This window comes from Microcoleus sp. B9-D4 (assembly GCF_036705105.1).
In the GTDB taxonomy this organism is placed as follows: domain Bacteria; phylum Cyanobacteriota; class Cyanobacteriia; order Cyanobacteriales; family Microcoleaceae; genus Microcoleus.
In genome coordinates this window covers 57672-104341 of record NZ_JAUBTS010000022.1, presented here as the reverse complement: position 1 = coordinate 104341, position 46670 = coordinate 57672, and the positions used below count along the sequence as shown (strand labels likewise).

General features: G+C 45.5%; 48 protein-coding genes and 2 pseudogenes (1 of these 50 only partly in view). 34 read left to right on the top strand and 16 right to left on the bottom strand.

Going from position 1 to position 46670, the window contains the following annotated elements; all coding sequences use genetic code 11:
• Positions 1–686: pseudogene (locus QUB24_RS15795) on the top strand (photosystem II q(b) protein); the annotation flags it as partial.
• 186 nt (positions 687–872) lie between these two features.
• Positions 873–2678: an apolipoprotein N-acyltransferase gene (gene lnt / locus QUB24_RS15790; protein ID WP_445300413.1), complete on the top strand. Its 1806-nt coding sequence runs from the start codon at positions 873–875 to the stop codon at positions 2676–2678.
• Positions 2679–2800: 122 nt separating this feature from the next.
• Here the strand turns inward: lnt and QUB24_RS15785 are convergent, their stop codons facing one another.
• A complete protein-coding gene (locus QUB24_RS15785; protein WP_333154075.1) occupies positions 2801–3706 on the bottom strand; it encodes a bestrophin family ion channel in 906 nt (301 codons plus the stop codon).
• Between the two features lie 366 nt (positions 3707–4072).
• On the opposite strand from QUB24_RS15785, the gene QUB24_RS15780 reads away from it, so the two are divergent.
• A complete protein-coding gene (locus QUB24_RS15780) occupies positions 4073–6220 on the top strand; it encodes a DHH family phosphoesterase (protein WP_333154074.1) in 2148 nt (715 codons plus the stop codon).
• Between the two features lie 121 nt (positions 6221–6341).
• On the opposite strand, the gene psb30 is transcribed toward QUB24_RS15780, so the two are convergent.
• On the bottom strand, positions 6342–6482 hold the full coding sequence (gene psb30, locus QUB24_RS15775; RefSeq protein WP_333054512.1) for a photosystem II reaction center protein Ycf12/Psb30: 141 nt from the start codon (positions 6480–6482) through the stop codon (positions 6342–6344).
• A gap of 350 nt (positions 6483–6832) precedes the next feature.
• Here psb30 and QUB24_RS15770 point away from each other — a divergent pair, with 350 nt between their 5' ends.
• The 3 genes from QUB24_RS15770 (at position 6833) to QUB24_RS15760 (ending at position 8429) form a co-directional block, all read left to right on the top strand.
• Positions 6833–7207: a YkgJ family cysteine cluster protein gene (locus QUB24_RS15770; protein ID WP_333154073.1), complete on the top strand. Its 375-nt coding sequence runs from the start codon at positions 6833–6835 to the stop codon at positions 7205–7207.
• Positions 7208–7409: 202 nt separating this feature from the next.
• Positions 7410–7733 (top strand): hypothetical protein, encoded by a 324-nt coding sequence (locus tag QUB24_RS15765; protein WP_333154072.1) that lies wholly within the window; start codon positions 7410–7412, stop codon positions 7731–7733.
• Positions 7734–8141: 408 nt separating this feature from the next.
• Positions 8142–8429: a YggT family protein gene (locus tag QUB24_RS15760; RefSeq protein ID WP_333102770.1), complete on the top strand. Its 288-nt coding sequence runs from the start codon at positions 8142–8144 to the stop codon at positions 8427–8429.
• A 224-nt stretch (positions 8430–8653) separates the two neighbouring features.
• On the opposite strand, the gene QUB24_RS15755 is transcribed toward QUB24_RS15760, so the two are convergent.
• The 7 genes from QUB24_RS15755 to QUB24_RS15725 form a co-directional block, all read right to left on the bottom strand.
• On the bottom strand, positions 8654–9085 hold the full coding sequence (locus QUB24_RS15755; RefSeq protein ID WP_015175619.1) for a hypothetical protein: 432 nt from the start codon (positions 9083–9085) through the stop codon (positions 8654–8656).
• 107 nt (positions 9086–9192) lie between these two features.
• Complete coding sequence (locus QUB24_RS15750; protein ID WP_333154071.1) at positions 9193–10242, bottom strand: shikimate dehydrogenase; 1050 nt, start codon at positions 10240–10242, stop codon at positions 9193–9195.
• Between the two features lie 226 nt (positions 10243–10468).
• The gene (locus QUB24_RS15745) at positions 10469–11833 is read right to left on the bottom strand and encodes a P-loop NTPase fold protein (RefSeq protein WP_333154070.1); all 1365 of its coding nucleotides are present in this window, start codon (positions 11831–11833) and stop codon (positions 10469–10471) included.
• 524 nt (positions 11834–12357) lie between these two features.
• Complete coding sequence (locus QUB24_RS15740) at positions 12358–13038, bottom strand: type 1 glutamine amidotransferase domain-containing protein (RefSeq protein WP_333154069.1); 681 nt, start codon at positions 13036–13038, stop codon at positions 12358–12360.
• A 755-nt stretch (positions 13039–13793) separates the two neighbouring features.
• Positions 13794–14075, bottom strand: coding sequence for a hypothetical protein (locus QUB24_RS15735; RefSeq protein WP_333154068.1), 282 nt, complete (start codon positions 14073–14075; stop codon positions 13794–13796).
• 553 nt (positions 14076–14628) lie between these two features.
• A complete protein-coding gene (locus QUB24_RS15730; protein ID WP_333154066.1) occupies positions 14629–15921 on the bottom strand; it encodes a protein kinase domain-containing protein in 1293 nt (430 codons plus the stop codon).
• A 234-nt stretch (positions 15922–16155) separates the two neighbouring features.
• Positions 16156–18933: a phycobilisome rod-core linker polypeptide gene (locus QUB24_RS15725; RefSeq protein ID WP_333154065.1), complete on the bottom strand. Its 2778-nt coding sequence runs from the start codon at positions 18931–18933 to the stop codon at positions 16156–16158.
• A 656-nt stretch (positions 18934–19589) separates the two neighbouring features.
• Between QUB24_RS15725 and QUB24_RS15720 the strand changes: the two genes are divergently transcribed.
• The 6 genes from QUB24_RS15720 (at position 19590) to QUB24_RS15695 (ending at position 23445) form a co-directional block, all read left to right on the top strand.
• Positions 19590–20843, top strand: coding sequence for a class I SAM-dependent methyltransferase (locus QUB24_RS15720; protein WP_333154064.1), 1254 nt, complete (start codon positions 19590–19592; stop codon positions 20841–20843).
• Positions 20844–21282: 439 nt separating this feature from the next.
• Positions 21283–21528 carry a hypothetical protein gene (locus QUB24_RS15715; RefSeq protein ID WP_333154062.1) on the top strand — a complete coding sequence of 82 codons (246 nt, stop codon included), beginning with the start codon at positions 21283–21285 and terminating at the stop codon, positions 21526–21528.
• 386 nt (positions 21529–21914) lie between these two features.
• A complete protein-coding gene (locus QUB24_RS15710; RefSeq protein WP_333154060.1) occupies positions 21915–22385 on the top strand; it encodes a thermonuclease family protein in 471 nt (156 codons plus the stop codon).
• 6 nt (positions 22386–22391) lie between these two features.
• A complete protein-coding gene (locus tag QUB24_RS15705) occupies positions 22392–22631 on the top strand; it encodes a DUF5615 family PIN-like protein (RefSeq protein WP_333154078.1) in 240 nt (79 codons plus the stop codon).
• 123 nt (positions 22632–22754) lie between these two features.
• Positions 22755–23120, top strand: a complete 366-nt coding sequence (locus QUB24_RS15700) for a DOPA 4,5-dioxygenase family protein (protein WP_333154059.1) — start codon at positions 22755–22757, stop codon at positions 23118–23120.
• A 151-nt stretch (positions 23121–23271) separates the two neighbouring features.
• Positions 23272–23445, top strand: coding sequence for a type II toxin-antitoxin system HicB family antitoxin (locus QUB24_RS15695; protein WP_333154057.1), 174 nt, complete (start codon positions 23272–23274; stop codon positions 23443–23445).
• Here QUB24_RS15695 and QUB24_RS15690 read toward each other — a convergent pair.
• The gene (locus QUB24_RS15690) at positions 23427–23909 is read right to left on the bottom strand and encodes a hypothetical protein (RefSeq protein ID WP_333154056.1); all 483 of its coding nucleotides are present in this window, start codon (positions 23907–23909) and stop codon (positions 23427–23429) included. The genes QUB24_RS15695 and QUB24_RS15690 overlap by 19 nt on opposite strands.
• Before the next feature lie 94 nt (positions 23910–24003).
• Positions 24004–24993: a GTP 3',8-cyclase MoaA gene (moaA, locus tag QUB24_RS15685; protein WP_333154055.1), complete on the bottom strand. Its 990-nt coding sequence runs from the start codon at positions 24991–24993 to the stop codon at positions 24004–24006.
• 186 nt (positions 24994–25179) lie between these two features.
• Here moaA and QUB24_RS15680 point away from each other — a divergent pair, with 186 nt between their 5' ends.
• The 13 genes from QUB24_RS15680 (at position 25180) to QUB24_RS15620 (ending at position 35102) form a co-directional block, all read left to right on the top strand.
• On the top strand, positions 25180–25629 hold the full coding sequence (locus QUB24_RS15680) for a nitrate reductase associated protein (protein WP_333154054.1): 450 nt from the start codon (positions 25180–25182) through the stop codon (positions 25627–25629).
• Between the two features lie 135 nt (positions 25630–25764).
• Complete coding sequence (locus QUB24_RS15675) at positions 25765–27054, top strand: hypothetical protein (RefSeq protein ID WP_333154053.1); 1290 nt, start codon at positions 25765–25767, stop codon at positions 27052–27054.
• Between the two features lie 497 nt (positions 27055–27551).
• Positions 27552–28013 carry an ATP synthase subunit I gene (locus QUB24_RS15670; protein WP_333054529.1) on the top strand — a complete coding sequence of 154 codons (462 nt, stop codon included), beginning with the start codon at positions 27552–27554 and terminating at the stop codon, positions 28011–28013.
• Positions 28014–28068: 55 nt separating this feature from the next.
• Entirely contained in the window at positions 28069–28827 is a 759-nt protein-coding gene (gene atpB, locus QUB24_RS15665) for a F0F1 ATP synthase subunit A (protein ID WP_006631104.1), read from the top strand.
• Between the two features lie 128 nt (positions 28828–28955).
• Entirely contained in the window at positions 28956–29201 is a 246-nt protein-coding gene (gene atpE / locus QUB24_RS15660; protein ID WP_006631105.1) for an ATP synthase F0 subunit C, read from the top strand.
• A gap of 97 nt (positions 29202–29298) precedes the next feature.
• Positions 29299–29784 carry a F0F1 ATP synthase subunit B' gene (locus QUB24_RS15655; RefSeq protein WP_333154052.1) on the top strand — a complete coding sequence of 162 codons (486 nt, stop codon included), beginning with the start codon at positions 29299–29301 and terminating at the stop codon, positions 29782–29784.
• Positions 29785–29871: 87 nt separating this feature from the next.
• On the top strand, positions 29872–30399 hold the full coding sequence (locus QUB24_RS15650; protein ID WP_333154051.1) for a F0F1 ATP synthase subunit B: 528 nt from the start codon (positions 29872–29874) through the stop codon (positions 30397–30399).
• Positions 30400–30402: 3 nt separating this feature from the next.
• On the top strand, positions 30403–30948 hold the full coding sequence (atpH, locus tag QUB24_RS15645; protein ID WP_333037345.1) for an ATP synthase F1 subunit delta: 546 nt from the start codon (positions 30403–30405) through the stop codon (positions 30946–30948).
• Between the two features lie 111 nt (positions 30949–31059).
• Complete coding sequence (atpA, locus tag QUB24_RS15640; protein WP_333037344.1) at positions 31060–32577, top strand: F0F1 ATP synthase subunit alpha; 1518 nt, start codon at positions 31060–31062, stop codon at positions 32575–32577.
• Positions 32578–32959: 382 nt separating this feature from the next.
• Positions 32960–33913, top strand: a complete 954-nt coding sequence (locus QUB24_RS15635) for a F0F1 ATP synthase subunit gamma (RefSeq protein WP_333102797.1) — start codon at positions 32960–32962, stop codon at positions 33911–33913.
• A gap of 334 nt (positions 33914–34247) precedes the next feature.
• A complete protein-coding gene (locus tag QUB24_RS15630) occupies positions 34248–34433 on the top strand; it encodes a hypothetical protein (protein ID WP_333048362.1) in 186 nt (61 codons plus the stop codon).
• A 74-nt stretch (positions 34434–34507) separates the two neighbouring features.
• Positions 34508–34711, top strand: a complete 204-nt coding sequence (locus QUB24_RS15625) for a hypothetical protein (RefSeq protein WP_190657376.1) — start codon at positions 34508–34510, stop codon at positions 34709–34711.
• A gap of 16 nt (positions 34712–34727) precedes the next feature.
• Entirely contained in the window at positions 34728–35102 is a 375-nt protein-coding gene (locus QUB24_RS15620) for a hypothetical protein (protein ID WP_333154050.1), read from the top strand.
• 29 nt (positions 35103–35131) lie between these two features.
• On the opposite strand, the gene QUB24_RS15615 is transcribed toward QUB24_RS15620, so the two are convergent.
• The 3 genes and pseudogenes from QUB24_RS15615 to QUB24_RS15605 all read right to left on the bottom strand — a co-directional run bounded on the left by QUB24_RS15615 (position 35132) and on the right by QUB24_RS15605 (position 35968).
• On the bottom strand, positions 35132–35344 hold the full coding sequence (locus tag QUB24_RS15615; RefSeq protein ID WP_106149042.1) for a helix-turn-helix domain-containing protein: 213 nt from the start codon (positions 35342–35344) through the stop codon (positions 35132–35134).
• Between the two features lie 146 nt (positions 35345–35490).
• A pseudogene (locus tag QUB24_RS15610) lies at positions 35491–35703 on the bottom strand (helix-turn-helix domain-containing protein).
• A gap of 52 nt (positions 35704–35755) precedes the next feature.
• Positions 35756–35968: a helix-turn-helix transcriptional regulator gene (locus QUB24_RS15605; RefSeq protein WP_333154049.1), complete on the bottom strand. Its 213-nt coding sequence runs from the start codon at positions 35966–35968 to the stop codon at positions 35756–35758.
• Between the two features lie 198 nt (positions 35969–36166).
• Here QUB24_RS15605 and QUB24_RS15600 point away from each other — a divergent pair, with 198 nt between their 5' ends.
• A complete protein-coding gene (locus QUB24_RS15600) occupies positions 36167–36610 on the top strand; it encodes a hypothetical protein (RefSeq protein ID WP_333154048.1) in 444 nt (147 codons plus the stop codon).
• 133 nt (positions 36611–36743) lie between these two features.
• On the opposite strand, the gene QUB24_RS15595 is transcribed toward QUB24_RS15600, so the two are convergent.
• Both QUB24_RS15595 and QUB24_RS15590 read right to left on the bottom strand, forming a co-directional pair.
• Positions 36744–39851 carry a CHAT domain-containing tetratricopeptide repeat protein gene (locus QUB24_RS15595; protein WP_333154047.1) on the bottom strand — a complete coding sequence of 1036 codons (3108 nt, stop codon included), beginning with the start codon at positions 39849–39851 and terminating at the stop codon, positions 36744–36746.
• Positions 39852–39901: 50 nt separating this feature from the next.
• Positions 39902–40849, bottom strand: coding sequence for a hypothetical protein (locus QUB24_RS15590; RefSeq protein WP_333154046.1), 948 nt, complete (start codon positions 40847–40849; stop codon positions 39902–39904).
• A gap of 235 nt (positions 40850–41084) precedes the next feature.
• On the opposite strand from QUB24_RS15590, the gene QUB24_RS15585 reads away from it, so the two are divergent.
• From QUB24_RS15585 to QUB24_RS15550, 8 genes are all read left to right on the top strand, one after another.
• Complete coding sequence (locus tag QUB24_RS15585; protein ID WP_333154045.1) at positions 41085–41726, top strand: PD-(D/E)XK nuclease family protein; 642 nt, start codon at positions 41085–41087, stop codon at positions 41724–41726.
• A gap of 194 nt (positions 41727–41920) precedes the next feature.
• Entirely contained in the window at positions 41921–42460 is a 540-nt protein-coding gene (locus QUB24_RS15580) for a Uma2 family endonuclease (RefSeq protein ID WP_333154044.1), read from the top strand.
• Positions 42461–42631: 171 nt separating this feature from the next.
• Entirely contained in the window at positions 42632–43129 is a 498-nt protein-coding gene (locus tag QUB24_RS15575) for a DUF29 domain-containing protein (RefSeq protein ID WP_333154043.1), read from the top strand.
• A 163-nt stretch (positions 43130–43292) separates the two neighbouring features.
• Positions 43293–44474, top strand: a complete 1182-nt coding sequence (locus QUB24_RS15570) for a GTPase (RefSeq protein ID WP_333154042.1) — start codon at positions 43293–43295, stop codon at positions 44472–44474.
• A gap of 290 nt (positions 44475–44764) precedes the next feature.
• Positions 44765–45310 carry a Uma2 family endonuclease gene (locus QUB24_RS15565; RefSeq protein ID WP_333154041.1) on the top strand — a complete coding sequence of 182 codons (546 nt, stop codon included), beginning with the start codon at positions 44765–44767 and terminating at the stop codon, positions 45308–45310.
• A 244-nt stretch (positions 45311–45554) separates the two neighbouring features.
• Positions 45555–45872 (top strand): 2Fe-2S iron-sulfur cluster-binding protein, encoded by a 318-nt coding sequence (locus QUB24_RS15560; RefSeq protein ID WP_333102813.1) that lies wholly within the window; start codon positions 45555–45557, stop codon positions 45870–45872.
• A gap of 57 nt (positions 45873–45929) precedes the next feature.
• Positions 45930–46121, top strand: a complete 192-nt coding sequence (locus tag QUB24_RS15555) for a hypothetical protein (protein ID WP_333154040.1) — start codon at positions 45930–45932, stop codon at positions 46119–46121.
• On the top strand, positions 46118–46670 hold the 5' portion of the coding sequence (locus QUB24_RS15550) for a DUF3326 domain-containing protein (RefSeq protein WP_333154039.1). The gene runs 530 nt beyond the window's last position; the window shows 553 of its 1083 coding nt (coding positions 1–553); it begins with the start codon at positions 46118–46120; its stop codon lies beyond the right edge, outside the window. Before QUB24_RS15555 ends, QUB24_RS15550 begins: the two co-directional genes overlap by 4 nt.

Sequence of the window (46670 nt, the reverse complement as noted above, 5' to 3'; positions counted from 1 at the left end):
TGTCCTACCGCTTAGGTATGCGTCCTTGGATCTGCGTCGCTTACTCTGCACCAGTTGCAGCAGCCACCGCAGTATTCTTGATCTACCCAATTGGACAAGGTTCCTTTTCTGACGGTATGCCCTTGGGTATCTCCGGCACATTCAACTTCATGATCGTGTTCCAAGCCGAGCACAACATCCTGATGCACCCCTTCCATATGTTGGGAGTTGCTGGTGTCTTCGGCGGTGCTCTGTTCTCCGCCATGCACGGTTCCTTGGTAACATCTTCTTTGGTTCGCGAAACAACCGAAACTGAATCTTTGAACTACGGTTACAAATTCGGTCAAGAAGAAGAAACCTACAACATCGTCGCAGCCCACGGCTACTTCGGTCGGTTAATCTTCCAATACGCGAGCTTTAACAACAGCCGTTCTTTGCACTTCTTGTTAGGTGCATGGCCAGTTGTCGGTATCTGGTTTACCTCTTTGGGTATTTCCACGATGGCGTTTAACCTCAACGGTTTCAACTTCAACCAATCGGTTATCGACTCGCAAGGTCGTGTCATCAATACTTGGGCTGATGTCATCAACCGCGCTAACTTGGGTATGGAAGTAATGCACGAGCGCAATGCTCACAACTTCCCGCTTGATTTGGCCGCCGGTGAAGTCACCCCAGTAGCAATGGTTGCTCCTTCCATCAACGGCTAAATTTAGCTTTTGATTAACAAAAAGCGCTCCTAGAAATAGGGGCGCTTTTTGTTTGGGCAACTAGAATTTGAGATATTTTTTTCTGTTAAATCCGTTAAATCCCATACACTGCGGGTTTCCGAGCTTCCTTCTTCCCGATCGATCTGATATATTGATTAAGAATTATTATTTTTGGCAATTATCAAAGTGGCGATATTTAACAGGCACAAATTTGAAAAACTCGTGGTTCATAAATCCAAAACATTAGCCTGGGCGATCGCACTTTTCAGCGGCATTTTGATGGCATTGACAACCGCACCAGTAAATGCTTGGCTATTGGCTTGGGTAGCCCTAGTTCCCCTCTGGATTTTGGTTGTTAGTTATGAAAGACCAAAGCAAGAAGTAAAACAACAAAAATTCTTCCTTCTTCCTTCTTCCTTCTTCCTTCTTCCTTCACTCTGGGGAATTGGCTATCACGGATTAGCTTTATCTTGGATTATGGGAATTCACCCGATGACTTGGTTGGGAGTTCCTTGGTGGCCGAGTTTGGCGATCGCACTTTTTTGCTGGGCATTCATCACCCTCTGGGGAGCCGCATTAGTCGCCGTTTGGGCGTGGCTATTTGTAATTCTCAACTCCCTAACTTTACCCGGAAAAAATCCAAATCTTATTCTTAACTCCCCCCCTTTACAAGGGGGGGCTGGGGGGGGTAGCTCCGATCTTATTCTTAACTCCCCCCCTTTACAAGGGGGGGCTGGGGGGGGTAGCTCCGATCTTATTCTTCTTAACTCCCCCCCTTTACAAGGGGGGGCTGGGGGGGGTAGCTCTAAATTTTCAGCATTAACTCGCGTTTTAATTGGCACAGCTTTGTGGTGTGCCTTAGAAAGTATTTGGAGTACAGGTTCGCTGTGGTGGACATCCCTATCATATACGCAAAGCCCCCACAATTTAGCAATATTACACCTCGGTCAACTCTCCGGGCCCAGCGCAGTAACCGCCGCTATTGTAGCAGTAAATGGCTTAATCGCCGAAGCTTTTCTTGAAGGAAGAAGGAAGAAGGAAGAAGGAAGAAGGAAGAATTGGATTGCTTATATTTTGCCTGCGAGTTTGTGTTTAATTTTGCATATTGCAGGATGGAGCTTATACACCAGCCCTTTGAATCAAGAAGCTGCAACCGCTTTAAAAATTGGCATTATTCAAGGCAACATTCCTAACGAGATTAAGTTTGACTCAGCGGGTTGGGCGCGCGCTTTGGAAGGTTACACCATTGGATACAAACAGTTAGCCGACAGGAAAGTCGATGCTGTGTTAATTCCAGAGACAGCGTTGCCTTTTATCTGGACAAACGAGTATCAGCGTTCTACTCTTTCCTTTTACCAAGCTATTCTCGAACGCGGCGTTGTGGCTTGGGTTGGAGGATTCGGACAGCAAGAGAATAGTATCACTAATAGCTTATTGGCGATCGATCGCACGGGAGAAATTATCGGCCGCTACGATAAACTAAAGCTAGTGCCTTTAGGGGAATATATCCCTTTTTACGAAATCTTAGGCGGGATTATTAATCGGCTTTCGCCCTTAGATGCTCATTTAGTACCAGGCAATTCTAAACAATTGTTTGATACGCCGTTTGGCCGCGCCATTGTCGGAATTTGTTACGATTCGGCGTTTGCTGAAATTTTCCGATATCAGGCGGCGAATGGAGGCGAATTTATGCTCACCGCTTCCAACAATGCCCATTACAAACCGCCCATGTTGGATCAACATCATGCTCTAGATGTGATGCGGGCAATTGAAACTGATAGATGGGCAGTTATCGCAACTAATACGGGTTACTCTGCTTTTGTAAATCCTCGCGGCGAGACGGTTTGGAAGTCGGGAATTAATACCTATGAAGTCCGAGATGCTACTATTTATCGGCGACAAACTCTGACTTGGTACGTGCGGTGGGGAGATTGGCTGACGCCTTTATTGTTAGTATTGGCTGGGTTAATGCGGTTTATTGTTAGAAATTAACGTTAGTAAAGAGTTTTAGGGTGGGGCGGGGGCGGGTTTATTAAATCTGTTTGCACTGTGAGGATTATTGGTGAACCCGCCCCTACAGTTCACTAATGACTAATGACCAATGATTAATGACTCTACTTATCTTTCACGTGTTCATGAACGCTAGGAGATAAAGAAATTAAATCGTCGATATTGCGCTGCATGGCAGCACAAATATTGTCCAAAGGCAAATCATTGTCATCGTGCCCGAAGGGATTTTCTATTTCAATGCCGATTTCTTCGATACCGAACAAAGTAAAACTAATTAAAGCCACAACTAAGCCTGTTCCCCAACCCAAATCTTTCACCATTTGAAAGGGCAGTGCCAAACAGTAAAGCAACAATAGTTGTTTCAGGTGAATCGCGTAAGCCAAAGGGATAGGCGTCTTCAAAATCCGCTCGCAGCCGCCTAATACATCAATCATAGAGTTGATCAACTCCTTCATAGCAGTTAACTGATAGACATCAACGCAATTGCCCTCATACTGCTCGTGCAAGTAATCCTCAATCCAAAAGGCAATTTCTAGAGGCGGATTGTTCATCGACTTGAGCTTTTGGTACTGCGCTGGGGACATTAACGGCTCCAACTCTGGATTGACTGATTCTTGCCGCAAGTGCAGTTTAAGGGCCACTGCAAAGGCGGGTAACAGGCGCAGGACTGACTTTTTTAGTTCGATATCCTGCGGGTCTTTTTCCTCAATTGCTACCCAGATTTGGCGCGCCAAATTGCGGACGTTGTTGACTAAAGTTCCCCACATTTTTCGACCGTCCCAAAATCTTTCGTAGGCTGTATTTGTCCGAAAAACTAACAGTAAACCGAGGACAATACTGGGTACAATACTCGACAAAATTGGTAAGGAAACCGGCCACTTAAAAAAGTGCAGCAGGGAAATAAAAACTCCAAAGCCGCCGCACAGCAAAACGCGGGGCAAAATTGAGGGAATGACAGACCCCCGAACCTGTAATGCAATTTTAAACCAAGGTGGTCGATCGCCACTCATGCAAGTCTCCTCATTAAATTAGTAGTCTGCGCCCTAGGGCGGGCAGCGCAAATGCCTGCTACATTTAGTTCTGCAGCTCCCGCTAGTCAATTTGAGATTCGAGATTTTAGATTGACTCCACAGATAAATCTGGGGCGTTTAAACTTTGGTCTAAAATTTTTTGGTCTCCACGACTGCTGTCAGGGCTTATATCCCTATTTGGGTGCGGTGAGAGCTTCCGAAAAAGCTTTCCTACAAACAACTTTTGGATTTTACCCAAAAAACTCATCAGCATCAATCTAAAATCTACAATCTAAAATCTAAAATGGATTGACTGATGCACTTAATTCGGTAAGATTAATCATGTATCTTTAAACCTCAGATTCCGTGCAAGAGCTACCGACATCTGTGCCCCCGCATTTTCACCGATTGCCAAACCAACGGTGGCAAATTTATTCGCCTCAAACACAGCAAGCCGAACAGTTTGCCGCAGAAATCGCTTTGTCTCCTTTGCTGGCCCAGGTGCTGATTAACCGGGGCATCGATTCGGTTAAAGAAGTGCAAGGGTTTATCGAACCGGAATCTCTGGTTTTGCCCGCGCCAATGGATGAGTTTCCAGATTTGGCTGCGAGTGTCAAATTGTTGCGGGAGGCGATTTCGGGAGGGCAAAAAATTGCGATTTGCGGCGACTACGATGCTGACGGGATGACGAGCACGGCTTTGTTGCTGCGAGCTCTCAGGGTTCTGGGGGCGAATGTGGATTATGCTATTCCCAGCCGGATGCGAGAAGGTTATGGGATTAACGATCGCATTGTAGAAGAATTTCACTCGGAAGGTGTCGCTCTCATTCTCACGGTTGACAACGGAATTGCCGCCTACGGCCCGGTTGCTAGAGCGCGAGAACTCGGTGTTAAAGTTATTATTACAGACCACCACGATTTACCCCCAAAACTGCCGCCGGCAGATGCTATTCTCAACCCGAAATTAATTGCAGAATCTTCCCCTTATCGCGGTTTGGCAGGCGTAGGCGTTGCTTATGTTTTGGCGATTACTTTGGCTCAAGATATGCAGAAAGTGGGCGGGTTGGTGAATCCGCTGCTGGAGTTATTTACTTTAGGAACTATTGCGGATTTAGCACCTTTGACAGGAGTTAATCGGCGCTGGGTAAAGCGGGGTTTGCGGCTGTTGCCTCTCTCGCAATTGGCGGGTATTCAGGCTTTGATTCAGGTGGCTGGAGTCCAGCCGGCAAGTGGGGAAAGTTTACCTATTCTCAACTCAAAACTCAAGGGCGGGCACGGGGGCACCGCCCCTACTCAAAATACGTTAAAGCCTGAAGATATTGGTTTTAGGCTTGGCCCCCGGATTAATGCTGTGGGGCGGCTGGCTGACCCTCAAATTGTGATAGAGTTGCTGACTACGGACGATCGCGAATTGGCTCTTAAAAACGCGATGCAGTGCGAACAAATCAATCAGCGTAGGCAGGAGTTGTGCCAGGAAATTGAGCAGGAAGCCATCGCTTGGTGCGAGAAAAGGGCGATAGACTTGCAGCAAGAACGAGTTTTAGTTGTCGTGCAACCGGGTTGGCACCACGGGGTGATCGGGATTGTAGCTTCTCGGTTGGTGGAACGCTACGGCGTACCTGTGTTTATTGGTACTTTTGAGGATGAGGGCGGGCACGGGGGCACCGCCCCTACAACCTCATCCTCCTCCGTGCCCCCGTCCCCGCCCGCTAAAATTGTCCGGGGTTCGGCGAGGGGAATTCCTGAGTTTAATGTATTTGACGGGCTGAATTTTTGCGCGGATTTATTAACTAAATTTGGCGGACACAAAGCGGCTGGCGGTTTTTCTATGCCTGCTGATAATCTCGAACAATTCCGCAATCAATTGTCAATTTTTGCCAATCAATGTTTGCAGCCGGAACACCTTAAGCCGCTGGTTTCAGTTGATGTGCAGGCCGATTTGGCTGAGATTAATCTTGACCTTTACAGACAAATTGATGCTCTGGAACCTTGCGGGATTGAAAATAAGGCTCCTGTATTTTGGACGCCTAATGTTTGCATAACTGAACAGAAAATTGTTGGTAAAGGAGGTCACGTTAAACTAACTGCAACTCAAGATGGAAATGTATCGGCTAGTGTGAAGGCGATTGCTTGGCGTTGGGGGGAATATTTTCCTTTGCCTCGGCGGGTTGATATTGCTTACCGATTGCGGGAAAATAGTTTTAATGGCAAGACATCGGTTGAGTTAGAATTGTTGGGTGTCCGGCTACCGGCAAATGCTGCTACTTCCAGGCCGCCGAGGTTCGGAAAAGTTGAGTTTGATTATTGCGATCGCACTTATTCTTGCAGTCTGTCTCCCGCCGGCTCGATCGAGGAATTGAGAATTCGCAACTCTCAAGGACAAGTTTTGGCTGTTGCACCCGGACAAAACATCGGTTTGTTAGGCAACTCCCGCAAAGATGCTAGAGAAGTCGATGTATCTCTACCTTTTTTTGAGAATTTGATTCAAACTGCTAAACACGCCCTTGGTATTTGATAACTCAGTATTTCATAAGAAAGCTCGTGCTGCTGGGAAAATTGGCGATCGAGCGTTGTGAATTTTGCCTAATTTAAAACTCAAAACTCCCAACTCTCGATCGCCGCCTAGCGTGCTATAATTACAGGTCGCCGCCTTTAGCTGCCAAGAGAAAAATCACGATCGGGCCAGAAAGTACGACGGCTGCGAGTAAAGCTACCTGAACAATGAGTTGGTAGTCTACACCACCCATACCACTGAAAAGATCGGTTATAAAGTCCATGTGTCCTCCTGACTGTAGTGATTAAGTCTAGATTGTTGAATTAGAAAATCCGCTTCTGATTTTACCGGGCGATCGACCCTATTTTTTAAGGAAGTTTACAAAATTCAACAAAATGTAAACTACGATCAACCTCTCAGTCACAGGAAACCAGGGACTTGATGCCCCTTCCCGGCAAGTCCCCCCAATCTAAAATCTCAAATCTAAAATCGAACCGCCCCTTCGGGATATCCGCCTCCGGCGCTGGCAATTGATATACTTGAAGAGCTTTAGTCTCCTAAAGTTTGGCATTTTCCACATAATGCTCCGAATCTAAAATCTAAAATCTAAAATCTAAAATCTAAAATCAAACTATGGCTACTTGGCGTTGCGTAAAGCAGTGCGGTGCTTGTTGTTACCTCGACCCAACAGAGCGCCCAGACTTAGACGAGTATTTATCTGAAGACGAATTAGCGCTTTATTTGAGCTTAGTCGGAGAGGACGGTTGGTGTATAAATTTTGACAAAACCACCAGAGAATGCGGAATTTATGCCGATCGACCGCGCTTTTGTCGGGTAGACTCAGAGGTGTTTGAGGAAATGTACGGGGTTGAGCCGACTGAATTGAACGATTTCGCGATCGAGTGCTGCTTGGAGCACATTGAAGATCTTTATGGCGATCGATCTTTGGAAATGATCCGCTTTAACTCTGAAGTCGGAATTCTCGCCTTACCTGACGGTGTTGCATAATTGCGGGATGATTTTGATTGTTTTGTCGGATGGGATCTCGTAGCCCGAAGGCGTGTATTTTCACAGCAGGCGGGACACCCCACAACCATCCTCCTCAAATTGTGCAACGCCTACCTGACAACAACTAACAATCTCCTGGTTTCTCACCGGGAGAGTGTCAAAATAAACAAATCAAGGAAATATCGCGCAGTTGAGTTGAGCTATGAGTAATCGAGAGGGTTTTACAGGGGGATTTATTGCCGGAGCTGCAGTTGGTGGCTTGGTGGGTGCAGTTTTAGGCGCGGTGCTGTCGCGGCGCGCTGCTGAAGCTTTGCTGAGTGAACCTTCAGACGCAAAAACCAGAAAAATCCGCCAGAGGAAAGCCAGCCAACTCGAAGCCGAAGGGATGGAAGTAGCAAGGCTGAGTTTAGAAGATAAAATTGCCCAGCTAAATCAGGCAATAGATGACGTGCGGCTGCAACTCGGCGACGTAAACGGCAACGCGCAGCAGCACAACAGCGAGGGTTCGATCGCCCAAGACTCCTGAATCCATTTAAAATTTTAGATTAGTCTGGCAGATCAATGGGGGCTACTAACATCTTGCGCTATTCTCAACAACTGGCTTTTGGGCCTGTTCCACAAACAGTGAATTTTATTGTGGGGAGTAGGGGTTGGGCATCCTATCCTGCCCGCCCGTAAACAGCCTGATGCTCCCCCTCTCCCCCAGGGCGGTTTGATTATCAGAAAAACCAAGATTTTGTAGGGGCGGTGCCAAGAGTGCCCGCCCTGGCCCATAGACGAGCGCATCGGGGTTTCAGATATAGGGGCTCTTCACGAGGGATTGCCCCTACAAGAGAATGAAACAGCCCGGCCCTCTCCCCCTCTCTCTCCCCCACCTATGCTAAACTTTAAGTTAAAGTGTCTGTAAACTTTACTCAAACTACAAGCAAAATTTATGAGTTCTTCCATAGGCCTTTTGGCAACCACGCTGTCCACATTTCTGCAAATCTATGTAGCCCTGATGATTATTCGGGTGCTGTTAAGCTGGTTCCCTAACATCAATTGGTACGACCCCCCGTTTTCAATTTTGAGTCAGTTAACAGATCCTTACCTCAATCTATTCCGCTCGATTATCCCCCCCTTGGGAGGGATTGACTTTTCGCCACTGATTGCGTTTTTTGTACTGCAGTTCGGCTCGGAATTCTTGATCGGTCTTTTGACCAGCTTGCAAACATCCTTGTAGTTTGAAAAGCTTAAGTTTTTAAGCATCTAGCGTAAATTGTTTGGCCGACATAGCGGCCGACAACTAAATTTTAGATTTGACATTTTTAGATAAACTCCCCGGTTGAAAAGCTGGGGAGTTCATCGTAAATTAGAAATGAGAAATTGCCGGCCACTCAACAATCGAAAATCGAAAACTGCATCGCAATTTCACGGGCTGCCAACCCAAAATCTCCAAGAGTTTTGTTAGCGGCGAACCACGCCAGTAAAACCTGTAGCTTTAAATTGCTTGAGTTTCAAAGGTGTTCGTTGATTGGCTGCAACGGAAATTCTGAGCTGAAAATCGCTAACTCCTGGAGGAACTTCTTCTATAGAACCCAAGCGAGTCCGGTTTTGCATCACCGGATTGTCGTCGGCATCATAAATGCGGCCGAAAATATCGGCATTGACAACGGGTTTGCCGGTACTATTTTCAGCTTTCCCAGTAATCAAAAAGCAGTTAGCTTCCATAGAACTGCCACTGGTGACTGTTCCTTCTCCCATTTCGGCGGGACATTCGCGATAAGAAAGGTCGGAAAGTTTAATCTGCGTCAGAGCCCAAGCAGGTGGAGTGAATACCAAACTAAAAATTCCGATTAGGCAAGTAGCAAAAAAAAGGCTGATAGCTCGAAATTTCATAAATTGCGGGGCAAGTATATTTTAATTCTCAGCTTAGCGCGAATTGGGCCTCAAATTCCTCCTTATAGGAATTCTGAAAACTACAGCTAGTTTTTTAAGAAATGGCATTAATCTAGACCTAAATGCTGTCGCAAGGCTTGGCGCATCACATCGACTGGGACGGATTCTTTGTTGAGCCAAATTTTTAAGGCGGCTGCTCCTTGTTGAACTAGCATTTCGAGTCCGTCAATAGCTCGCGCTCCCCGAAGCTGTGCGTCTTTGAGAAACTTGGTAGGATTAGGGGTGTAAATTAAATCATAGACGATCGCACCTGCGGAAATTCGATCGAGCGCACCAGCCGCAACCGGCGACTTTTCCCCCTGCGGATACATCCCCACAGGCGTTGTGTTCACCAGCAAATCTGCCTGCGAGATTAAGCTTGACAAATTATCCCAAGTATGAACCTGCAAATTCTGCACGGGCATCGGAGAATTGACCCAACTCTGCTGAAATTCCCCTAAATTTTGTTCGCTGCGGCCGACAACGTGAATCTGGGCACATCCCAATTGAGCGCATCCAGCCACAACAGCTCTCGCAGCCCCGCCATTCCCCAAAATTACCGCTACTTTCTGACTCCAATCGGAACCCCCCCTAGCCCCCCCTTGGTAAGGGGGGGGACAGGATTCGACAGCCCCCCCTTGGTAAGGGGGGGGACAGGATTCGACAGCCCCCCCTTTGTAAGGGGGGGGACAGGATTCGACAGCCGTATTGCCCGTTTCTAAGCCAGAGGTCGCGTCTTTAGCCCCCCCTTGGTAAGGGGGGGTTGGGGGGGTTTGCAGCGGCGCGAGAAAGCCTTCAACGTCAGTATTTGTGCCGCACCAACCTTTGTCAGTCAGGTATACGGTATTGACTGCGCCGATCGATCGGGCGATCGGGGAAACTTCCGACAACAGCGGTAGGATTGCTTGTTTGTGCGGAATCGTGATGCTAAATCCCCGAACGCCGATCGCCGCAAATCCTGCAAGAGCAGCTTTTAAATCCTCTGGTTTTACCGGAAACGGCAAGTAAACAAAATCGACTCCCAAGTGGGAAATAGCAGCATTGTGCATCGCCGGCGACAGAGAATGTTCGACGGGATGACCAATTACTCCCAACAGTTTAGTAGTGCCTTTAATCATTTTTGTTAGTTGACTGTTGACTGTTGACTGTTAACGGTTGACTGTTGATCGGGCAATGCTGTTGACTGTTGACTGTTGACTTTTGTTAGTTTTCATAGCACATCCTGCTACAATAACGCCCTTATTCTTTAGTCCGCTAGAAGTGAACTTCGTTTGACCGAAGAGCGATTTCAACCATCAACTGTCAACTGTCAACTGTCAACTGTCAACTGTCAACTGTCAACTGTCAACTGTCAACTGTTTCCCGAAACTCTTTGGCGTCAGCCAAAATCGGATTGACATCAAACCAATAATCTTCGCCGTAACGGTATTCAAACACCCAGAGACTCCGCAGCAATATTTGGTATTTAGTTTCCCCGTTCACAGTTTTGGTAGCGGATACTTGGCGCAGCAATTTCCACTCATCGGGTTCGATCGCCAAAGTAAGCTGGTGGCGGCGCTGGACGATCACATTTTCCAAAGTTTCCCGCGACAGAGGAGGGTCTTGTTTCTGCAGACAGCCATACAGTAGTTGCAGCAAATTGCGGACATGACCGCCGCTGACTCGACACAGGCGATCGAGAGTTTCCGCAGAGTCGAAAACTTTGCCTACCAAAGCATAGCGCTGCGAAGGGTGCACTGTGGGAAAGGCCCGCGCCAGAACCATCTGCCGCAGCAATTCCACACCCTCAGAGCACTCAGAACCGTCGCTCAACTGCACCGGCACCATCGGCAAAACCTTCGGATCTACCCCAAATCGATTGGTCAACTGGCCCAAATCGTTAGAGAAAATCAGCACCAAAGGAATTGTATACACGACGTGGCAATTTAGTCTTGCCAACTGTTCGCCGCGATCGACAAACAGGTATTCCGGCTGCAGCCGCCCCGTCGGTTTCGCACACAGGTGTATGCGATCGAGATTGTCGATAATTACTACAAGTCCTTGTTTCCCTTGGCGTTTGAGTTCTTGATTAGCCGGCTCCAGCAACTCCTTATTAAGCGCATCTAAAATTACGTTAGTTCGCGGCTCCAAATATTGCCTCAACTCCGATCGCAGATTCGGAGCATCTTTCGCCTTAGCAGTAATTTTCCCAATTCCCAACGCCAGAGAAAATTCTCCCTCCGTGCTGGCATTTATTTCCCCAAAACCAGGGAAATTAGCTTCAGCGCTCAAGTCTATTTGAGTTTGAAAAACATCAGCAACCCCTTTGAGCAAAGCTTTAAAACCCGTCGGTTGCAGCTTGATTTTCATTTTCTCAATGCTTTCGCTCACCTGACGAGCAACGCTCAACAAAATGTCAGTGATATCTACATCTGCCATGTCTAAGTCTTTACTCGACTCAAAGTAAACAACATGAAATCCTTGTTGCTGCAATTGAGCTTGCAGCCGCAGCAATTCTGTTGATTTACCAGAGCCGATGTGACCGGTGAATAATTGACAGGTAGGTGCATCCGGGGACAGACGGCTGATGGTGCGCTCCAATTGTTCGACGATTGTGCCGCCCCGCACTGATGAGAAATCGATATAGTATTGTCGGTCTTTTTGATTTGCTACTGCCAGGGTGTAGCTGGGATTGCAGGCGCTATAAAATTTCTGTAAATTTAGTTCCATACCCTGTTCCATCTTTCACAACATTATGCCCTAATACCTTATTCGTTTCGCTACTTTACTAATCAGAACAAGTGGCCCGTTTATTCGGCTGTTTTATTTTGCGGTCAATATCTTGATGTAGCTCATACAATTTTAGATTTTAGATTTTAGATTTTAGATTTTAGATTTTAGATGGGTAATGACTCATCACTATCGGGTTTGGGTTCTTCCCTCCCTGGCTATTCTTTTTTTAAACTTTTATCATCATACGCACTCACCAATTATACCTATTTTGTGCCTAGAGGGAATGAATGGAAGTCACTAATACCCCCATAAATAAGTAATTTATCCTCGTACAGCGAGCGCGACTTCATTGGCATCACAGACGAAAATTTGGCAGTAATGTTCTCGGATCACAGTTGCTATTTGAGTACGGTTAACCGAATACAAAAAGGGTCGGTGTTAGATCGATATACCCAGAGCCCCGACTTCTTTAAGAAGTCGGGGCTCTAATAGAAAAGCGTTTTACATTTAATTAGAGCGACCTACTTATTTTTGAGCAATTCTACCATTTTGTGACCGACACCTGCTGCCGAAGCAGGGTTTTGGCCTGTGACGAGCCTCTCGCTCGCAACAACGCAAACTTCAAAATTAGGAACTTTCGTAAAATTAGCCCCGCGTTCAATTAATTTTGACTCCAGCAAAAACGGCACTATTTCAGTCAATCCCACAGCGGCTTCCTCTTCATTAGTAAAAGCAGCCACAGTCTTATTTGCAACCAGGTACTCACCATCAGACAACTTAATATTAATTAATGCCGCCGGCCCGTGACAGACAGCACCCACAACGCCACCTGCTTCGTAAATAGCAGCAGCAATCCCGGCAAGTTCCTGGTTATCCGCAAAATCCCACATTGTACCGTGTCCCCCAGCGTAGAAAATAGCGCTATATTCTGCGGGGTCAATTTGTGCAGGATTGAGCGTATTTTCCACTCGCGCAACCTGTTGCAAATCCTCTAAAAAAGCCTTATTTAGCTGGTCTTCTAAATCAACCCCAACCATTGGAGCTTTGCCGCCTTTGGGGCTGACAAAATCTACCGTTAATCCCGCTTTAGTAAATGCGTCCAAGGGATGCGTCACCTCTGGGAGATAAAAACCCGTTTCTTTACCAGTGTCGCCCAGTGTATCGTGGCTGGTTAAAACAATCAGAACTTTTTGGGTAGTCATAGTCTATTCCTTTTGCGGGTGTCTTTGTGCCTGTTATTTTCATCCTAGAGCGAATTTATCTAAAATACAAATTATGAAAGTTTCGTGTAAGTATAAATAAATTTATAGCCACCGTCATTCCGACCTAACCACTGTCATTCTGAGCGAAGCGAAGAATCTCCGAGATTCTTCGCAGTCCTGAACCTTGTGAAGGATCAGAATGACACATAGGCTTTGCCGAAGTCCTATTGCCGAAGCCTCTGAAAGAAAGACAGTTGCCAAAAATCCAACTGATGTTATAATTTTATCAATTTCAATAAATATATAAACACGAGGCAGAGCCTCTGGATCTGCGTTCCCAAGCAGAGCCTTGCAACGAGAAATTTTAAACTCATTAGTCCACTTAAGTGGACTTGAGCTATGAGACAGGGATTTCAATCCCTGTCGGACTCTCCTACCTACCGATGGACCCCGATCGCCCCAAAAGTGCGATCTGTTGTGCCTCCACTCCGCCGGGGATTGAAATCCCCGTCTCATAGCTCAAGTCGGTTAAAAACCGACTGAACAGTCAAATTAAACCATCCCTAACCTAATTTCAGTGTATTTCTTAGTCCTTGACAGAAGAAGGACTCTTCGTCCTCACTACGAACCCGCATCGATCGCCCGATCGCGAATAATCTCAAGCCGGCGATCGGATTCGCTGCGAACTTCAGATCCTCCATCTACAAGTAGAGAGTGTGCCAAGATTAAATTATCATCCCAGAAACTATTTTGTTTTATTTATCCAAAATTTCTTTACCCGAAAATCTTCCTAAATCTATTGCCAAATTATTCAAATCATTGATTGACAAAACCTTTTCTATCTTTTTTGATTTACACTTAATTGAAATTTTATAAAAATTATCTTTGGTGAGAGGTATATTAAACGAGCCATCCCTATTTGCTTTGGCTAATCCAATAATACTATCCTTACTATTCTTAACGACGATTTCTGCTCCTCCTGCACCAAAAAGATTAGTTACATAAGCGCCGTTAGGTACTTCTTTAATATATTTCATACCTAATTTTTCAACTACCTCTTTCTTTAAATCACAAGTAAAAACAATCTTACCCGTTAATTTTACATTATTTTATCCAACATTTTTAGAATTGGAAGAGAATGTTAAAGTTGAATTAGAAGTATTTACAAAACTGGGAATATTTGTTGAGTTTGCTATATTAGAATGTTAGGGAGTATTTTGTGTTTTATTAGAATTTCCATATCCACTTAAAGCACAAACTAACAAGCTAGATCCAAGCATTAATAAAAACTTTGTGTACATAATATTTTGAGTCAGCGTGCGAGACAAACTCTATTATACCACAGCCGACGCTATAGCAAAAAAATCGCAATCATTCTCATCTGCGATCGCTATCACTGCATAGGCATCCTAATTATGATCACAAGTATAGGCAAATCCAATTACTACGGTTTTGAATATGTCTAAAACTTGATTAATATGAGTTCGTTTATACTTTCTGATCAGTCCAGCCATAGTTGTTCATTCCCATTCGACTTTTATGATGCTTGAGGAACTCTTGAAAATGTGAAAACTTCTTAATTTTTACACACTAATCAATCAAATTGCCCGCTTTGTCAATAGTGTGCGATTGCCAACCATTTCTCACCCTGGCCAGCCCGTTATCAAATTTTTCTGCCTCATCAAACTGTGGTTCGATAACTATCTCACCCTTCTGATTCATATAGCCCCACTTATTATTTATCATCACAGGGGCGACTCCTTCGCAGAAGTCTAAAGCCCCATCTAAGGACTTTTTATTGATTGGATTACCTTGTTTATTGATGTAACCATAAGTTTTATTAACACTTCTTACCCTTGCTAGCCCTTCACAAAATTTGCCGCCCCATAAATAGTGAGGTTGGATAACTATTTTGCCTGTTTGATCGATATAGCCAACATGATAACCTAGCCCAACTCTTGCCAGCCCTTCGGAAAATTTTTGCGCTGAACTAAATTGAGCCTGAATGACTACCTCACCTGTCCGAGTTTCATAGCCCCAGTTCCCAGATTCCTGAAATGGTACTGGTAAATTATCCAGGGGTTCTAATTCTGCTGTAGTCTGTTTTAAGGCGTTTAATGCTTCAGTTGCATCTCTGTAGCGGTGGCGGAAATTATGCTGCACCATTTTGGCCAAAATATCCGCTAACCATTTGGTGACATTGACCTGCTCGCACCAACTATGTTTGGGAATTCGATCAACTGCTAACCCTGTTAGAGCTTGGATTGCCATTCGTCCTAAACTATAGATATCGCTTGCCAACTGTGGGTTGCCATCAATTTGTTCAATCGGCATATAAGAGAGAGTACCAATCCCAATTGTGCTGGAGATATTCTCTATCCCAGGAATCACTTCTTTAGCAGCACCAAAGTCAATTAGGATTAGCTTATGATCTGAATATCGTCGCATAATGTTGCTGGGCTTGATATCTCTATGAATTACACCCTGCTCATGTACATAAGCCAGCACTTTCAGCACCCCTTGCAACAGTTCGATCACCTCATCCTCACTCCAGGGTTTACCGACAGTGATTTCGTTTCTCAGGTCATGTCCTTCAATATACTCCTGAACAATATAAAAGTCTTGATTTTCCTCAAAATAATCGATATAATTTGGAATTTGGTCATGCTCCTTACCAAGCGTTATTAAAATTTCAGCTTCATGCTTAAAACGGCCAACCATATCTGAATCGTCTTTTCTGTTAGGTTTTAGCAGTTTAACAACGCATTTACGCTGAGGAACCGAGAGTTTTTGTGGGGATTCGGCTAGATAAGTTTCGCCAAAACCGCCCGAACCTAATTTTTCTTTAAGGAGATAGCGTTGTTGCAGTATTTTACCGATCATTTTCCTAACCTTACCCGTCTATTTTTATTAATCACAAATTATTAGAGGAAACACTTAAAAATTTTGGATGTAAGAAACGATATCCAGTCTCTTACTACAAAATCACCATCCTCCGCGACCTCTATCGCCCCAAGTGAATATCCTATAAAAAAAGGGCTAGCAATTACACCAGCCCTTCCCTTAATGTTAGATGTTAAATTAGCACTAATTTAACATCTCAAACCTCAAATCAATCTAGCTTCTGTCAGTAGCAGCTACTGGTTCAAAGCTTGGAACCACCAACTCACCATTCTGCTTAGTGAGTTGATTGTACAGCCTTTCGGTATTCGGGAAATTCGCAGCAGGCAGAGTCGGAAAGCGACGGTAAGGAACAGTATCCTCGCCAAACGCCTCGGCATATTCAACGCTGTTCAACATCGCGTTGATAAAGCCCTTAATCCCTTTACTTGCCAAGATTTGGTTGTACGTCCGAATCTCCGCTTGATTGCGGGGAGCGCGGCCCAAGAAGTGCTTCGTACCCAACTCAATCACCTTAGTATTGGGATAAGGTGCGTAGAACTGTTTGACGTACAGCGACGAGCAACCCAAAGCCTCAATGAACTCCTTGAGATTGATTTCATTGTTGCCCAGTTTGCTTTCGAGCGCCGTGAATTCATTCTTCACAACATACGGGTTGATGTCGCGCTCAAAAATTTGACGGTAAGCAGCTTGAATTAAAGTTTTCAAAGCTACTTTGTCCGAAGTATTCGTCAGCTTGAACACCTTAGTTTGTTCGCGCCGCTTGCTGACACCTTGAGCGAGGCTATTTTGTAACTCGAATTCGCCCCGATCGAGCGCAGTGCCGAGTTCGATAAATCGAGGAGTTTCGGGCGTCTGAGCTTGGACATTTTGCTCAGCGATGGAACCCGATCGCATCGTCCGCATCGACAAACCACCGGGAGTCACATAGCGCTCGTAGGGAACTGTATCTTCCCCAAAAGCTTCGTTATACTCCATGCTGTCCATGATGCTATCGACCAGCGCGTAGAAACCCTTCTTAGCACAAATGTCAAAGTAAGCGTTCATTTCCTGACGGCCATAGGTAGGGCGTCCCAGGAGTCGGCGGTGAATGTACTCGATCGCCTTACAAACGTAGAGCTTGCTCCAGTACATATTGCGGAACACGTCAGACTTCGCCAACATCCGAATAAACTCGCGCATCGGAATCTCGCCGTTTTCCAGCTTAATTTCCGCCACCTTTTGGCGCTGGCCGTCGAACACGTCGCGACCGAACACTTGCAGGTAAGCTGCCCGAATCACCGCTTGTGTGGAACTTTCGGTAAATTTGACACTGGAAGCGTTGCTGTAGCTGCTAGAGACACCGCGGGCAGTTTTCTTGGAAGCGACATAGTTGCTCGGTAACTGGTCTAATTTAAAGACCTTGGGGCCCAGAGAGCCTGGAGCAGCACCGCGAGCCGCCGGATTGCTCAACTGATTGTCAATACCTGCACCTTGACGGATCAGGATACGGCGAGTGTCTTTGCCGAAGGGAGCCGGACGGCTCTTGGGGTTGCGAGTTTCTTTCGGGAAAATCGCGCCGAACTGAATTTCTAAGGGGTCATTGCCAACACCGTAAACGTGCTGGTCTGGCAGAGGCTGGGTGTAGCCAGCAAACAAGGTGATGAACTGAGGAACCTTGCGGAACGGAGCGCTGAAATTGAACAAATCAATTTGCGGGCCCCAGTTGCGACACTCCTGAGCTTCTTGGCCCAAACCGCGTAGGTAAGGCACTGTTTCTTCGCCAAAGTAGTCGGAATATTCCTGGGAATAGACCATCGCGTCTACAAGGGCTGGCAGGCCACCTTTGCTGACGATCGCAAAATACTTGCTAAATTCCTCCCGCGAGCTCAAACCGCGGCCGAGGAAGTGGCGGGCGGCAAGTTCTACAGCGCGGCTGTTGACAAACGGCTCGTAGAATTGCTGACGGTACAGAGGAGATTTGCCAAGGCGGCGAATAAACTCTTTCATCGAGATTTCGCCATTTTTGACCTTGGATTCCAAGTCAGAAATGCTTTGGCTGTATGCGCGGCTAATGTCGCGCTCGAATACTTGGCGGTAAGCTGCTTTGATTACTTCCAGCTTTTCGGCCGAAGACAGACCGGTTTTCATGACGAATTTCGATCGGCGCTCGGCTGCGTTGAAGTAAATTTGAGGCAGTTGTAAGCCTTGCTGGTCGTTGCTTTCGCGCTGCCGCACCTTGTCTGAAGGTGTGGGAGCTTTGAATTCGGTAATTGCTACGTCGAAATACTGTCCGACGATCGCCGCGGCCTCTGCATTGTTTTTGAAATATCCCAAAGATGCAGCCTTCATTTCCTGCATTGCCACAATTGTGGCCGCCGAAGAGCAAGCATTTTCGATGATTTCCCGCAATCCGCGCACGTTCACCGAAATAATGTTCGGGTCGCCAGCTACGATCGCGTAGGTGATGTAACGCAAAAACCAGCTCAAATCCCGCAGAGATTTGGTCATGTTGCCAGGGCCGTAGCGCGAGACATTGATCGGCTGAAATCCTGCTGGGATTGGGCCGCTGTAGCCGCCACCGTTGCCAGAAAATAGATTTCCCAGTCCCAAGAAACCACCGCCACCGCCACCGCCGTTGCCGCCGCCTGCGCGACCTTCAACGTAGGTAACAGTTCCCAGTTTCATGCCTTCAGAGACATTGCCCGATCCGCCGCGAGCCGCACCTGCCATAGCCATCGCAGGTTCTTGTGGTCTTTCCAAAAATGCCAGCGGGGAACCGCCGGTAAAAATCCGGTTGGCTGCGCGGGATACTATCAGTTCCGAGTTTTGGGTCAGCGTCGCAGAGATATCGATCCGAAGAGCCCCGGAACTGAAATAACTTGCCAGTTCGCTGAGTTCGCCCCGCTGTAGAAAGCGGTCTTGCTGTTCTGCTTGCGAAATTGTTGCGACCGGTACAGTTTGATATAGTTGCGGACGCGCAACCGAGCTTCCACCACTTGCTTTTACAGTCATTAGACTCTTTCGCTCCCTATCTAAATCGTTGCAGCATTTAACCAGACTAACCTTGCCTTCTGATGCAGGTCAAAGTAGGTATTTTTGCTTTGTTTACTTTTTGCCTTTACCTGTCACGAGGTTCGGGCGCGCTTACTTTCTTAGATTAAAATGTTTTGGTTTCATCTTTCTGCCTGCGGGGAAATGTCCGATCCGAAGGCAGGCACGGGGTACTCCCTCCGCTGCACTCCGCCGACATACCCGTGGAAAAAAAGACTCGGCAGGAGAGTTGCCTTTGGGCGATCGCAGCCAGTGCCTTGAATTAAAGGAAAAGAAAATCAAAAATTTTCTTCTGCCTGTTTCGGGGCTGTTGACTTTCTGCGGAAAGACGCCTCCGCTTTACCCGACAGTTCAGCGGTGGGCTATTGACAGTCCTTGTTTGTTAAAAAGCCTGTCGAGATTTATTGTATAGATTTAAGAGAGCTTATATGAGAAAAAATGATAAGTTTTATTACGCAGAAGCTGTCAACCGATTTTAGATTTTAGATTTTAGATTTTAGATTGAAGAATCGACCCCACCGATAAATCCGGGGGCCCGGAGCAAATTGCTGTGGGTCAGTGGTCAGCGGTCAGTTGTCAGTCAAATCCCGAATCCCCAAGCCCAACAAATGTCACCTATGGATACTACGCCTGATATCAGTGCTGCCGTGCGGCGGCTTTACGATACCTTCCCTTTCCCGCCCGATCCTTTGTCAGATGAACCGCCCCCAGGATACAACTGGCGCTGGAGTTGGCCTGATGCTTACAATTTTTGCACCGGCCAAAAGCCACCAAAACTAGATGTTCGGATTTTAGATGCTGGCTGCGGCACTGGTTCGAGCACCGATTATCTGATTCACCTCAATCCTGAAGCTTCGGTGACGGCGATCGACCTGAGTGCGGGTGCTTTGAAGGTAGCACAAGAACGCTGTCGGCGATCGGGAGCGCGCGAAGCTGATTTTCGCCACCTCAGCTTGTACGATGCCGCCGAGTTAGAGGGCGAGTTTGATTTGATCAACTGCGTGGGCGTACTGCACCACTTACCCGATCCGATCCGGGGCATTCAAGCGCTGGCGGCGAAGTTGGCGGAGGGCGGTTTGATGCACATTTTTGTGTATGCTGAGCTCGGACGCTGGGAAATTCAACTGATGCAAAGGGCGATCGCACTTCTCCAAGGCCCGCAAAAAGGTGACTATCCCGATGGTGTGAAAGTCGGTCGTCAAATCTTTGCTTCTTTACCAGAAAACAACCGTCTTGTCAAGTACGAAAAACAGCGTTGGGCAGGAGAAAATCAGCGAGACGAATGTTTTGCTGATATGTACGTTCACCCGCAGGAAATTGACTACAATATCGAGACTTTGTTCGAGTTAATTGACGCTTCGGGATTGGAATTTATCGGTTTCTCAAATCCGGGATATTGGCAGTTAGAAAGACTTTTGGGGAAAGCGCCGGAATTGATAGAAAGAGCTCAGGGTTTGACGGAAAGAGAGCTTTATCGATTAATTGAATTGTTGGATACGGAAATCACTCATTACGAGTTTTTCTTGGGCAAAAAGCCTGTTAATAAAATTGATTGGTCGGATGATGAGGTACTTTTGGCGGCAATTCCAGAGTTGAGTGGTTGTATGCACGGTTGGCCTAGTCAACAAGTGTTTGATTGCAATTACCAATTGGTCAATTTGTCAAGTGCTGAATTTGAGTTTTTGCAAGGTTGTGCACCCCCCCCAGCCCCCCCTTATCAAGGGGGGGAGAAAGAGGGAAGGCCGTCTGGGCAGGGTAAAGGTGGGAAGAGTGTTGGGGAGATTTTGGCGGATGTGGAGATGGGATTGGATGAAGTGCGATCGATCTTATCAAAACAGCTAATTTTGCTAACACCGTGCGATCGGATATAAAAATCGATAACAGGGGAATTGAGGACACGGCAATGCCGTTTCCCTACCCCAAAATAATCGATCAATCCCCCTCGCAACAGATGTAACCATCGCCAGATTAACTGTAGGGAAACGGCACTGCCGTGTCCTGATTGTGGGTAACTTCCCGTAAAATCCCAAATCCCAAATGGATTGACACAAGCCCCCCTCTGCGGCTACGCTTTGAAGTTAGAGGTTGCTTTGCTTGTAGAGGAAGTAGCCCGCGTCGCCCAAAAATCTAGTTGCACTGCCCAAAGCTGTTGGTAGCAGCAATGGACAGCTAACCGCCAAACTGATCACAGCAGTCTGGAGGCTAACGGAGTATCTTAACATCCTCTGTAGCCGCCCTGCTATGTGTTGAAATGCGGGGCGGCTGGGTTTTTGGGTTTTTCTAGAAAACCCAAAACCAGGAGAACATATTATGTCACAGGACTTCTTGCCTGACGACAACAAATTTGCTCGACCGAATGACGACTCAGCAGCAGAATCTGGACAGGATGTGGTGTGTGTAACGGTGACAGGTTCGTCCCAGGGTGTCAGGGAAACCATACTCACTTTGTACCGCCTGGGATTTGCCCAAGTTGGCGATTGGAGTCCCCTACAACGTGCAGCTAATCCGAACCAAGTGATGAGTGTGCTGATTCGCCGTCGGAAGCGCAAAGCGTAGGTGTTTGCTCGTTCCCAGGCTAGAGCCTGGGAACACATTCCATGAGCATCTGCCTCCTGTTTTTGTTTTTATCCGTTAGCGAGGCAGAGCCTCTGGATCTCGGTTCCCAGGCCTTAGCCTGAGAACCAGTTAAGAAGACCAACAAATCTCACTAAATCAGGATAAGAGCATATCCTGATTTAGAGGCTGAAACATCTATAAATCCAGCTAGGCGGGGAAACTACACTTTGCCGCCTAAGCCCTGTAACTTTTGCAGCTACATCGAGAAAACACATATTTTGACATAAAACATTATCAAATTCAAAAATATCCAGAGTATAAACTCAAAAACAGGTATAGTTAGATTAACTACCATCTAAAAACCTAACAAATAAAAGAAGAAAATAATGATCTTTGCTCAAGCTGTTCCAGCACAAGTTATTAACGCCCAAATAGTCAATATTGAAGACGGCGATACACTCACTGTTCGCAGTAATAAAGGACAAAATATAACAGTAAGGTTATCTTGCATTGACGCACCTGAAAAAAATCAAGAAGGAGGAAAAGAGGCATATAATCGCCTTAACACACTACTTCCAAAAGGTACATCAATCAAACTTTACCCTGCATATAAAGGCCTATATGAACACCAATTACTGGTAGTTTTGGTGGTTTTCGACAATAAAAATATTAATTTACAAATGGTGCAAGAAGGGCAAGCATGGGTCTATGAACATTATATTGGTGTTGGTAGATGTAACACTATTGTTAAAGAATTGCGTCAAGGTCAGACTACCGCTCAACATCAGCGAATTGGACTATGGAGTAAAAATAATCCTTGTCCACCTTGGGACTATAGAAAAAATCAGTGTAAATAGAATCCCATTACCCCACAAAAACCTGCACCAATTTGGGAATATGAAAAGACAAATGATTTTGTGATTGTTTCCAAAGATTCTGACTTTCATCAAAGGAGTTTACTTTACGGTCATCCTCCCAAATTTATTTATCTCCGTGTTGGCAATTGCTCAACATCTAAAATTGTTCAAATTCTGCGAGATGAAATCGACATCATTAGTCAGTTTGGAGATAGAGAAGCAGAGAGTATACTGGTATTGTCGTAGTATGAAACCCAAAAAGCAAAGACTGAGGAGCTATTAACTTAAAAAGTTTAAAGGAGTGAAGAAAATCTCCAGCAACTTAAGCTAATATAAAGTTGTTGATCTCTGCTCAATAATCCACTGAAAATGATGAAAGAAGACACCATTAACATCGTTGGTTTTCATGGACATATTTACTTCGACGCTGATAATCGCGATGCCGCAGCGCGTGTACGAGAAGGATTGACTCAGTTTGAGGTGCAGCTTGGGCGTTGGCATGACAAACCCATTGGCCCCCACCCCCAAGCAATGTATCAAGTTGCATTTTTACCAGACGAGTTTGGCAAAGTGGTTCCCTGGTTAATGCTGAATCGTGAAGGGCTCAATATTCTCATTCACCCTGAAACAGGCGACGATGTGGCAGACCACACGAAACATTCTTTGTGGCTAGGAGAGAAACTAGAGTTGAATGTCGAATTCCTGCGACCTAGGACAGGCAACGCCAGCTTATGATCTATCCGCGCCCAAGGCGAGGGCGTTACTTCAGACTGACTTATCGCTGATAATAGATAATTAGCCGCCGATTTGAGACATGGTGCGGCTGTAATTTCCTGTATTTACTAATAATAGTTATAATATCCTTAACACATGACTGAATAAATGTATGAAAATTAGAGCAATCATCCATCCCGCAGAAGAAGGTGGCTATTGGGCTGAAGTTCCCGCACTTCCTGGGTGCATTACCGAAGGAGATACTATGGAAGAAGTGATAGCTAATTTAAAAGATGCGATGGTCGGTTGGCTCGATGTTGCTAATAGTCATGAAGCAATCGCGTAGCCTCGATCTTTACCCCACTCTATCCAAGCTGATGCCATCTGTTTTACCCTACCCCTTTGTTCCGGTTTAATGGGATTTTCACCCGTAATTTCATTCAATGCAGCTAACCAGTAAAGGGGATTTTTTTTGAGTTCCGATAGCAACAGCGGTACGACTTGAGAACCCATATTAATAATTTCCTGATATGCAGGATGCTGAGACATTTGAGCTGTCGAAGACATTCCCGCAACTTCACTCTGCCATTCCGTAGCAAGAGTATAAAATTTGTCAATTACCTCGATCGCAATTTCAGCATTTTGACTGCAAATATCTCGATCGGTATTTGCTGGGGGATTTTCTCGTTGCGCGATCGAGCTTTCAATGTTCATCAAGATTAATTCTTCGATGGATACATTCATCTGGGCAGCAACTTTTTGTAGCTTCAGCATCAGCCGGTCTGAAATGGCGATCGAGGTGGTGTTCATCGTTAAATACCTGATTTATAATTAACCACAGAGAACGCAGAGATTACAGAGAGGGGGAGAGTATATCGAGGGAATACTAAAATCGGAATTGATATCACCCGCCGATTTGGGACATAGTGCGGCTATAACTTCCTTGAGTAGTTCCCGAATCTCGCTGCTTGAAATTAATCTCCGGTTTAATCTCTAATATGTGCCGCACTTGATCGCGCAATTCGCCTGTAGACACCCCATTCCGTAAAGCAGTTTTTAAGTCAATTTGACCAGTTTCGTTCAGCAGACAAGGCCGCAGCCACCCGTCAGCAGACAAACGCATCCGGTTGCACCGATCGCAAAAACACTCGGACATTTGGCTGATAAATCCTAAAGTGCCCTTCGCCCCCGGAATTTGAAACACATCCGCCGGCCCGTTACCGCGCACTCCCGAGTCTGCTAACCCGTATTTGTCGCTAATTCGTTGTCGCAATTCGGCTGATGCTACCCAACCTTTATCGCCAAATAAATCCCCATTCCCGATCGGCATAAACTCAATAAAACGAACGTGCCAATTCCGGTTAATTGTTAACGCCGCTAAATCCAATATTTCGCCGTCATTGACACCGGGAATTACCACAACATTCAGTTTCAGCGGGTCGAATCCTGCTTGATAAGCCGCTTGAATTCCCTCCCAAACCTGCGTCCATCGCGATCGTCCCCGACTGCCAATTATCTTATCGAAAGTCTCCGGTTCCAGCGAATCCAAACTAATATTAATCCGCCGCAAACCAGCATTGTAGAGATTTTCGGCCATTCCGGCGAGCAAAAATCCGTTAGTTGTCATCGATAAATCTCGTGTTTCGGGCATTGAGGCGATCGACCTCACCAATTCCACCACCCCAGGGCGCAGCAGCGGTTCTCCACCCGTCAAGCGAAACTTGGTAAATCCCACGGGTATAAAAACTTCCCGCAGCAGAGTTAGCAATTCCGAGTGAGTTAACAACTGCTGCTGCAATACATAGTCCAACTCGCTACCTTCCGGCATACAGTAGAGACAGCGGAAGTTGCAGCGGTCAATCAAGCTAATCCGAAGGTAGTCTACGGTATCCATGTCAATAGTTTGTAATATTATTTAATTATAAATGCTGACTCGATTTTCTGCAATTATTGATAGAGAGCAATAAACCTGCATCAATTTCTTTTCACCTTCCCCCTCCTCTCTTACTCTGCGCCCTCTGCGCCCTCTGCGGTTAATAAAAAAAATATCATTCACAACTCAAATAAACTTGCTAAATATATGTTTTTTGAATTTGAAGCTGATTTTGTGGAAGCCCTGCGCTGCATCCCGATGCAGGTACGTCTCAAGTTAGATACTTGCGGTATTAAATTAAAGTTGCAGGATTGGAATCATTTTAACCAAGCAGAACGTGAAATCCTTGTAGAGAAACCTTGCTTGACACCAGCAGAAATTATTGATTACCGAGAACAGCTAAATAAAATATTAATTCAACACACAGGCAAACCGGGAACTGATTTGGCGGTTGATGAAAATCCCCCGTGGATGGATGCTGCAACTGTACCGGAGTCAGTTTCTGCAAAAGCGCAAGAGCTCGGCGTGACAATTTCTTTGGCACAGTGGGCGAGTTTGCAGCCTCTACAGCGATTTGCTTTGATTAAGCTTAGTCGATCGAGCCACGAGAATAAAAACTTTCTCCCGGCGCTTCAAGAGTTTCAACTTATTGAATAAGTATATGGTAAAAAGTTTGTAGCCAGGGCGAGCAATCGCTCAATATAGGTTGTTGGTTGGGAACGATTTATTTACCATATTCCGTCATTTTCTGCGGCAATAGAACTCCTAATTACCATTTACTTTCAAGACACCATGTCTAACAATCCTCAGTTTTTTGATCCACTGCCCTACTCAGCTTTCAACAATCCATCAGCAGGAAGTGCCATCAGCCCATTTAGCCCAGTTAGGTTCACTTACTTTTATTTGGAAGACTTTGAAGACGGCGCTTTAAATACACCGGGTGTTACTGTTTCTGAGTTTGCCACAACAAATATTGCAACAACCTTCAGCGACTCGGTGGACGGCGATGACGGAGTTATTGATGGTCAGGCCAGGGTAAACAGCAGCAGCTTATTCTCGAATTTGAGGACTAGCAGCTTTACCTTCAACTTTTCCGCTAATGCACTTGGGGGTCAATTACCAACCCATGCTGGAATTGTCTGGACGGATATTGGCAGGAATGGTGGCGGCACACCCCGGTCTGGCGACTTGCTAAATAACACGTTATTTGAGGCGTTTGGGCCATCGGGAGAATCTCTGGGGGTTATCGGTCCCTTTTCGCTGGGTGATGAGAGTATTTCGCGTACAACCTCAGAAGATAGATTCTTTGGAGTGGTCAATCAAAACGGGATCTCATCAATTCGATTGTCGATGCCCGGTAAAAATAACTGGGAAGTCGATCATCTTCAATATGGTTTCACACCTGGAACCATTTCTCCTTCCCCCTTGGGCCCCAATGGCCTCTTCTTCAACCTCTCCACCAATGCCGATAACTTTACCATCGATCCAGCTCTAGTCGGCAATCTACTGGTTCAAGGTTTAGATGGTAACGACTTGATCCAAGGGTCGCCATCGGCCGATCGGGTAAATGGCAATGCCGGCAACGATACTATACTAGGAGGCGACGGCAACGATACGCTCTGGGGCGGTCGCGATAACGATCGCATCGATGGCAACGCCGGCAATGACATTATCGCTGGAAACCTCGGAAATGATACGCTCTCTGGCGGTTCTGGTGACGACCTCATACGTGGCGGACAAAACAACGATGTGCTCAATGGAGGAGAAGGTAACGACCAATTGGTAGGTGACTTAGGTAGAGATATTCTGACAGGTGAAGCTGGAAACGATCTGTTTGTACTGCGGGTGAATGCAGCCGCCTCCAATGTATCTGAAGCCGATGTTATTGCGGATTTTACGGCGGGTCAAGATGCGATCGCCCTCACCAACGGACTTGCATTTGCAGGAATTGCCTTAGAGGCTTCGGGTAGCAATACAGCGATTCGGATTGTTGCTACCGGACAAATTTTAGGGGTTGTTACCGGAGTCCAAGCTGCTGCTCTAAGCGCAGCCAATTTTACCACGTTGAATGGGGACTTTTAACTGTTATCAGTTATAGCAATCCTCAAGCTGAATGCGGCGAAGTAGTTTTCTGAAGACGACTGCAAGAAGACTAAAATTTATAGGATTTCAGTCGGTTTTTAACCGACTTGTGCTATGAGACAGGGAATTAATTCCCTGTCGGTCTTCTGGACAATCCGACAGCCCGACAATCCGACAGCCCGACAGTCCGACAGTCCGACAGTCCGACAGGGGGTTGCAAACCCCTGTCTCATAGTGAAAGTCGTCGGTCGCCGACTAAAAATGATGATGCGTTCAGTCGGTTCTGCCTGGTAACGCAGATAGGCGAGAAGAGCCTCCAATTTACCCTTCGCCACGCGAGGCAGAGCAAGAGTGACATCGGTTCCCAGGCTCTTCCTAGAAACCAGTAAAGTAAAAAATATGATTAATTTTATTTTAAGTATTGTTACCGCCGCGTGGTATTATTTTTCTGAGTTTGCAAAGCACTCGCCTGCTACCTGCCTTAGTTTCTGAGCTTCGTGAACACGCAAAACACACCCACCGAACCCACACCAGCAACCGAGGATATTCCTCAAGCTGGCACAGTCTCGACAGTCTCGACAGTCTCGTCCGAGACAACCAATCCCATGCAAGACTTTTATCGCCTCCAACAAGAGTTGTTGGCGTACACCCTTGCTTTTACGGCGATTATTTTTATCTCCGTTTGGATTTTTTACTCCCTCAACATTGCCCTGAATTATTTGCTTGGGGCGAGCACAGGTGTGGTTTACTTAAAGATGTTGGCTAGAGACGTTGAACGAATCGGCAGCCAAAATCAACGCATCAGCAAGACAAGGCTCGGTGTGTTTTTAGCGGTGATGATAGTAGGAACACAGTGGAATCAGCTACAGATTTTACCGATATTTTTGGGATTTCTGACTTACAAAGCTGCGCTGATGGTTTACGTGATCCGAAGTGCATTAGCACTAGACTACAGGTAGGTCAGGCAAGAAGAGCAAAACTCAACTCATCGATTTGTATGGGGAAGCCCGTTGAATGGCAATGCTTGACGTTCTAAACACCTTTAATCGTTTCCCCCTCGCCGAATTGGAAGTTGGCCAGCAGTTGTACTGGCAACTCGGCAATCTGAAAGTGCATGGACAGGTTTTTCTAACCTCGTGGTTTGTAATTGCTGTTTTAGTCGTAGTTTCGATTTTAGGAACCAGCAAAATCCAGCGTATTCCCAGCGGAATGCAAAATTTTATGGAGTATGCGCTGGAATTTATTCGGGATTTGGCTAAAAACCAAATTGGGGAAAAAGAATATCGCCCTTGGGTACCGTTTATTGGTACATTATTTCTGTTCATCTTTGTGTCAAACTGGTCTGGCGCTCTAATTCCTTGGAAGCTGATTAAGCTGCCATCAGGCGAATTGGGAGCTCCTACCGCTGACATCAACACCACGGTAGCATTTGCACTGCTGACTTCTCTAGCATATTTCTATGCAGGTCTCAGCAAAAGCGGCTTGGGGTATTTCGCCCACTATGTTGAACCGGTGCCTTTCATGTTGCCGTTCAAAATCATAGAAGATTTCACTAAGCCTCTGTCCCTGAGTTTCCGTTTGTTTGGCAACATTCTTGCGGACGAATTGGTGGTCGGAGTGCTAGTCTTGCTAGTGCCTTTATTTGTTCCTCTGCCAGTGATGGTTCTGGGACTATTTACGAGTGCAATTCAAGCTTTGATTTTTGCAACCTTAGCCGCCGCCTACATTGGTGAAGCTCTAGAAGGCGGTCACGGCGAAGAACACCACGATTAACTAACGATAAACGGCTAAGAATGAAGGAGGAAAAATAAAAATTCTGAACTCAAACTTTCTCCCGTTAAATCGGACAATTCTGTAGACTTTCTGTTCTCAATTTTGTACTTTAGATAAGGAAAATCATCATGAACCCAACAGTTGCTGCCGCTTCCGTAATTGCCGCCGCTTTGGCAGTAGGTTTAGCTGCAATCGGCCCTGGCATCGGTCAAGGTAATGCAGCAGGTCAGGCTGTAGAAGGTATTGCCCGTCAGCCGGAAGCAGAAGGTAAAATTCGCGGCACCTTGCTGTTGAGTTTGGCGTTCATGGAAGCGCTCACAATTTACGGTTTGGTCGTAGCCCTAGTGCTGCTGTTTGCCAACCCCTTCGCATAATAATTGGAAATTTTAGATTTGAGGTTTTGGCGATTCTAATCCAAAATCTCAAATCTAAAATCGATTAAGCGAATTAGATGGAAGCCGTCAAAAAATCATGATGCACTGGACAGTATTACTAGCAGTTGAAGAAGCGGCTAAGGAAGGGGGACTGTTTGATATAGATGCTACGCTGCCTCTGATGGCGGTGCAGTTTTTAATTCTAGTCGCAGTCTTGAATGTAATTTTTTACAAGCCGCTCAGCAAGTCAATTGACGATCGCGCCGATTACATTCGCAACACTCAAGTCTCCGCCCAAGAACGCTTGGCAAAAGCTCAGCAACTAGCGCAGCAGTACGAGCAAAAACTGGGAGAAAGTCGCAAACAGTCTCAATCAGTAATTGCTGCTGCTCAAGCTGATGCCCAAAAAATTGGGGCAGCAAAAGTAGCTGAGGCTCAACAAGAAGCTCAAGTCGCGCGGGAAAAGGCTGGGCAAGAAATAGAGCAGCAAAAGCAAGAAGCAATGCGCTCACTAGAACAACAAGTAGACGCGCTCAGCGGCCAAATTATTGAAAAGCTATTAGGGCAGTCGCTGGCCAAATAGCGAGACAGAAGAGTTTTAGATTTTTGATGAAATCTCAAATCTAAAATCGCTTCACCCAATCTGCACGCGCAATTATGGAAGAGTATCATGGGGACTGTTTTATTGCTAGCCACAGAAGCTAGCGGCGAAGGTGGTTTCGGTTTAAATTTCGATATTTTAGAAACCAACCTGATTAACCTGGTCATTATTATTGCAGTGCTGTTTTATTTCGGGCGCGGATTTGTAGGTAAAATCCTGACAGAGAGGCGTTCGGCCATCCAAGAGGCGATTCAAGAAGCAGAAAAACGCCAAAAAGATGCAGCAGCAGCTCTAGCAGAGCAACAGCAAAAATTGACTCAAGCGCAAGCAGAAGCGGAACGAATTCGTGCCGCTGCTGAAGAAACTGCCCAGAAAGCAAAAGAAGCAATTCTAGCTCAGGCAGCGCAAGACGTAGAACGCATGAGAGCAACAGCAGGTCAAGAGTTGGAAGCGGAGCGGGAAAGAGCGATCGCCCAACTGCGATCGGCGGTTGTATCTCTGGCATTAGCAAAGGTGGAAAGCCAGCTAAAAACTAGCTTGGACGACAGCGCTCAACACCAATTAATCGATCGCAGCATTGCGTTACTGGGAGGCTAAAACGTGAGTACAGTCAGCACAGAAGTCTTACAGCCTTACGCATCTGCCTTGATGTCACTGGCTCAGTCCAACAATCTCTCAGAGAAGTTCGGCGAAGACATTCGTTCTTTGCTGAGCCTGCTAGAAGGTTCAGAAGACTTGCGTCAATTTTTAGCCAATCCGCTGGTAAAACCGGATGCTAAAAAAGCCGTGATTCAGCAAATAGCGGGTGAAGAAATGAGCCCCTTGATGCACAGCTTTCTGAAGCTATTAGTAGACAAAGGAAGAATTCTTTTTTTAGAAGGAATTGGCAAACAATACTTGGCAAGGCTCCGAGAACTCAACCAAACAGTATTGGCTGAAGTTACATCGGCAGTCCCGCTTTCAGACGCTCAACAGCAGACTGTTCGCGAGAAAGTGCAGGCGATGACCAGCGCTAGTCAAGTAGAAATTGAAACCAAAATAGACGCAGATTTAATCGGCGGTGTGGTAATCAAAGTAGGCTCTCAAGTAATTGATGCCAGCCTGCGGGGACAATTGCGCCGTCTGGGAATTCGCTTGAATTCCTGAGAGTTAATAGCTGATGACTATTAGCTAATTTAATTAGCAGTTAACGGTTGGTAGTTTTGAACAACTGATAACTGACAACTGACAACAAACAACTGACAAAAAACAACTGACATGGCAGCAATCAGACCTGACGAAATTAGCAGCATTATTCGCCAGCAAATTGAACAGTACGACCAAGATGTAAAAGTCTCTAACGTCGGTACTGTTCTGCAAGTAGGCGACGGCATTGCCCGGATTTATGGCTTGGATAAAGCTATGTCTGGGGAATTGCTAGAATTTGCCGACGGCACCGTGGGCATTGCACTGAACCTCGAACAAGATAACGTGGGTGCCGTGTTGATGGGCCAAGGCCTCGGCATTCAAGAAGGTTCGGCAGTTACTGCTACTGGCAGAATTGCTGAAGTCCCCGTGGGTGAAGCAATGTTGGGACGGGTAGTTGATGCTTTGGCCCGTCCGATTGACGGCAAAGGAGAAATTAAAACTACTGAATCTCGCTTGATTGAATCTCCGGCGCCGGGGATTGTTTCTCGCCGTTCTGTTTACGAACCGATGCAAACAGGAATTACCGCTATTGATGCGATGATTCCGGTGGGAAGAGGACAGCGGGAACTGATTATCGGTGACAGACAAACCGGTAAAACTGCGATCGCGATCGACACAATCATCAACCAAAAATCGGAAAACGTGATCTGCGTTTACGTGGCGATCGGTCAAAAAGCTTCTACAGTAGCTAACATCGTCAACGTCCTGCAAGAAAAGGGCGCGATGGACTACACGATCGTAGTAGCAGCCAACGCTAGCGACCCCGCAACCCTGCAATACCTGGCTCCCTACACAGGTGCTAGCTTAGCCGAGTATTTCATGTACAAAGGCAAGCACACTTTGGTCATTTACGATGACCTTTCCAAACAAGCACAAGCTTACCGCCAAATGTCTCTGTTGCTGCGCCGTCCTCCCGGTCGCGAAGCTTATCCCGGAGACGTGTTTTACCTGCACTCTCGCTTGCTAGAACGCGCTGCTAAATTGAGCGACGATTTGGGCGAAGGCAGCATGACTGCTTTGCCAATTATCGAAACCCAAGCTGGTGACGTTTCGGCTTACATTCCGACGAACGTAATTTCGATTACCGACGGTCAAATCTTCCTTTCTTCGGACTTGTTTAACGCTGGTTTGCGTCCGGCAGTAAACCCCGGTATTTCGGTATCGCGGGTAGGTTCAGCGGCTCAAACTAAGGCGATGAAAAAAGTAGCCGGTAAGGTGAAACTGGAATTGGCGCAGTTTGAAGAACTGGCAGCATTTTCTCAGTTTGCTTCTGACTTGGATAAAGCTACTCAGAATCAATTGTCGCGCGGTCAGCGCTTGCGGGAACTGTTGAAACAGCCCCAAAGTTCGCCTCTGCCGATGAACGAACAAGTGGCTGTAATCTATGCCGGTATTAACGGCTATATGGATGACATCCCAGTGGAAAAAGTCAGCAAGTTTACTGTTGGTTTGCGCGACTATTTGCGGACTAGCAAGCCGAAGTACGGCGAAATTGTTCAAGGCGGAAAAGCCTTGACTGATGAAGCTGAGAAGCTGCTGAAAGAAGGTATCACTGAATACAAGCAAAGTTTCTTAGTTTCTGCGTAATTAGTCATTAGTCATCAGTGATTAGCGGGTGAAATTGTTAGGGACACGGCTCTTGGAGTGTCCCTAGATTAAGGACACGGCATTGCCCATTGGTGTCAACAAACACGTTAAACCCGCAGTCCGACAGGGGTTAAAACCCCTGTCTCAAAGCAAAAGTCCTCTGAAGAGGACTGAAGAATTTATTAGTCCTCTTCAGAGGACTTTCGCTATTAGACAGGGACTTCAGTCCCTGGCGGGCTTTCGGCTTAAGTTGACACGAATGGGCAGTGCCGTGTCCCTACGGTGGGTTAAAAAATGCCGTTTCTCGATCGCGCACAAGCTTAAAAATTGATGGCTGGGAACTAAGAACTCAGAATAAAAGCTAAGAAAAAAGGAGAAAGTTATGGCAAATCTGAAAACTATTCGCGATCGCATTAAGTCGGTCAAGAACACTAAAAAGATTACAGAAGCAATGCGCTTGGTGGCCGCTGCAAAGGTGCGCCGCGCTCAAGAACAGGTGACTGCTACTCGGCCTTTTGCCGATCGACTGGCAGAGGTATTGTACGGTTTGGCGGAACGCTTGCAGTTTGAAAACCTGGATTTGCCGCTGCTGAAAAAACGCGAAGTGCGATCGGTGGGACTGTTGGTAGTTTCGGGCGATCGGGGTTTGTGCGGCGGCTACAACAGCAACATCATCAGATACGCCGAAAATCGCGCTAAGGAAATCAAAGCTGAAGGCTTAGACTACAAATACGTGTTGGTAGGACGTAAAGCTACTCAGTATTTCCAGCGCCGCGAACAGCCGATCGATGCTACTTACGCTAACTTAGAACAAATTCCCACAGCACCGGAAGCGGCACAAATTGCTGACGAATTGCTTTCTTTGTTCCTGTCGGGAACTGTGGACAGAGTTGAGCTAATTTACACCAAGTTTGTATCGCTAATTAGTTCGCGTCCGGTAATTCAAACTTTGCTGCCCCTCGACCCCCAAGGTTTTGAAGTGCAAGACGATGAAATCTTCCGCTTGACGACGAAAGGCGGAGAGTTTCAAGTATCGCGCGAAAAGGTTGCTGCACCTACTAAGAAGAGTTTGCCCCGCGACATGATTTTCGAGCAAGATCCGGCGCAAATTCTGGATGCTCTTTTGCCATTGTATTTGAACAACCAATTGCTGCGGGCTTTGCAAGAGTCTGCTGCTAGCGAGTTGGCTGCGCGGATGACGGCGATGAACAATGCTAGTGAGAATGCTAGCGATTTGATCGGTAGTTTGACGCTAACTTATAACAAGGCGCGGCAAGCGGCAATTACTCAGGAAATCCTGGAAGTTTGCGGCGGTGCTGAGGCTTTGAACGGTTAGGTTAGGGTTGACAATTTGTTGATTTTATGGTATGCGTCTGGGGGAACTCAGGCGCTTTTTTTATTTATAAAGTTGTTACAATTGACCACAATGTACTAACAAAGCCAAACTCAAGATTTTTTGCAGAAACCGGGTTTATGAGCGTAAATCATAGCTAAATGACTTAAATTAACGCTCTGTAGCGTTTTTCGCGGAAAACGGCATTTTTTGCACTCTTGCATTAGTATGCACTAAGGCATATAGTTAAACTAATGCACCTGTATGCAAAAAGCTGGTTTTTAGGCAAACTACATAAAAATGTCAAAATGTATATGTTGTAAAGCCTTGAGCCTGTATGGATGAAAACAAGACTGTGGCTATTAGAGTAGAAATGCCGCCGGATCTGCGGAACCGATTTAAGTCGGCTGTTGCTAGGGACGGTAAAAATATGAGGGATGTTTTGCTGGAATTTATGGAGCAATATGTCATGAAGGCTGAGCAACCAAAAATAGAAGCAAGTCAAAACCAAAACAACACATAGCTGCTGTGTGCAGTGGTGGAGCGATCGCATACAGGGCATGACATTTAGTTTTTAAACTGTAAGGGAAGTCTGAAGTGAGGAGCGATCGCGTACCGAATCCAAAGCCAGAAAACGTACATCATGTTACAGATCCCGAACTCTGCGAAAAGATGGGCGAAAAATACCACTGGCGGTTAAAAGAAATCCGAGTAACTCGTAACACCCCCCCTGATGTGGCTTGCGTGTTTGACGGGGAACAAACCTCGTTTCAGGATATGTGGCAAGATTACCAAGATTAAAGGAAAGGGAGGAAAAATGGCAAAAAAAATCTGGATTGTCTACAAAACCGAAAGCATGAGTGCTCCGGGCTGGGAAGAACGTCAGCTTATGCCGAGGGGCGGTCTAACTAATATACTTTGGGAAAATTGGACTTGGGAAGAAAACCCAGAAATTCCTCAAGTAGGGGACAAAACCCGCGATTATGAAAATCTATCTGACCCCGGTAATGGAGTCACCCACGGGAAAGATGGAGATTGGGTAGTTACTCGCGTTCAGCAGTTTTTTGCTTCCGATACTGAGGAGCGAATTGTGGTGTGTTACTGTTCTTACCAACCTGTTACATCTGATTGGGAAGCGCTACAACAAAGCGAGTCTGTCAATCAGATGCTAGCAACTGTCGAGCAATATTGAGTGGATAATTAGTTCTTAAAAGCGATCGACTATTCCTGCACAATTTCCACCAAGTCTTCAATCATCACATCAAAGGTTCGGGCCAATTTGTGTATGGAAATGAAGTCAATGGTGGACACTCCCGGACAGCGGGCGTAGTGTCTGACGGTGCTGTAAATTACTCCCGATCGCTCTGAAACCTCTTTCAGCGTCCAACCTTTCTCAGCAGCGAATTCTCTGACTTTTAGCCTGACTAAACCCATACTTGACAAATGATGGTGTACCATCATAGGATAGTTTTATCCCAAAAAGCGATCGCCCCAAGGTCTGCACAACTGACGGTCGATCGCCGATTCAAATCCCTTGAAAAAGGATTTATCTATGATATTAGCCTGGTTTCAGCCAAAAGCTACTCTTTGACGACCTCAACCAAATCTTCCACCATCACGTCAAAAGTACGTGCCAACTTCAGCAGACAAGTAAAATCAACCATTGCCATTCCCGGAGAACGTGAATAGGTGGTGAGTGTGCTGTAAATGACTCCCGATCAGTCAGAAACCTCTTTGATCGTCCAGCCTTTCTCAGCAGCAAATTCTTTAACCCGCAATCTAATTAAACCCATTGACAGAAAACTAGATTTAGTTTAGGAGAATTTTATCGTAAAAAGCGATCGCTCACTCCTGCACAATCTCATACAAATCTTCGATCAACACATCAAAAGTCCTCGCCAACTTGTGCAAGGCTGTCACGTCAACTGTTGCTAATCCGGGCGATCGGGCATAGGTTCTCAGGGAACTGTACACCACTCCAGAGCGATCTGACACTTCTTTGAGCGTCCAACCCTTCTCGTCCGCAAATTCTCGAATCCGCAATTTAATTAAGCCCATAAGCTCTTGACAGATGATCTATATAGGTCAGATAATAATTTTATCGTAAAAAGCGATCGCCCCAACGTCTGGAAAACTTAAGACGATCGCCTATCAAAGTTCAAATCCCATCAACTGGGATTTATTAACCATCTGAAATTCCCCTCAAGTGGGATGTATCAACCATTTAAAATTCCCATCAAGTGGGATGTATCAACCATGTTAGCAAGCTTTCGACCAAAATCAACCCCCAGACACAGATTGAGCCGGTTTGTGACAAAAGAGGCGATCGCGCGGCTGCTGAAAATCAAGGTAGAACAAATATATCGCTTCGAGTGCTGGGCGCATATCCTGTACGTGCACGCCAAAGGCATGAGTCGGTTTGTCAGTTATGCCGACTTTCCGCCTGTTTTGGGAGTGGAATCGCCCTCTGGTTTAGATTTTGGTTATTGGAAGCGCCGGATAGCGAGTCAGAAAGAGAGACACGCGCCGGATTTTTGGGTGGATTTTTATGCGGATAGATTTCATCAAGCGGTTTCTGTTGTTGAATTGTTTGAGTGGGGGGAAATGGTGGGGGTGATTAAATTGATGTTGGGGGCGATCGGGCTGGAGTCGCTGCGAAAGGTTTACGCCCAAGAAAAATCTCTGCTGGAACATTTCTAAATTAGTCCTAGACGCAGGGGTGGTTAGAAACCGGGTTTTTTGCCCAGAAGATGCCATGCAGCCTGCAGATACGGTAAAAAACCCGGTTTCTGTGGTTTTGATCTGTCCAGGAATGTAAATGCTGTTGTTTCTCCTACGCCAAACCCTGCGATACAAACCCCGCCCAATTATAGGGACTGACAAACGGCAATTCTTGCCGACCAAGCCAATCTAATCGCAATCGCACATTTTTGACAATTTCTGCTTGCTGTTCTCCTTTTTGTTGCTGCTCAAAATAATCCTCTAAGTGCCGTTTATATTTAGCAGACAACTCATCCCCTGTCAAGTTGCGGAGATTCAATTGTGCTTTTCGTAGCGCTTCCGAACGGCTATTATGCTGCTTTTCCTGATAGTATAAAATGCAAAATAAAGCGGTTGCTAAATCATCCACAGCCCACAAGGTACTGACCACATTTCGCGCCCCCGCACAGAGGAAACCGCTAGCAATGGAGAGCGGATCGTCGGTAATTTGGGTAAAAGTTAAATTAGTTTCGCAGCAGGATAGGAACACTTCAGCTAAGTCGGTAAATCTCCAAGTAAAAACACGACCGAGGTTGATATCGCCATCAAATAAATGCAGTTTTGATTCTAGGGAATTATTCAGATCGGCACTGGCGTGATGGCTGGAATGGAGGACTTGCACTTGGTTGAGTAAGTTGTGATAGTTGCCGATCGTCGCTTGCTGATATTGGAGGCGGGAATTTTTATCAATTTGGTGCATGGTTGCCAGGGTTTCGCACTCGTAGCCAGTGAAAACGAGGTCGCCTGTGGCATTTTCGACGATTCCCATTGTCGCAGGTTTGAGGTTGCCTCGCTGGTGGCAAAAGTTGAGTATTTGGCAACTGGGAACGATGCGGATGCGGAATTTATCGCTGAGGTATTCGGGTTGTTTTTGGGGCGGGGTTTTGGCAGGGGTGAGGGTGGGCTTGCTGAGAGGTTTTAAGCCGCGTGTTCTGTCGGAGGGTGTATTGCTGTGGGGAATGGGACTGTTATTTAAAGGTAAGGCAGCAAAGGGCATTTGATGCAGGTACAGGTGAGGGATGATAATCAGTTCTTTGATGCCGTTGAGATGTTGGGAAATTAGTTGATTAATTTGCAGGCGGTTAGCGAGTTCTGGGAGAAATTCACCCATTTGATTTTGCCATGCGATTGGCTTTTCTTTATAGGGCTTTAACCAGTTGTCGATTAGCCAACCCTGCAAAGTTTCATATCCTTGTCCTTCGCAGGTGTGGAGTTGGGTTGATTGATTTTGACGCAAGATGAAAATGTGGATATGCTCATCAGTGGTGTAAAAATTGAGGATGGCGGTTTCGGCATCGGGAATTAAGGCTTGCATCTGGTCGAAACTGAGGGGGGCTGGTTGCAATTGAGCCGCCAAAACTTGGTCTTTGCTGCGAATTTTTAGCCAAGCTTTCTGTTTTTCATCTTCTAATTCTTTAATTTTTTCGATGATAGCGTCGCCGTTGGGGATTGGTTGGCGAGTGGCGGTGATCGCTTTTGTACCGTCATTTTCTGAAATACGCAAGCGATCGCTTTGTTGTTGCAGGCGATAGTATTCTTCGACTTCTGGGGGAATTTCGCCTTGGGGGTAGAGGTCTTTGCTGGCGAATAAGTCGGCGAGGTGGCGCGATCGGGAACGATCGGCGGTTTCGACGGCTCGATCGTATTGTTTGAGGTTGATGTAGCATTGGACGGCGTTGGCGTAAACGGAGATGGCTTCTTTAATAATTTCTTGGCGGCGTTTGTCGGTGGTTGAGCCTTTGCGGAGTTGTTCGACTGCTTTTATGGCGGGTTCGTATCCTTCTAATGCGAGATGCCAGTCGCCTTGGGTAAAGCCGATGTTGCCAAGGTTCCGACCTGCTTTTAAGCATTCGGCTGGCATGGTTTTGGGAGTTGCAATTTTGAGGGAGTCTCGATAGTTCTTAATAGCTTTCTCTGTTTCCTGCAATCGGCGGTAAACGATGCCGATGTTGTTAAGAGAATTCGCTTCCCCTTGACGGTTTTTGATTTCCCGTTCAATAGCTAAAGACTGTTCGTGATAATCAATCGCTCGTTCATATTCTCCCAGAGAATGGTAAGCAATGCCTAAACCTGCGAGAGAACTTGCTTCCCCTTGACGGTTTTTGATCTCCTGAAAAATGGCTAAAGACTGTTCGTAGAAAGCGATCGCTCGTTCAATTTGTCCTAAAGAATAGTAAGCATTACCTAAAGCTGCTATAGAACTTGCTTCCCCTTGACGGTTGTTGATATCCTGAAAAATTGCTAAAGATTGTTCGTGATAATCAATCGCTCGTTCATATTCTCCCAGAGAGTCGTAAGCAGTGCCTAAACCTCCCAGAGAACTTGCTGCCCCTTGACGGTTTTCGATCTCCTGAAAAATGGCTAAAGACTTTTCGTAGAAAGCGATACCTCGTTCATTTTGTCCCAGAGAGCGGTAAGAATTGCCTAAACTTCCCAGAGAACTTGCTTCCCCTTGACGGTTTTTGATCTCCTGAAAGATGGCTAAAGACTTTTCGTGGAAAGCAATCGCTCGTTCATATTCTCCCAGAGAGTCGTAAGCAGTGCCTAAACCTCCCAGAGAACTTGCTTCCCCAAAGCGGTTTTTGATTTCCCGACTAATAGCTAAATGCTGTTCGTGGAAACTGATCGCTCGTTCATATTCTCCTAGATAGTAGTAAGCAATGCCTAAACCTCCTAGAGAACTTGCTTCCCCTTCGCCGTATTTAATTTCCCGACTAATGACTAAAGACTTTTCGTAGACAGCGATCGCTTGTTCGTATTCTCCCAGAGAACAGTAAGTAATGCCTAAATTTCCGAAAGAACTCGCTTCCCCTTGACGATCGTGAATAGCTTGATAAATGATAAGGGATTGTTGCCAACATTGAAAAGCGGCGAAAATGTGGCTAATGTAATATTGCTCGGTGCCCCAATTTAATAAAATATCGCCTGTCTGTTTTCTGATTGCCGTTGGCTGATGATCGTTACCGAGAAACTTACCCAATTCTAAGGCAATGTTAGTTAAAAAATTAGCCTCATTTTGGTTGCCATCATCAAATTGTTTGGCAACTGCGATTATCGTTGCCAAAAGTCCGGGATCGAGTAAGTCGGAGTGTGCGTTTAAGATTTGCGATTCTTCCCCTTTAGAAGATTTGAGCAGTTTTTGGATGAGTTGCCAATAGGCGGCACTGCGATTTTCGTACATGGTTGTTTTCCTCTCTTATCTGTAATTTTTTTTAGGGTTCCCAACTCCAATTAGGCCGTTTCCACCACCTCAAAACTTTGATAAAAAACTTTCCAACTCTCTTGTTTTTCCAACTGTTCAAATAACTCCTTAAGACGTTCAGCATTCCACACAGGTATATCTTCATCTTTACAGGGAGCCAACCAATCTAAATTTAAAGGACTCTCGACTGCAATTGCTAAAAATTCTTCCTTCCCTAGTTCTTCAAAAGTAAACATTTCTTTATTATCATCTGCCACAGAACCCTCTTGAGGCAGCGTCATCGGTGGTTGATTCACACCATTAGGTGCATATCCCAAAGATGGACAGAGTATATATTTCATCTCAGCACTGCGATACAACAAAAGCATTTGATAGTTAGGATATGCCAAATCAACCCTCATCGACAACGGCTGATTAATTGGAATTGTGGGGTCAATTTTTCGTGCAGAAGACCGAGGCGATAGCGGCTTAAGTGCTCTAGTACCAACTCCCACTGATGCCATTTCCTGCTCAGTTAAAAACTGTATCCAATCGGGAGCCGTTTTAGCTTGTTTCTTTAAAATCTCCCAACCATTAATATCAAGCCACCGCAGGTATTTATGATTCCACAGCCACTTATAAGCCTCTTTCCAAGGACTAAATTTTATGTGACTCTCTTGCTCTTCTTTTCCTTTAAGTGTCCCCCCGGCTTTAAGATTTAACAACGCCTCAATATTCACGCCATCCGCTTTCATCTCCTCTCCATATTTTTGAGCGATTACCTCAATCACCTTCCGAATGGTTTGATTTATTTTCTCTTTGCAATAAACTGGTAAATCATCGCCCATTAGTTTAGCAATTTCTTTATTAGTGCTTACTCTGTTATCCGGGTGATTGTCCGGGGCGAATCGCCGAAGAAAACAAGCCTTCTCCTCACTCAGGTTTCCAGGAAATAGCCATTCAGCGATTTGGTTTTGAAAATTTTGCTTAAGATTCATACATCCACTGCCATAACTCAGCCTTATCAGCTTATCTTAGCAACCTTGTCTCTAGCTAGCAACTCCTTAGCGCAAGTCATTATTTAAAATAATTTGCCATAATTTGACATTATTTGAAATTATTTAATCACTTAAAATCCTCATTTATTATCACCAACAATTATCTGAAATTAACTAGACATCATTTGGGAGTGGGTGTCATGGTAAAGACATCCCAAACATACCTATGAAAAAGATGCCAACACAAGCGCAAAAAAGATTCAATCCCTACGCCACTGTAACTGGGATTGCCGAAGTTTTAGCAACCGAAAAAGATTGCCTACACGCATTATGGCAACGAACTCACTATCAATTTGAAAAACAACCGAGTACCTATGACCCCTCAGAACATGAAGAAAAGCTGATTCAACGAGCAGTACAACTGCAAAAAGAAGGCTTCACCGTCTATGTGGAAAATCAAAATTCCTTCAAATATAAAGGTCAAACCTTTGATATCTGCGTTGCCGGCAGACCAGACATTATTGCTATCAAAGATGATTGGGCTGTTGTCGAAGATATCAAAACGGGCAAGCGCAAAGATTCACATAAAATGCAAGTGCTTCTCTATATGTCAATGTTGCCCTTTGCGCCGGAAACTAAAAATCTGTTTAAAGGTCACATTCCGCACGGTCGCTTAGTTTATGGAGATGGCATTTTAGATATTCCCAAGTGGTATGTTAATGAGCAATTTAGACAGCGTTTGCAGCAGTTAATCGCCATGCTTTGTAATTCTCAACCTCCCAACCCAAAACCTAGCGATTGGGAATGTCGCTATTGTAAAGTTCCCTCTGCGTGCTGTTCTGTAAAAATGAGCCGAGGAACTGATTTATTTGCATAAGTCGATCGCCGGAAATACCCGTAATGCCGACAACCGACAGGTTAAAAGCTGCCGCTATTAGAAGCAAGTCAGCCTACGTTGCTCAGCCTGACGGCGTTACAGTATAATTTCTGCTGTGTCGGTCAAAGTGCGATCGCCCTTGCAGATCAGCCATAATAGTAACAAGTGAATTTTGTAAAAACGAGGAAATAACTATGGTCACTGCCACCATAATATCAGACAATTTAGCTCTAGAAGAGTTCACGGTCGCTCCGCCCGATAACATGGAATTGGTAGACGGCCAACTTGTGGAGAAAAATGGCATGACACTAAAGACGGGTAAAATTCAGTTAAGCCTGGGGGAAGCTTGGAAAAATTACAAAGATTCTAGCGGACAAGGGGGAGAAGCTTATGTCGAAGTTCCTTGCCGCACTAACCGACAAATTCGCCGCCCCGATGTCGCTTATCTCACACCCGAATTAGTTGCACAATTTGGCAATCTTGCCACTTTACCCCAAAGTTTCCCTTTAGTTGCCGAAATAGTTTCACCCACCGACATCGCTGAAGATGTCTTTCTCAAAGCACAGGAATATTTAGAATCTAGCTGTCAGGAAGTTTGGCTAGTTTTTCCCGAAAGTCATTTAATATTTGTCATGACTCAAAATCAAATATTGACATTTCGATCCGGCGATACCGCCAGCACCCAACAAATCCTGATCGGTTTTAGCATTGATGTCGATGGATTGCTAGGTTAAACTAAATTATGAAATCCGAAACTCAGTAGGTTGGGTTGAGTTTACGAAACCCAACAATTTCTGGGATTTGTTGGGCGGAGCATTTAGCGGAGGGTTCGCTGTCGCGGTTCCTGAGCGGAGTCGAAGGGCTACGCAACTACTATTTATGACCAAGAAAGGGAGTCAAACAAAATGACAACTATCCAATCAATAACAACTGCAATAACATCTCTTTATGAACAGGATTTTTATCTGTGGTTACAGACAACAATCAACTTATTAAAAGAGGGAAAGTTTTCTGAAATAGATTTAGAGAACTTACTAGAGGAACTGGAAAGTATGGGGAGAAGCGATAAGAATGCTTTGAAAACTAATTTGAGGGTACTTTTAATGCACTTACTTAAGTATAAATATCAGCCAGAAAAACGAACAAATAGTTGGGTGTACACCATTCGTGAACATCGTCAACGCATCCGAGATACCTTCAAAACAAGTCCTAGTTTATATCGTTTTTTTGAAGAGATTTTTAATGAATCTTATCAAGATGCTAGGGAATTAGCCGCAGATGAAACAGGTTTATCTATTCAGATATTTCCCCCAGAGTCTCCATTTACTGAAGAAGAAGTTCTTAATCCTGATTTTTTACCGCCTGACAGCGAGCAGCCTGAAAATCCTGAAAATATTGAATAATTGAATCAGATATCCTTTCCACTGGTTCTGAAATCAAATTGCTACAATATATTTAATACTCCCCTGTCCCCCTCGGCTCGGACTTGGTTTATAGAGCCTCCGAATTCTATTCGGTGGTATTTAATCCAGATTCGATATCCCACCATTATCGGAGCAAACCGCCATGTCAGACGACTTTTCCTTAGACGAGCTTTTAAATAGAAGTTACTACGCCTTCAAAGACGCAGAAAACCAAGTGGGACAGTGCAATGTTTTAGTCATCGGCAAAACTGGTGTCGGCAAAAGTACCCTAATAAATTCCGTTTTTCGCCAACGCTTAGCAGAAACCGGAGTCGGCCGCCCCATAACTCAAGGCATTCGCCAATATACCAAACCAAATTGCCCAATTACAGTCTACGATACTCCCGGACTCGAACTCAATGCCGAACAAATTAAAGTTATTCAATTAAACGTTGCTAAACTAATTGAAGACCAAAGACTCCTGCACCCAAAAGAACACATTCACGTCATCTGGTACTGCATCAATCACAGCGCCAATAGAATAGAATCTGTAGAAGAAAGCTGGCTAAAAGAAATGGAAGTCAAAGACGTACCAGTGATTTTAGTGCTGACTCAGACGACATCTAAAAAGCCTAGCGAGTTTTTCAAGCAACTGGAACACATGAATTTGCCAGTCAGTCAAATCATCCCCGTCATGGCTGAACCTGAAGAAATTGATGAGGATTATACAGTAAAATCTCACGGTTTAGATAAGTTGGTAGATGCAACTTTTCAACTGCTGCCGGAAGTAGCTAAAAAAGCTTTTGTTAAAGAACAAATTGCTAATATTGCGCTCAAATCAGATATGGCATTTAAGTATCTAAGTGCTTATGTTGCAGGTTCTGCAATTGTCGGTGCGACTCCTGTACCGTTTGCTGATGCGCCGATTTTGATGACGATGCAAACGGCAATGATTGCTAATATTACTGTAATTTTTGGAATGCCCTTTGATAAGGGGTTTATTTCGGCGATGCTGTCTGCTATTAGTGGCGCTGGTGGGGTGACTGCTGTTGGCAGAAGTATTGTTACTAATTTGATTAAAATGATTCCTGGTGCGGGTACTGTTGTCGGCGGTGCTATCTCCGGTGCAACGGCAGCAACTCTCACGCTTGCCCTCGGTTTGGCTTACATTGAAGTGCTTAAAGCTTATATGAAAGCTCAAATTAATGGGGAACAACTTTCTTTGCAGCAGTTGACAAAGATGTTTGTGGATTTTTATAAGGATTATGCTAGTTCTGGGCGTAAAACTTTGAAGGATGAGAAACAGGATCAACCTAAACCACCCAATCAAATTAATATTGAGTAAATAGGGCATAGGGCATGGGGCATGGGGCATAGGGAATAGGTTATTTTTTTACTCCAACTGAGATATTGCACCATTCTCAATAAGCCTTTTATGAACAGGCAAGATGCCTGTTCCACAAAGATATTGATTTTCTTGTGGAACAGGCCGGAAAGCCTGTTGCTGAAAAGGGTGCAATATCTCAGTTCCAATTACCAATTACCAATTACCAATTACCAATTACCAATTACCAATTACCAATTACCAATTACCAAAGATTGCTATAATTTAGTTAATTCTGCAAAAGGGAGTAAATGGCTATGGTAATGACAGCCGTTTTATCAGACAATGTTTCTCTAGAAGACTTTATAGCCAGTCCCGCCGATGATATGGAATGGGTGGACGGGCAAATCGCGGAGAAAAATGGCATGACAGTAAAACACAGTCGAATCCAATCTAGACTAGATTATTCTTGGAGAAGTTATAAGATATCTAGCGGACAAGGCGGCGAAGTGTATACAGAAGTTCCTTGTCGTACTGACAGGCGAGTGCGCCGTCCTGATGTAGCTTATCTGACTCCTGAACTTGTTACTGAATATGGCGAGGTTCCTACTTTGCCTCAAAGTCCGCCGTTAATTGCAGAAATAGTTTCTCCTACTGATATTGCGGAAGAGATTTTTCTTAAAGCACAAGAGTATTTAGATTCTGGTTGTCTGGAAGTTTGGATAGTTTTTCCAGAAAGTCGCTGGATAATGATAATGACTCAAACTCAAAAGTTAACTTTTAACCTGGGTTCTACCGTCAGCACTCAGCTAGTGCTGCCGGGTTTTAGTCTTGCGGTTGATGAGTTGTTGGCTTGAAGGCAAAAAATTAATTAGGTATAAGTGCTTTGTGGCACAGTTCCGCCGTGAGGCTTGTAATAATTTGTGAAATAGTGATTGACAAAATGCCACTCGCTCGCCCAGCCAATTAATAAAAAAATTTATCAATAAAAAATGCAGTTGTAAAATTGCACAAAATCACAAACAGCGGTAAAATACTGATTGCTTTGTTTCCAAATCTAGCGTAAATTCCAATTGGGGAATTAAAACCAATAATTGATATATGTCTAAGACTTACACTGTTGAATTGATCCACCAAGGCACTACCTATACCGTAGAAGTACCCGAAGATAAACAAATTCTCCGCGCCGCCAACGCCGCCGGCATTGAGTTGCCGAGTTCATGCAATGCGGGGGTTTGTACTACTTGCGCTGCTAAAATTATTGAGGGTCAAGTCGATCAAGTTGATGGCATGGGCGTTAGTCCCGAACTTCAGGCAGAAGGTTATGTGTTGCTGTGCGTTGCTTATCCCCGATCGAACTTGAAGATAGAAACAGAAAAAGAAGACATTGTGTACGATCGCCAATTCGGTAAATCCTAGCACTAAGCTAAAATTGACCTAAGTACCGTTAGCGGTAAAACCACTATGGATCGCCCTATGACTACCCATTTCATTTCCGCAGAAGTTGACCTCCACGATACCGCCGAGCAACTGCACTCGGCTATTGAAATTGAACTGCAAAAGCACGGGGAACCCCTGCGGTGGGCCGTCACAGACGTGGATGTCGATCGGCAAAAGGCTGTGGTAGAAGGCTACGTGCTCGTAGAAGCATCCCCCACAACACCGTGAACCCCCGCCCTTTGACAGTGGTTTTGATAGTCCCCACAGGCGTTGGAGCCTCGATCGGGGGGTTTGCAGGAGATGCGCTGCCCGTGGCTAGGGCGATCGCCCAAATTTCAGACACCCTGATCACTCACCCCAACGTCCTCAACGGTGCTCAACTTTATTGGCCGATACCTAACGCTCTCTACGTTGAAGGTTATGCCCTTGACAAATTTGCGGCCGGATGCTGGGGACTGCAACCGGTACATCAAAATCGCATCGGCTTAATCCTAGATTCCGCGATCGAACCAGAATTGCAGTTGCGGCACTTGCAAGCGGCTGATGCAGCGAGAGCTACATTGGGCTTGAATATAACAGATTGTGTTTTAACCGATCGCCCCCTGCAAGTAGAATTGCGTATTTCTGAATCAGGGGCATCCTGGGGGACGATCAGCAATCCCGACAGTTTATTGCGCGCAGCCGAAAAATTAATCACACAAGCAAGAGTAGAGGCGATCGCAGTTGTAGCCAGATTTCCCGACGATGAAGGCAGCCTCGCCCTCGAAAACTACCGCC

Bases quoted from the DNA above. Each gene is read 5' to 3' on its own strand.
- QUB24_RS15710 (WP_333154060.1), top strand. From the start codon at position 21,915: ATGATCTTTGCTCAAGCTGTTCCAGCACAAGTTATTAACGCCCAAATA.
- QUB24_RS15770 (WP_333154073.1), top strand. From the start codon at position 6,833: ATGGCTACTTGGCGTTGCGTAAAGCAGTGCGGTGCTTGTTGTTACCTC.
- QUB24_RS15585 (WP_333154045.1), top strand. From the start codon at position 41,085: ATGCCAACACAAGCGCAAAAAAGATTCAATCCCTACGCCACTGTAACT.
- QUB24_RS15755 (WP_015175619.1), bottom strand. From the start codon at position 9,085: ATGAAATTTCGAGCTATCAGCCTTTTTTTTGCTACTTGCCTAATCGGA.
- atpA (WP_333037344.1), top strand. From the start codon at position 31,060: ATGGCAGCAATCAGACCTGACGAAATTAGCAGCATTATTCGCCAGCAA.
- atpE (WP_006631105.1), top strand. From the start codon at position 28,956: ATGAACCCAACAGTTGCTGCCGCTTCCGTAATTGCCGCCGCTTTGGCA.
- QUB24_RS15715 (WP_333154062.1), top strand. From the start codon at position 21,283: ATGTCACAGGACTTCTTGCCTGACGACAACAAATTTGCTCGACCGAAT.
- QUB24_RS15785 (WP_333154075.1), bottom strand. From the start codon at position 3,706: ATGAGTGGCGATCGACCACCTTGGTTTAAAATTGCATTACAGGTTCGG.
- QUB24_RS15675 (WP_333154053.1), top strand. From the start codon at position 25,765: ATGTCTAACAATCCTCAGTTTTTTGATCCACTGCCCTACTCAGCTTTC.
- QUB24_RS15745 (WP_333154070.1), bottom strand. From the start codon at position 11,833: ATGGAACTAAATTTACAGAAATTTTATAGCGCCTGCAATCCCAGCTAC.
- QUB24_RS15695 (WP_333154057.1), top strand. From the start codon at position 23,272: ATGAAAATTAGAGCAATCATCCATCCCGCAGAAGAAGGTGGCTATTGG.
- QUB24_RS15680 (WP_333154054.1), top strand. From the start codon at position 25,180: ATGTTTTTTGAATTTGAAGCTGATTTTGTGGAAGCCCTGCGCTGCATC.
- QUB24_RS15600 (WP_333154048.1), top strand. From the start codon at position 36,167: ATGTTAGCAAGCTTTCGACCAAAATCAACCCCCAGACACAGATTGAGC.
- moaA (WP_333154055.1), bottom strand. From the start codon at position 24,993: ATGGATACCGTAGACTACCTTCGGATTAGCTTGATTGACCGCTGCAAC.
- QUB24_RS15630 (WP_333048362.1), top strand. From the start codon at position 34,248: ATGGATGAAAACAAGACTGTGGCTATTAGAGTAGAAATGCCGCCGGAT.
- QUB24_RS15560 (WP_333102813.1), top strand. From the start codon at position 45,555: ATGTCTAAGACTTACACTGTTGAATTGATCCACCAAGGCACTACCTAT.
- QUB24_RS15580 (WP_333154044.1), top strand. From the start codon at position 41,921: ATGGTCACTGCCACCATAATATCAGACAATTTAGCTCTAGAAGAGTTC.
- QUB24_RS15725 (WP_333154065.1), bottom strand. From the start codon at position 18,933: ATGACTGTAAAAGCAAGTGGTGGAAGCTCGGTTGCGCGTCCGCAACTA.
- QUB24_RS15735 (WP_333154068.1), bottom strand. From the start codon at position 14,075: ATGAAATATATTAAAGAAGTACCTAACGGCGCTTATGTAACTAATCTT.
- QUB24_RS15595 (WP_333154047.1), bottom strand. From the start codon at position 39,851: ATGTACGAAAATCGCAGTGCCGCCTATTGGCAACTCATCCAAAAACTG.
- QUB24_RS15730 (WP_333154066.1), bottom strand. From the start codon at position 15,921: ATGATCGGTAAAATACTGCAACAACGCTATCTCCTTAAAGAAAAATTA.
- QUB24_RS15740 (WP_333154069.1), bottom strand. From the start codon at position 13,038: ATGACTACCCAAAAAGTTCTGATTGTTTTAACCAGCCACGATACACTG.
- QUB24_RS15635 (WP_333102797.1), top strand. From the start codon at position 32,960: ATGGCAAATCTGAAAACTATTCGCGATCGCATTAAGTCGGTCAAGAAC.
- QUB24_RS15555 (WP_333154040.1), top strand. From the start codon at position 45,930: ATGACTACCCATTTCATTTCCGCAGAAGTTGACCTCCACGATACCGCC.
- QUB24_RS15605 (WP_333154049.1), bottom strand. From the start codon at position 35,968: ATGGGCTTAATTAAATTGCGGATTCGAGAATTTGCGGACGAGAAGGGT.
- QUB24_RS15575 (WP_333154043.1), top strand. From the start codon at position 42,632: ATGACAACTATCCAATCAATAACAACTGCAATAACATCTCTTTATGAA.
- QUB24_RS15655 (WP_333154052.1), top strand. From the start codon at position 29,299: ATGATGCACTGGACAGTATTACTAGCAGTTGAAGAAGCGGCTAAGGAA.
- QUB24_RS15700 (WP_333154059.1), top strand. From the start codon at position 22,755: ATGATGAAAGAAGACACCATTAACATCGTTGGTTTTCATGGACATATT.
- QUB24_RS15690 (WP_333154056.1), bottom strand. From the start codon at position 23,909: ATGAACACCACCTCGATCGCCATTTCAGACCGGCTGATGCTGAAGCTA.
- QUB24_RS15765 (WP_333154072.1), top strand. From the start codon at position 7,410: ATGAGTAATCGAGAGGGTTTTACAGGGGGATTTATTGCCGGAGCTGCA.
- psb30 (WP_333054512.1), bottom strand. From the start codon at position 6,482: ATGGACTTTATAACCGATCTTTTCAGTGGTATGGGTGGTGTAGACTAC.
- QUB24_RS15590 (WP_333154046.1), bottom strand. From the start codon at position 40,849: ATGAATCTTAAGCAAAATTTTCAAAACCAAATCGCTGAATGGCTATTT.
- QUB24_RS15750 (WP_333154071.1), bottom strand. From the start codon at position 10,242: ATGATTAAAGGCACTACTAAACTGTTGGGAGTAATTGGTCATCCCGTC.
- atpB (WP_006631104.1), top strand. From the start codon at position 28,069: ATGGCAATGCTTGACGTTCTAAACACCTTTAATCGTTTCCCCCTCGCC.
- QUB24_RS15650 (WP_333154051.1), top strand. From the start codon at position 29,872: ATGGGGACTGTTTTATTGCTAGCCACAGAAGCTAGCGGCGAAGGTGGT.
- QUB24_RS15620 (WP_333154050.1), top strand. From the start codon at position 34,728: ATGGCAAAAAAAATCTGGATTGTCTACAAAACCGAAAGCATGAGTGCT.
- QUB24_RS15570 (WP_333154042.1), top strand. From the start codon at position 43,293: ATGTCAGACGACTTTTCCTTAGACGAGCTTTTAAATAGAAGTTACTAC.
- QUB24_RS15565 (WP_333154041.1), top strand. From the start codon at position 44,765: ATGGCTATGGTAATGACAGCCGTTTTATCAGACAATGTTTCTCTAGAA.
- QUB24_RS15720 (WP_333154064.1), top strand. From the start codon at position 19,590: ATGGATACTACGCCTGATATCAGTGCTGCCGTGCGGCGGCTTTACGAT.
- QUB24_RS15615 (WP_106149042.1), bottom strand. From the start codon at position 35,344: ATGGGTTTAGTCAGGCTAAAAGTCAGAGAATTCGCTGCTGAGAAAGGT.
- QUB24_RS15760 (WP_333102770.1), top strand. From the start codon at position 8,142: ATGAGTTCTTCCATAGGCCTTTTGGCAACCACGCTGTCCACATTTCTG.